Genomic DNA, 55,385 nt, shown 5'->3' on the forward strand with positions numbered 1-55,385 from the left:
CCCGCGACCAACTCGCCCCCAACCCCTACACCCGCACCGCCACCCCGCCACCGCAACCGCCGGGACATCCCCGGTGACTCGCTACCGGGGCCAGTTCAACAACCGCGAGCTCGACGTCCTCGCCGCGGCCGAACTCCTTGAGCGCGAACGCGAACTCGCCCTCGCCGTCGACTGCCCCGAATGCCACCAGCCCGCCGATCACCCGTGCCTCACCCCCGACGGCCGACCACTACATGCCCCCGCCCACTGGCGACGGATCCGGGCGGCCGACCTCCACCGACAGGAGCGTGACTCCCAATGACCACCGAACCCGAACGCCCCGACCCGGCCGACGTCGTCGACTTCATCGAGACCGTGGTCGACCTCGAGCCGTGGCAACGCAGGTTCGCCGAGGCCCACTTCGCCCACGTCCGGCAGGTTGACGACGTCGCCCGGTCGACGCTCGCCGCGATCGTGCCCGGAGTCGCGGCCGCCGCCGTCCACATCGGCCGGTCGTTCGCCGCGCTCGCCGAGGCAGTGCAGTCCGCGGTGCCCGCGTTCGCCGCCGTCCACGAGGTCGCCGCCCGCGACGACGCCCGGTTCGCGCGGGCGCTCGAACACCGCCGTACCCGCAACACCGGACCCGCCCGGCAGCCTCGGCCGCCGCGCACGATCAACGCGAGGGGAACCCGCCCGTGACCGCCGAACCGACCGACCCGAAGACCCTGCGGCAGTGGCAGGCCGAACTCGCCGCGCTCGCCGCCAAGCTCACCGACCCGATCACCCTCAAGGTGATCCGCGACGACATGACGACCACGACGCACACCAAACCGGGATTGCTCGAGCAGCTGCGCCAGGCCCACGCGCACGGCGGCGAGACCGGCAAGGCATCGGGCAGCTCGCCCGGTGTCCCGATCCGGGTCGCCGCGGCCGACCTGCAGCGCAACCTCGACCGCGAGGCCGCCACCCTGCACTTCAACGCGCTGGTGCAAGACGCCGATACCGTGTCCCGGATCCGGGCGGCCGCCGGCATCGCCGGGCGATGGGCCGACGTCCACCAGGTCGCGGCCGCCGTGCTCGAGCTGCGGTACATGGTCGAACGGATCGAGGAACTACTCGACCCGCCGCGACGGCTGCACATCGCCGCCGCGTGCCCCGCGTGCGGGCAGGGCATGGTGTGGCGCCTCGACCCGAGTACCGGCGAGTTGGTCCAGGCCCCGGCGCTTGCCCTCGACGCGCGCACCGGCTGTACCTGCCTCGGCTGCGGGCAGGTGTGGGGCCCGGAAAACCTCGAGTTCCTGCAGGGCGTGCTCACCGTGGAGCAGGCCCGGCGGCCGCGGCTGCGTAGCAGCGCCGAGGGCAACGGCCACCGATCCGAGGTTCCGGTCACCCACACCGGCGACCCGGACCGTAACGACGACCAGGCGCACGCGCGATCTGCTGCAGTGAACTCCGAACCGCAAGGGGGAACACGTCCATGACGACCGACAACGACCGGCCGACCGTCGGCTGCGAGCACGCGCACAACGTCAACGGCAACTGTTTCGAGCCCGGTTGCCCGAACTCGAACAGCCGGCGCCACCACCCGCACGCCGGGCAGCCCGTCGACGAGGTCGCCGAGTTCGTGCGAGCCCGCCTCACCGGCGCCAAGGAAACCGCGGAACAGCTGCCCGGCCACTTGGCCGCGCGCGAGGTGCGCCGGGTCGACGGGCTGCTCGAGCTGCTCGACGTGTGGGAGGCGAACCGCTTTGCGGGCGACCGGCCGCACCCACTCGAGCTGCGGCTGCCCTCGCTGCTCGCCGCCGAGTTCATCCCCGACCCTGACCAGCCGATCACCCCGCTGTTCGATCCCCCCTACGACGAGCAGCAGACCGTGACGAACAGCCTCGAGGAACTCGGCCGCACCGTGGCGCGGCTGTACGAGGACGACCCGGCCGAGAACCAGCGAGTACAAGCGCTGATCAACCGGGCAATGGCTGCCTCGGCCGACACGTTCGCCGCGCTCGAGGCGATCGCCGCCGCGTGCGCCGACCTGTCGCTGCCCGCCGACACGCGGTAGCCGAACCCCTGTTCGACAGGCGAGTGATCGTTCTGCATACTGGGGGCACTTAGGCGAAGTGTGCCCGGACACGGCACCGAGAGAAGCCCCGGCCACTGGTCGGGGCTTCTCTCGTTCTCGCCGCCCTCAGGAGATCTACGTCATGGCTGACGTGGTAGCGCCGTCGTCGCCGGGTCGCTGTTCGGACTCCACGTGTCCGAGACCCGGCCCAACACTTCGGGGTGGGGGATGGGCTCGGCGAACGGCAGGCCGTGGCGCCGGGTTACCGCGCAGCTGCGCGAGATTGCGGCAGCGTCCGGCGCGGCGTGCGGGTTGTGCGGGCACCGGATCGACCTCGGCCTACCGGCCCGCCACAAGATGTCGTTCACCGCCGACCACATCGTGCCGCGCAGCAAGGGCGGACCGGACACCCTCGACAACGCCCGCCCCGCCCATCGCCGGTGCAACTCGAGCCGCGGCAACCGCGCGGCCGAGGCGCCGATGCCGACTTCCCGTAGGTGGTGACCGCGCATGCCGTGGATCAAACGACAGAAGCACCAGCCGCACCGGTGCATGACGCCAGGCAATCTCAACACCGCGCTCCGGGACATCGCGAGCGCAGGTGACCAATGGCAGTGCGACGCGTGCGGCACGGTCTGGACCGTGCACCGAACCACCTCGCCAGCACAGCCGTTCGAGTTCCGCGAGGACTTCACGTAGGTGGTGATCAGGTGCGGCAGGTAGTGGTGATCGCGGGCCCGATCTGCGCGGGCAAGACCACGCTCGCGCACAAGCTCGCCGACGAGAACGGCGGGCGCGTGCTCGACCGTGACGAGATCGCCCGCGCGATGGGCAGCCCGCGCAAGTGGTTGCACAGCAGGGCATACAGCCGACAGGCCGAACACGTGATGCGGCTCGAGCTGGACCAGATCGCCAAGGCGCGCGAGGGCATCGTGTACGTGGTGCGGTCCCTGCCCGTCGCGGCACAGCGCGCCGCGCTGGTCGACCGGCTGCGCGCCGAGTTGATCCTGCTGGATCCCGGCCGCGACGAGTGCATACGCCGCGCGCGTGCGGACCGCCGGCCACCGGGCAGTGTGCCCGCTATCCACCGGTGGTACGCGCGGTACCTGCCCGGCACGGAGGAACAGGAACCCGAAGAGCACTTCGCGACCTCGCGTGACTGGTGACCACTGTCCACACGCGACACACCCGCGCTCATCGATGTGCACCGCGCTGACCTGGGTTTTTTCGGCGCGAGGGCACGGGAGACCCCGCGCCCACCATCCCTGAATTTCTCCCCGGCACGAAAACACAGGGCGGAGGGTGATCACATTGACGGCCGAACGGATCACGACGATTAGCGATGTGATCGCCGACGAGATCAAGGCGACGCGCAAGCGCGCCGGGCTCACGCGCGGCGAGTTCGCCGCGGCCGCATGGGAGAAGGGCGCGCCGGAGTCGTTCAGCGCCGCCGTGGTCGGCTACATCGAGACCGGCCGCCCGGACAAGGAAGGCCGCCGGCGGCGCGAGGTCACGGTCGACGAACTGCGGTTCATCGCCGCGGCTGCAGGTACGACGCCGCTCGGTCTGCTCGGCGAGCACGCCGCGCTGCTCGGTGGCGACGAGCCCCCGGAGTGCCCGCGCTGCGCCGCGGAAACGGGCACGCTCGAGCGGCAGGTGCGCGAGGACATTGCCGCACTCGGCGACCTCGCCGACACCGAACCGGCGCTCGCCGAACTCGCCTACGCCCTCGCGGCCGCGGTCGACCGCGGTTCCGACGAGAACCCGATACCGCCGCTCGCGAAGGAACTGCGGGCGACGCTCAAGGCGCTGACCGACGCCGTAGCCGTCCGTACGGCGCCGGATGACGACGACGAGTTCGGCGACCTCGGCGACCCGGAGTAGCTCACGAGGGGAGGCCCCCGCGTGCCGCTGTCCGAAGAGGACCGAACAGAAGCCCTCAGGGCGCAGCTGCTCGACCTGTACGGGCTGCGGTGTGTTCCCCGATGGGGGACGCCGCGCGACCTGTCACGGAAGACGTACGGGCCCAAGGTGGCGCGGATCGCCGAGGCGTTCGGAACGCCGTTCATGCCGTGGCAGCGCTACGTCGCCGACGTCGCGCTCGAGGTCGACCCTGTCACCGGACGGCTGGCCTATCGCGACATCCTGCTCATGGTGCCCCGGCAGTCGGGCAAGACCACGCTGTTGCTCGCCAAGATGGTGTGGCGGGCGAACGCGTGGCCGAGGCAGAACATTCTCTACTCGGCGCAGAATCGCCTCTCGGCCCGTAAGAAGTGGGAAGAGGAACACGTCGCCGCGCTCGACGCTGCGCAGCGTTTCCGGGGCCGCTACACCGTCCGCAAGGTCAACGGCAACGAGGCGATCCGGTGGCGCAACGGGTCGCGGCACGGCATCACCTCGAACACCGAGACCGCCGGCCACGGCGAGACCCTCGACGACGGCACGATCGACGAGGCGTTCGCGCTCGAGGATGCCCGGTTGGAACAGGCGTTCTCTCCGGCGATGATCACGCGGCCGCAACCGCAACAGTGGTTGGTGTCCACCGCGGGCACGCTCGCGAAAAGCCATTTCCTCAACGGCAAGCGCAAGCGCGGCCGCGCCATCATCGAACGCGGTGAGCCGTCCACGTTCGCCGTGTTCGACTGGACCGTCGGCGACGAGTACGACCGGGACGAACCGGCGACCTGGTGGGCGTGCATGCCCGCCCTCGGCCACACCGTCACCGAGGCCGCCGTGCGTTCGGAGCGGGAGAAGATGGAGGCCGCCGAGTTCGACCGCGCCTACCTCAACGTGACGAAAGTGGTGGTCGTCGCCGACGACCCGAACGTGCCCACCAAGTGGTGGCCGGACCGGCACGACGCGCGATCGAGCGCGGCCGACGTGGCGCTCGCGGTCGATATCACACCGGACCGACAGAAAACCGCGATCATGGCCTACGGGCACCGCCCGGACGCCCGCGGGCACGTCGAACTCATCGAGCTGCGTGACGGCACCGACGGCGTGGTCGAGAGGCTTGTCGAACTGCGCGACCGGCACAACCCGGTCGCGGTCGGTCTCGACGTCGCAGGCCCCGCCGGGTCGCTGCTGGTCCCGCTCAACAATGCCGGTTTCACCACGCCCAAGGATCCGATGAAACCGGGGCGCGGTCAGCTCGCGATCCCGACGTCGCGAGAGTTCGCCGCATCGTGCGGCGCGTTCGCCGACGCCGTGGAGCACGATCACCTGCGCCACCTCAACCAACGACCGCTCAACGAGGCGTTGACCGGCGCCCGTACTCGCCCGCTCGGCGACGCGTGGGCATGGGCGCGGCGCACGAGCGACTCGAATATCGCGCCGCTGGTGGGCGGAACTGTTGCCCGGTGGGCATACGAGAGTCGCGCGCACCTGGTGATCGACGACTATGACGTGCTGGATTCGGTGTGGTGAAAGGAGAATCTCGGATGTCGCGTGACCTGGTTACGACGCTGCTCGACCTCGCCGGGCTGCTGCTGGTCGCCGCCGGGATCGGCGCCGCGCTGTTCCCGCTGATCGGGTGGGCGACGCTCGGCCCGGTCGGTGTTCTGCTGCTCGCCGGGTCACGGGTCGCGGTGTGGATCGGTACGCCGGCCGCCGCGCCTGTGTGGTGGAGGAAGCTTCGCGGGGGTGGTCGCTGGTGAGCCTGTTCTCTCGCGCGTCCACCGTGGACGATTCCGAGATCCCCACGCGGCCGGTGTCCGGCCGCACCGGTACGGCCGTGGTCACCAACAAGTCCGCGATGCAGCACTCCGCGGTGTGGGCGTGCTTGCGGCTGCGTGGCGACCTGATTTCCACGATGCCGGTCGACGCCTACCGGATGGTGGACGGGATCCAGGTCGAGACGAAGAAACCGCCGGTGCTGGTCGCGCCGGGCGGCGAGCGGATGAAGCTGCACGAGTTCCTGTACTCGACGCAGGTCGACCTCGACCGGGCGGGCAACACGTTCGGCATCATCACCGCGTTCGACGGTCTCGGCCTGCCCGCGCGGATTGAGCTGGTCGACCTCGCCGAGGTCACCGTGCGGATCATCGACGGCCAGATCGACCACTTCCGGATCCGGAGGCAGAAGTACCTGCCTCACCAGGTGTGGCACGAAAAGCAGTTCACCGTCGCCGGTCTCCCGATCGGACTGTCGCCGACCTCCTACTCGGCGATGAGCATCGGTCAGTACCTCTCGGCGCAGCAGTTCGCGCTCGATTGGTTCACCGACGGCGCGATCCCCGCCGGCGAACTCCGCAACACCGAGAAGACGGTCAGCCCGGTGGAGGCGACCGCGATTAAGCAGCGGTTCAAGGCATCTGTCGCCGGGCGCGATCTGTTCGTGCACGGCAAGGACTGGGAATACAAGCCGATCCAGGCGATGGCCTCGGACGCGAATTTCCTGCAGGTGCAGCAGTTCGGGATCGTCGATATCGCCCGGTTCTTCGGGTGCCCGGCCGACGTCATCGACGGCGCGGTCGCCACCGGGTCGATCACGTACGCGTCGATCAGTCAACGAAACCTGCAGCTGCTCATCATGAATATCGGCCCGGCCATCTTCCGTCGCGAGTCCGCGCTGTCGGACCTGTTGCCGCGGCCGCGGTTCGTGAAGCTCAACAGCGACGCGCTGTTGCGGATGGACCCGCAGACCCGCGCCGAGGTGATCGGTAAGCAGATCGCCACGCGGCAGCTCGCGCCGTCCGAGGCCCGCGCGCTGGAAAACCGGATGCCGTTCACCGACGAGCAGCTCGCCGAGTTCGACCGGCTGTTCGGCAACCCCCGCACGCAGCCCACTACTGCAGAGTCAGGAGCGACGACATGACCCCCGAGTCTCGCGCGGCCGCGGCCGCCGAACGCAGCCGCGCCGTTGCCGCGCGGGCTGACCGGCCCTCGCAGCGGCGCGCGGCCGAACACGACACCACGCCGCCGCGCGTGTCCGCGCAGCTGCGCGGGCTGCAGCTGCGCGACTCCGCGACCGGTGGCGGGCTCGAGTTCGACGGATTCGCCACGGTGTACGACCGCGGCTATGAGATGTGGGACTACTACGGCCCCTACACCGAAGTGGTGTCCGCCGGTGCGGCGAGTGAAAGCCTCGCCCGCGCCGACCTCGACGTGCCTCTCGTGCTGCAGCACCAAGACCTGCGCCGCATCGCGCGCACGACGAACGGGTCGCTGCAGCTGACCGAGTCCGACGAGGGTCTGCGCGTGCTCGCGCCGAACCTCGACCGCGAGGACCAGGACGTGGCCTACATCGTGCCCAAGCTGCGCGCCGGGCTGATCGACGAAATGTCGTTCAAGTTCCGGATCACGTCCGGGCAGTGGTCGCCGGACTACACCGAATACCGGATCAACGCGTTCGACCTGCACCGCGGCGACGTCGCGATCGTCGGCTACGGCGCGAACCCGCACACCGCCGGCGCCGGGCTGCGCGCCGCCGCCGATCCGCTCGAGGCGCTGCGCGCGCTCGACGAGGACCAGGCTCGCGCCGCGCTCGCCGCGCTGCAGGCCCGTTTCACCACGACCCCCGCACCGTCTCGTGTCCTCATCACCGACGAGGACACGAGGATGCGCCGCCTGTAGGCGGCGCGCTTTCCCTGCTGCTTCGCGTAAGGAACCCCGCACCGCGCCCGCGTGGCCTGGTCTGGGAGTCACCGCCTGCTGCCCGCAGGGCCATCCGACAGAACAACGATCCCCCGCCACGCGGGAGGGAGGACGACGTCGACATGACGCTCGCTCAGCTCATCGCGCAGCTCCGGGGCCAGATGGCCACCAAACTGGAGCAGCGCAACGGATACGCCTCGACGCTCGCCGAACTGCGCTCGCAGGACATGGTCGACGAGGCCAAGGTCGCCGAGGCTCGCAAGGCCAAGGACGACCTCGACACCGAACTCGACGCCCTGCAGGCACGGGTCGCCGACCTCGAGGCGGAACAGGCCCGCGACGACGCAGCCGACCGGCTGCAGCGCGAGACCAACCCCGGCGCCCCGCGCCCCGCCTACGACCAGGTGGCGCGCGTCGGCACCGAGGAACGCACCTACCGCGCCGACCAGGACCGCAAGGGCGCCGGGTTCGCCCGTGACGTCGCGGCCGCGTTCATCGGCGACTACGGCGCGCAGGCCCGCCTCGCCCGCCACATGAGCGAGGAACAGGTCGAACGGGGCGCGCAGCTCGAGGGCGCGCAGCAGCGCGCCGTCGGCACCGGCGCGTTCTCCGGGCTGGTGGTCCCGCAGTACCTCATCGACATGTACGCGCCGATGGCCACCACCGGCCGCCCGTTCGCGGACGCCTGCCGACACCACGACCTGCCGGAAACCGGCATGACCGTGAGCCTCGGCCGCGGCACCACCGGCACGAGCGTGGACGACCAGACCGCGGAGAACACCAACGTCTCCGAGACCGACTATGACGACACGCTGTTGACGTTCCCGGTTCGCACCGCGGCCGGCCGCCAGACCGTGTCGCGCCAAGGTGTCGACCGTGGTGTGCGGGTCGACGACACGATCGTCGAGGACCTGTACAAGCGGTACCACGCGAACGTGGACTCGAAAACGCTCAACCTCGCCACGGTCGGTCTCTCCGCGGTCGCGACGCCGGTCACCTACACCGACGCCACCCCGACGGCCGAAGAGCTGTACCCGAAGATCCCCGAGGCGCTCGCCGGGGTCGAGGGCTCGCTGCTCGACGTCGCGTCCGGCGAGAACATCGCCGTGATGCACTCCCGCCGCTGGTACTGGCTGCAGAACGCCATGAGCACCAAGTGGCCGCTCATCTCGCAGCCCGGCATTGTCGAGAAGACCCTCGGCGCGAACTACGCCGAACGGTACGGCTCCGGCATCCGCGGCGTGCTGCCCAACGGCACCCCGGTGCTGGTCGACAACAACATCGCCACCAACCTCGGCGCGGGCACCAACGAGGACGAGATCTACATCGGCGACAAGAACGAGTTCCACCTGTGGGAGGACCCGAACGCGCCGGTTCTCATCCGCGCCGAGCAGGCCAAGGCCGAGTCCCTCGGCATCGTCCTGGTGGTCTACGGCTACTACGCCTTCACCCACACCCGCTACGCGCACGCCCGCAAGATCTCCGGTACCGGGCTGATCACGCCCGCGTTCACCGGAGTCTGATCCACCCCTGTCCACCTGCAGCGGCGAGCACCGTCCACACCGGACCGTGCTCGCCGCTGCGCGTTTCACCCTGTCGCAGGAAGGAAATCGGAATGAGCAACGAGGACCAGGCCCCCGCCGTCGCGCCGGACGCCACCGCGCCGGAGGGCACCGCGGCGGGCGCCGCCACGTCGGCGACCGACGACGCGATGATCGCCGCGCTGCTGCGTGAACGCGCCGCCTACGCCGGTCGGGGCGGCATGGAAGACCGGGTCAAGGCCGTCGACGAGCAACTCGCGCTGCGCGGGTACACCGAACCGGCCGAGACCGAGACCGGCGCACCGGCCGCGCAGGGCGACGGCCCGCCCAAGGATCCGAAGCCGGCCACCGCGAAGCGTCAGCAGACCAGGTAACCGCGATGGCCGAGACCGTCTACGCCACGTTGGCGCCGCTCAAGGAAGCGCTGAACATCCCGGCGACCGACACCAGTGAAGATGCCGCGCTTGCTCGGCAACTGGTCACCGCGTCGCGCGGGATCGATCGTGCATGTGGCCGGTACTTCTACCGGGACGACACCGCCACAGCGAAGACGTTCCCGGTCGTGGGGCGGACGCTGTTCGCCCCTGAGGGGCACCTGCTGCTCACCGGTGACATCGCCACGCCCGACGGGGTGGTCGTCGAGGACGGGCACGCCTACGGCCAATTCACGCCGGTGACCCGGTTCGAGCTGTCACCGCTCGCACCGGATCCCGGTTGGCCGCACACCGGGATTGCCACGGACCGGATATGGCCGCAGGGCCCGACCGGGCGCGTGCGGGTCACCGCCGTGTGGGGATGGCCTGCCGTTCCAGACGACATCGTGCAGGCGACGTTGCTGCAGGCCGCCCGGCTGCATCGCCGCAAGGACTCCCCGGAAGGGGTGAGCGGGTCGGCTGAATGGGGCTTGATCCGTATCAGCCGGACCGATCCGGACGTCGCCGCGCTGATCTCGCCGTTCGTGCTCCCCGGATTCGGATAGGGGGCACGGGTGGATATCGCCGCCGTCAAGGCCGCGGCCGCGGCCGCCGTCGAGGCTCACGTCGCCGGGCTGCGCTGCTTCGCGTTCGTCCCGGACGCGATCAGCCCGCCGGCCTTTTTCGTCGCCGAGGTCGAGGTCGAGTACGACGGAACGTTCGGCCGCGGCATGGACACCGTCTACCTGACGTGCCGTCTACTGGTGTCGCACGCGACCGACCGCACCGGGCAGGAACAGCTCGACGGCTACCTGCGCGGCGCGGGCCCGCTCTCGGTCAAACAAGCGATCGAGGCCGACCCGTCGCTCGGCGGGGTGTGCGACGCCGTGCGGGTCCAGCGGGTATCGGGCTACGGCCTGTACGAGCACAGCAACAGCCAGTACTACGGCGCCGAGTGGCGCGTGTTGATCATCGGGCGGGGGAACTGATCATGTCGCATTTCGTGCTGCTCAACTGCCGGTTGTTCACCGGCGGCGCCGACCTCACCGGATCCTCGAACAAGCTCGAGCTGTCCGCCGAGGTCGGCGACGAGGAACGCACCAACTTCGCATCTGGCGGATGGAAAGAGGTTCTCGGCGGACTGCGCGAGACCGAACTGTCGGGCGGGGGCCAGTGGGAGGCGGGCGACCCCGGTCGGGTCGACGACGCCCGGTGGTCCGAACTCGGCGGACTCGGCCCGTGGACGGCGTGCCCGGACCGTGCCGACCTCGGCGCACTGGCGTGGTTCACGTCGGCGATGTCGGGCGGGTACAAGCTCGGCGACCAGGTCGGCGCCGTCGCGCCGTGGGAAGGCCAGGCCAAGGGATCGTGGCCGCTGGTCCGCGGGCAGATCGCGCACCCGCCCGGCACCGCCCGTACCGCGACCGGCACCGGTTCCGGGATCCAGCTCGGCGCCGTCCCCGCCGGGAAACATCTCTACGCCGCGGCTCACGTCCTGTCGATCGCGGGCACCGGCTCGCCGTCCATCACGCTCGGCATCGAGTCCGACGTCGACAACACGTTCGCCTCGCCCACCGACGTCGTCACATTCGGGGCCGCGGGTGTTCTCAGCGGGCAGATCGCCCGCGCACCGGGCCCGGTCACCGACACCTGGTTCCGTCCGAAGTGGACCATCACCGGCACCGGCCCGTCGTTCCTGTTCGTCGTTGCCCTCGGCATCGCCTGACCCTGTAAGGAGAAAACCCATGCCGCACATGGTGCTGCTCGCGTCGTACCTGTCGATCAACGCGGTCGACGTGTCGGAACACTCGAGCAAAATCGAACTCAGTGTCGAGGTGTCCGACGAGGACGCGACGACGTTCCGGTCGCTGGGCTGGAAAGAGGTTCTCGGCGGGATCAAGGAAGGCAGCTTGTCGGCGACGTTCAAACAGGACATCGCCGCCGGTGAACTCGACGCGACCATGTGGCCGCTGCTCGGGACGCTGGTTCCGTTCGAGGTGCGGCTGTCCGACGCCGTGGTCGGTGCCAGCAACCCGAAGTACACCGGGACCGTGCTCATGAAGAAGTGGGCGCCGATCGCCGGTCAGGTCGGGTCGATCGCCGAGGTCGACGTCGAGTGGCCAACGTCCGGGGCGGTTTCCCGCGCGGTGTCGTAGATGCCGGTCGACCTCGACCTGTCGGGCCCGGAGAAGCGGTTGCGCGACATCGCGCGGGCCCTGCGCACCGAAGAGGACGGTAAGCAGCTGCGGAAGGATCTTGCGCGGAACCTGCGTACCGCGCTGCAGCCCGCTCGGCAGCAGGCCCGCGCCGCCATCCGGTCGATGCCGTCGCAGACCAAGCACCCCGGCAGGTCGTTGCGGTCGGCGATCGCCTCGAAAGTGCAGGTCGTCGCGAAGATGTCCGGCAAAGCAGCCGGCGCCCGCGCGGTCACCAAAACGATCAAGCTCCGGGGCTTCACTCACGCTCCCCGGCGCACGAACTCCGCGGCCGGTTGGTCGCATCCGAACTGGAACCACGGCAGCACGTCCCACCAGGTCGGCAAACCGGACTGGTTCGACGACGCCATGCGCGGCGCGGCGATGGACGCCCGCCGCCGCGTGGTCGACGCGATGGAAGCCACCGCGCGTCGCCTCTCCCGAAAGGTGTGAACCCCTTGAAATTCGTCATCGCCTACAGTCCCGACGACGGGCCCGCGCAGCGGTACGACTTCGACGCCGACGACCTGCGGGTCGCTGCGGCCGAGGACCTCGAGCGTAAGTTCGAGGGCAGCCTCGACGAACTGCAGCAGGCGCTCATGTCCGGATCCATCCGCGCGAAGCGCTGCGCGCTGTGGCATGTTCTGCGGCAGCAGCACAAGGAACTGCGTTACGACGACGTGGATTTCCGCGCGGGTGAGGTCGAGGTCATCCTCGACCGTGAGGTGCTGGAGAAGCTGCACGACGCCGTGCAGACCGCGACCGGTGTCCCGGAGGACAAGCGGCGCGCCGCGGTCGCCGCGCTCAAGGCGCAGCTCGACAAGAGCGACGAGGGCCAGGCGGACGAGGTGCCCGCCCCGGCGGGAAAAGCGCCATCGAAGAAAAAGCCCGCAAGTACTGCCTGAGAATCTCCGAGATTCTGCACATTCGGCCGTGGGAACTCGGGCTACTCACGGTCTCGCAGTTCCACGCGGCGTGTGCGTACATCGACCAAATCGTTGAGGCACAACAAAAAACTTCATAGCGGTGAGGGGGTGTCATGGCGTCCGATACGTCCCTGCTGTTCGACATCCTCGGCCGTGACGGCGTGTCTAGTGTGTTCCGGGAAATCCGGCGGGAGGCACTCGTCACGGCGGGGGTGATGCGCGCCGCGGGCGAACAGACCGCGGGCATGGCGGCGAGCAACGCGCAGAGCATCCTCGGTCTCACGCAGAAACTCGCGTTGTTCGGCGCGGCCGCGTCCGCGTCCGCACTGGTCGCCGGTGGCGCGCTCGCCGCGGTGCCGCTGGCGTTCGCCGGTATCGGCGCCTTGGTGCTCAAGGAGAACGCCGTTGTACAGCAGGCGTTTTCCTCGCTCGGCTCACACGTCAAGTCGCAGCTCACGACGTTGGCGGCGCCGCTGGTGCCGGTGTTCGCGGGAATCGCGCGTGAGCTGCGCGTGACGTTCGATCAGCTCGCCCCAGCTTTTGGGCAGATCTTCGCGGCGATGGAAATTCCCCTGATGACGCTGACCGAAGGGGTGACCGGATTCGCATTTCAGGCCATGCCGGGGCTGGTGACCGCGACACAAGCGGCCGGACCTGCGTTTGAAGGGATCGCCGATTTCCTTGCCTCCCTTGGAGGTGGAGTCGGGCAGCTCATGGCGAACCTGTCGACCGCGTCCGCGGCCGCCGGGCAAGCGTTCTCGGCGCTCGGCCCTGCGTTGGCCGAAATCCTCGGCCTGGTCGGCGCGGTTCTCGCCACGCTCGCTCAAGCGGGAGGCCCGATCCTCGAGGCGCTGCTGCCCGTGATTGTGTCCATTGTGGACGGTCTGGCGGGTGCGCTGATCCCGGTGATCCAGAGTCTCGGCCCGATTTTCGTGCAGGTCGCGACCGCTCTCGGGCCGCTCGCCGACGCGCTCGTCGGGCTGTTCGAGGCGGCCGGACCCGCCGTGACGGAGATCTTTTCGCAGCTCGGCGGGCTACTCACCGGCTCGCTGATCCCGGCGCTGACGCAAGTCCTGCAGGCGGTCACCCCGCTGGTGCCCGCGCTACTGTCGCTGCTCTCGCCTATCCTGCCGTTGGTGCCCGCGGTCGCCGAGATCGCCGCGTCGTTCGCTACCGCGCTCGCGCCGATCCTGGTGCAACTGGTGCCGATCGTGTCGCAGATCGCGACCCTGATCTCGCAGTTCGCGGCCGATACGCTGCGGCAGCTCGCCGCTGCGATCGTGCCGCTTCTGCCGACTCTCGGTCAGCTCGCGTCCACCCTCGGTGGCGCGATTCTCCAAATCCTGCAAGCGATCTCACCCGTGCTCGGCTCGCTCATCGGCGCGTTCGTGCAGCTGCTACCGCCGCTGGTGGGGCTTCTGCCGCCGATCGTCGAACTCGCGGTCGCGCTGACGCCGCTGATCGTGCTGGTGGCCGATCTCGCCGCGTGGCTGATCAACACCTTGGCGCCCGCGTTCACGTTCTTGGTGACGCACATCGTGCAGTTCCACGCGTTTACGTTCCAGCTGTTGGGCGCCGTGATCGGGTTCGTCGTCGACGTTTTCGGTGGTGCCTGGGAATGGGTGAAGAACGCGACCGGTCGCGCGATCGACGGGATCAAGAACATTGTCGGCTGGTTCGGCAACCTGCCGGGCATGATCTCGGGGTGGTTCGGCGAGGTCGTGCGCTGGATCCGAACCCGCTGGGACGAAGCAGTGTCCTTTGTGGCCGGTATCCCTGGGCGGATCCTCGGCGCACTCGGCGATCTCGGCGGGCTGCTGGTCGGTGCTGGACGTGCGATCCTCGACGGTTTCCTACGTGGCCTCAAGAACGCGTGGGGTGCTGTCACCGATTTCGTGGGCGGCATCGCGTCGTGGATCGCCGACCACAAGGGCCCGCTGTCGTATGACCGGAGGTTGTTGCAGCCCGCCGGTGAGGCGATCATGCAGGGCTTTCACGATTCCTTGGTCGAGAACTTCGGTTTGGTGCAGGGGTTCGTGCGCACGATCGGCCCGTCGATCGCCGCCAGTGCGGGCGGTCTCGGCGGAACGCTCGGCGCCGGATACGGCCCGCCCGGTGGCGGCCCGCCCGGCGCGGCCGCGGCCGCCGGCGGATCCGGCGGCCGGTCTCTGGTCCACATCGAGCACTACCACCCACCCGCCGACGCGCCGCCCGGCGAGGTCGCGCGCGATCTCGACTGGTTTTCCAAGAGCGGGGGTTACTGATGGCGGGCGAGCTGGTGACCCTCGACGGTCAGGTCGAGTGGCGCGACACCCTGCTCGGCACCGACACCGTGTTCGGCACAACCCGGATCACCGGCCTGTGGGACCTGCCGGGGCAGCGCGGCGGAAACACCGCGCTGCCCGGCTACCACGGCAGCTACCTCGGTCAGCTGCTCTCCACCGACCGCGAGGTCGTGTGGGAGTGGAAGTACCTCGGCGATCATCCCGGACTGCCGGCCGCGCTGGACACGCTGCGCCGGATCACCGCACCGGGCGAGAACCCGGACAACGAGGCGTTGGTGATCCAGCTCGACGGGCGGCCCATGCTCGTGAACGCGCGCGTGAAGCGCCGGGCGATCCCAACCGACCTCATGTATGCGAACGTCGGCTACGTCGCCGGTGCGGTCTCCTGGGAGGCCAACGACCCGCGGTTGTACAGCGTGGCCGAGAAGACGGTCAGCACCCGGCTCGCGGTGCCTGCCGGGGGCGGGCTCGACTTCGGATCCGGCGGTCTGGACTTCGGATCGGGCGGGCTCGACTTCGGCCTCGGCACCACCGGCGGGCAAGCGATCGCCACCAACGACGGGCACGTGCCCACGTGGCCCGTGCTCGAGATCACCGGCCCGGTGCCCGGACCACAGATCATCTACGGCGGCCGCGTCCTGATGTTCGATCCCGCGTGGACCGTCCTCGCCGGACAGACGTTGCGGATCGATACCGCGCCCGGTGCCCGCACCGTGCTGATCAACGGCGTGAGCGTGCGGCAACGGCTGTTCGTCGCGCAGTGGACACCGCTCGAACCCGGTGTCGCGACCCGGATCCAGTTCACCGGCGCCGCCTACGACCCGGCCGCCGAACTCCGCGCCACGTGGCGCGACGCCTACCAATGAGAAGGGGGTTTTCCCGTGGCTGAGCGTGATAGCTGGGCGACCATGAACGGCGCTACCCGCGTGGTCGACGCCGAGGATTCCCGCGTGGCGTTCGGCGCGCTGCTGCAGCCCGGCGCGACCGCGACCGCGAAAAGCGTCGGGATTATCAACTCTGCGGGGTCGCCGGGGCTGGTCTCCGCGACCGCGCCGACCCCGGACGTCAACGTCAAGGTGTTCGCGTTTCAGGCCGTCATCCCGGCCACCCGCGGCATGGGTCCGTACATCGCCACGCTCGACGCCGACAAGACCCTCAACGTCTTGGGCGCCGACCCCGCGGACCCGTCCAACGCCCGCCGTGACCTGATCATCGCCCGGCAGACCGACACCTACTACGCCGACGGCTCGACCGCGTACACGGTGCTGCGGATCAAGGGCACCCCGGCAGGATCCCCGGTCGACCCCGACCCGACGCAAGGCGGGCTCTACCCCGACTATCTGCTGCTGGCGCGGATCCGGATCGCCGCCGGCGCGACCACGGTCACCGGCGCGATGATCGACGACCTGCGCCCGGCGCGCGTGGTCGGGCTCGGCGGTGTCGTCCCGGTCGCGTCGCTGACCGAACGCGCCGCACTGCCGGCGGTTCCGGGGCTCACGATCTACCGGCGCGACAAGGGATGGACCGAGGTCTACAACTCGACGGCGGGCACGTGGCAGTGCCAGGGCACCGTGACCACGGGCGCGCTCGCCGACATCACCCATCCCTACACCGGGCAGCTGGCGATCCTCACCACCGACAACTACATGTACCGGTGGACCGGGTCCGCGTGGGTCGTGGTGGCCAACGTGTCGGGCACGACGCCGGGCGGTGACTGGGAACTCGGCGACCAAGGGATCGGCACGCCGACGCTGTTGACGAACTGGAGCGTTGTCACCCCGCCGGTGGGGCTGTCGCTCGCCGCGGGCGTGTTCACCGTGAACGTTCCCGGATGGTGGCACGTCACCTGCTCGGTGCGGTTCAACAACGCCACCGCCGACAAGTACGTGTTCGTGGCAGGCACCGGTCCCGGCAACGTCTGGGGCAAGGATTCAACGTCCGCCGCGGCGAACTCGCAAGCGATCGCGACAAAGAAGCTTGTCGCCGGGCAGCAGTTCCGGTGCTACGCCTACGCCGGGTCGCCGTCGACTGCTGTTCACGAGGGCGCGGGCGATGACGTGCCCGGTGTCAGCGCGGTGTGGTTGGGGCCCTGATGGCGGCGCCGATCTACACCTACATGGTGCACGACCTGCTGACCAACGCTCCGCTCGCCGAACTCCCGTTGTCCAATGTGGAGTATTCCAAGCGGCTCAACGATTCGGGGTCGGCGCGCGGAGCGTTCTCCGTCGAGTCGAGGACGAACCCGTTCCGCAAGGTGCGGGATCCGTACGACCTCACGATGCCCGGCCGCCGGTGCCTGTACGTCTACCGCGACGACAAGGTGATGTGGGGCGGCATCATCTGGACCCGCCGCTACAACTCGACCAGCCGCACGGTGGAGGTGGGTTGCGGCGACTGGTGGACGTATTTCGACCACCGCAAGGTGTTGCCGCTGCTGTCGTTCCCGGTGGCGCCCGCCTACGACATCGCCGAAATGCGGCTCACGTTCGGCGGCGATCAGAACGACATCGCCCGCGATCTTGTCGCCTCGGCGCAAGCGCACCCCGGCGGCGATCTCGGCATCGTCGCCGATGCGTCGCTGTCGCTGATCGACCGAACCCGGCAGTACGCGGGTTACGAACTGTCGTGGGTGGGGGAGGCGCTGCGGCAGCTCGCCGGGGTCGAGGGCGGCGCCGACATGATGTTCGACTCTGGCGGGCCCGACGCGAACGGCCGGCCAACCCGGTTGTTCCGGCAGGGCGAACCGTGGCTCGGCCAGCAAGGCAGTCCGTGGGTGTTCGAGTTCGGCGCGAACCTCATCGACTACACGTGGCCATCGGACGCGACCCGGTACGCCTCCCGCGGGTTCGCCACCGGCGAGGGTTCCGACGACGGGACGTTGATCGCCGCCGCCGAGGACACCAGCCGATACGCCGGCGGTTTCCCCCTCATCGAATCGGAGACCGCCTACACCACCGTGTCGAACGTCGACACGCTGCAGCAGCACGCCGACGCCGACCTGTTCGCCTCGCGTCTCCCGGTCGTCCTGCCGGAACTCGAGATACGCGGCGACCGGTCACCGATCGTCGGCGAATGGGGACTCGGCGACGACGCGCACGTGATCATCGAGGACGACTTCGTGCCCGCCGGGATCGACACCAGCCTGCGGATCATCGGCATGTCGATCAAACCCGGCGAGGACAGGGAAACCGTCCGGCTCACCTGCGGCCCGCTGCTCGACGACGTCGCCTGAATCGAAAGGACACACCACGTGGGGCAGCTCAACCAGCCGTCGAACCTGGTCGACCGGGTATCCAAGCTCGAGCGCGCGCTCGAGGCGTTCCGGAAACTGTCCGGCCTCACCTCGGCCATCATCCGCCGAGGCGGCATCACTCTGCTCGACGACTCGTTTCTCAAGGTGGTCGACGACCAGGGAACCCGGATTCTCTACATCGGACCGAACAGCGAGGGCAAACAAGTTTTCGCGCTCCGTCGGGAGAACGGCACCGTGATCCTGCAGGGGGACTACTTCGCCGGTGAACCGTTCTTCGCGATGCGCGACCAGAACAACGTGATCTTGTTTTCCGACAACGCCGCCGGGTTGGGCGGGATGGCGCGGCCGTGGCTGCCCATCCCGATGTATCCGAAGTTCGTGGTGGAAAGCGACGTTCCGCCGAATCCGGAACTTGGCTTCACCTACGACTACATGTTCATTGACAACTCTCAGTTGGCATCGGAAAAGGTCCTTTGGCAAGGCCGCGCGAGCGTGCTCCACAAGTTCGTGGAGCTGCGAGTGGTGACAGGTCGCGCGATCGGCGGGAGCCACGTTCCCCGATACAGGCTGAAGTTCAACGGCACCACGGTCGGTCAGTGGACCGACATCGGGCTGTCGAACGTCATACGCGGACCGTACGACATTTCGGAGTGGCTCGACCAGAACGACGTGTCCGTGCAACTGACCTGCAGTCTCGATACCGGCGGCGCCGGGTCGACTGCCTGCCAGATCGACAGCGTCTACATGCGACAGTAAGGAGGGCGCGCGATGCTCCCCGAACCCGGAAACCCTGTTAGCTGGCAGTACGTTCGTGAGGAGCTAGCCGCCCTGCGCACCGACTTGCACGGCGAACTCGGCGGTGTCCGGACTGACCTCGCCGACCTCGCCCGCGATCTCCGCGCGCACATGATGCAGCAGGGCCCGGAGATCGCCGTCATTAAACGTCGGCTCGACGAGATCGAACGCGACGTCGCCGACCTGCAAATGTCCAAAAAGGACACATGGAAATTCTGGGGAACGATCGCGGTTGCCGTGCTCGCCGTGGTCGTTTCCTGGTTGTTCACCCTGATCGGAAAGTGAGACACGATGGGGAAACCCTGGTATGTGGCGAACTCGCTCGACATCCTGCTCGGTCAGGTCAACGCGATGGCGCCGGACCGCTCGCGCGTGTCCGACGGATCGATCGGCGACGCTGACCACTCGGCCCGGCTGTCGGACCACAACCCGAACGACTACCGCAACAGCGCCGGGCGCTATCAGGTGTGCGCGCGGGACTTCACCCACGACCCCGGCGACCTCGACGGGCAGTGGCTCGCCGACCGGCTCACCACACACGCCGACCCGCGGCTCAAATATGTGATCTGGAACCGGCGCATCTGGACACCCGGCATCGGGTGGAAGTCCTACAGCGGGAAGAACCCGCACACGTCGCACGTGCACGTGTCCGTTGTCGCCGGATCCCGCGCCGACTCCACCGCGCTGTGGAACCTCGGCGCCGCAGGCGCCCCGAACCCGCCCAACCCACCCCGGCCCACCGGCCGAATCCTGATGACGGAGGACAACGTGGCCACTCTGCCCGCATCCATGACCACCACCTACGAGGTACTTGCCGTACCTCCGGCCGCTCAAGTGAGTCTGATCTTCGCGGCCAAGACGGTGATCTTCGGCGGTCACATCTACAACTGGACGCCCGACCCCGGCAAGGGAACCGGCGGCGACCCCGGCCGGTGGCGGACCGAGGTACAGGAAGGCGAGGAAATCCGGATCCCGCGCGGCACGTCGAAAGTCCACATCGAATACTCGTGCGCCTCGCCGGTGTCCGTGTTCATTCAGGCGATCGCGTGACCGCGCAGCACGGTAGCCCGGTCGACGAACCGGGACTCGGCGCCCGGCTCGCCGCGGTCGCCCGCCGGTTCTGGAAACTGCTCGGCGCCGTCGCCGGTGGCGCGACCGGGGTCGGGGTCGCGTCCGTCCTCGACGCCGTCGGGGTCGACGTCGGCCCGTCCGGCGCGGCCGGTATCGCCCTGGTCCTCGCCGCCATCGGGACGTGGCGGGCACCGCGGAACGTGACCGACCTCGCCGAGTGGCTCGGCGAGCTGCAGGCCCACGTCGCCGCGCAGGGCGGCGACCCCGCCCGGCTGCAGGACGGCGCGGGCGAACCGCCCCCGCGCACCTAACACACCACGCGGCCGCCCCGCGCTACCCGTTCCGACGGGCAGCGCGGGGCGGCCGCTTTCATGTCCGGCGCAGTCGGCCCCGCGCCGGGTCGACCGCCGGCGGTTTAGCCGACTCGCCACCAATGGATGATCACGGGCAACTCCCATCGCAGTTCGGGGCCCCGCACTCGCAGGGCAGGTCGGGCAACTCTTCGCCGTAGCTCTTGCGGTACGCCTCTTTGCCTTCGTCGGTGTAGTTGCCGTCCTGAGACGTACCGTCGGGATTAGCCTTCACTCTGTTCGCTCTCTTCCCGCCGCTGCTTGTCGCGTTCCTCCACCTTCTTCACGTTCTCTTCGGTCCACAGTTCGTTGTACGCCAAGGAAAGACTCACTTTCGGTTCCGGATAGAAGGTTGCCGGGGGCGGGCGCCCCGTGCGCGCCTCACCCCCGGCGCCCGCCGCCGGGGTGCGGCGGGCAGTTGCCGGGGACCGGCCATCACCCCGGCCCCGGCCCCCCGCCGTCCACCTCCACGCAAACGGCGGGGTGTTTGGAACCCGGTCAGCGCGCGCAGGGGAGCCCGCCACTGACCGGGCGGCCCGACGTCGCTCGAGGGTTTGCGCGACGCCGGGAGCTTCGTTGGGCGGTCAGGCTGGTGACGGCATCTCGCCGTGGCCTGCCACCGGTCGGGCGAGCGACACACGGCCGCCGTGTATCCGCACGTCGCCGTTGTCGAGGGCGCGATACAGGTAGCCGCGGTCGGTGAACTCTTCCGCGTTGATCCCGCCGGCGCCGACGAGGATCTCGGCGGACCCGGCCCCGGCGCCCAACCCCAAGACCCACACGCGGCCCGCGCCGACCTCGGCGAGGAAGTGTTCGTAGCTGCCCACCTCGACCGCGCTCATGGCGGATTGCCTTCCTGCGCTGCAGGGTCGGTCAGGATGTCGCCGGGCTCGATCAGCTTGCCGTCGAGTTCGGCCGCGCGGTACGTCAACGCCACGCCGATGCGGACCAGGTCGGTTCCGACCTTGCGCAGCGCCTCGGCATAGGCCGCGTCATCCGGCTGCAACGTGAACAGCTCGAGCGTGACCCGCCCGATGTCCGCGTTGACGCGCGCGATCCCGGCGAACAGCTTTCGATCATGCTCGTGCACGACGCGCCTCCCGTGCGCGGTGCCGCGCGTCCATGTGCGCCAACCGCTGCAGGTGCTCGCAGTCTTCGCAGGCGCCCACCACGGCCCGGTGCCGCGCGTCGAGGCGCATCCGGCCGACCTCGCCCACGTCGTGACCGACCGGCCACGGCCGTTGCCGCTCGCACCACGCAACAACGACCGTGGCCCATTCGTCGGCGAGCCGCGCGACCGGGTACAGGTGCGACGTTCCGGCGAACTGCCGCCACTCGTACTCATCCGCGACACACGGGACCTCGACCAGGTGCTGCGTCGGGACACGACGTCGCCGACCGAACAGCCGGCGCCGCGTCGCCAAGGAATGCCTCACCACAGCGGCTCACCGCCGTTGCGCGCGTCCTCGGTCGCCTGCTGCAGCGCCGTCACCAGACCCTCTACGAGTAGTTCGTCGACGACCAGCCCGCACACCCCGACCAGCAGCGCGGGCGCCAGGCCCGCGGGGGTCTCGACCACGCCCGTGAGGATGTCGACACGCTGCCCGGTCAGGCCGACACCGGCCAACTCCCGAAGATGCCGCCACCCCGGCTTGGTGGGCTGCGTGCGGACGCTCACCGGTCATTCCGTTCAAGGCGCGTCACGTCTTCGCGGGACTGCTCAAGGTGGGCGGCTAACACGTTGCGTTCCACAGTGTCGAAAAGCAGCGTCGGACCGTTGTCGACGGCGAGGGCAACACGTAGTCGCCCCTGCAGGTCCCGGACTACGCCCGTGGCCACAACGACCCGCTTGCCGTTGATATCCCTGATCTGCTGTCGACGCTCGATCCGCCATCCCCGTGCTGCTGTCACACGATGAACGCTAGGAGTGATCAACTAGGCGAGGGGTACAGTTTGTACCTTCACCCGGTTGGGCTACGCGGCCAGCCCGACGCGATCGCACAGACGGCGCACTTCGGATTCGCGCCCGGTGGGCGGTCGTTTCCGTAGTTTGAGCAGCATGTCGCGCGCAAATCCGTTGTAGCTGATCGTCTCGTTCGCGACGCGCTGCGACCGGTCGAGCAGAGTCAGCACCCCGTCGCCGTCGCCCTCGAGCGCGTGCGCGCGGGCAACCTCGATGAGATGCCGCCCCCGGCGCGCGAGCGAAGGAATGGCCACCGGGTCGAACCCGTTCGCCGCGCGCAGTGCTTCGCCGGTGCGGCGCAGCTCCACGCCGAGGGTGACCGCGTGCGCGGACATGACGCTTTGCGAGAACGAGGATTGCGTGTGCCGGTAGTCGGCGCCGAGTCGCCGGGCGACCTGGTCGGCTTTCTCCCAATGCGCCCATGCCAGTCCATGCCGACCGCGGCGCGCGTGCACGTAGGCGACCTCTGCGTCGAGCGCGCCGACCATGCCGCGCCAATCGTCCGGCGCCCCGTCGAGGTACCGGGCGAGCGAGTCGCGGGCATCGGTGGCGAGGTCTACCGCCTCATCCCAGCGGCCGGCCTCGCGTAGCGCCTGCACCATCGCCCACGCGCCGCCCGCGATCAGGTACGGGTCGTCGGCCTCTTGCGCCTCGGTCAGTGCGCGGTCGGCGACCATCCAGACCAATTCGGGCGCGGGTTGGTAGGCGACGTAGAAGTCGGCGAGCTGGTACACGCCCGACAGGACCCGGCGCGCTTCGCGTCGTTCATCACCGCGGAGTGCCCGCACGGCGACCTGCGCGTCGCGGATGAGGCCCGGCAGCAGGGTTCCGAGTTGCGTTCGGTGGTCGGGCGATGAGTGCCGAACTAGCCACGCTTGACGCAGTCGAACGGCAAGGTGTGGCACGGATACCGGCTCGAGTTTGAGCGACACGCGATATTCGGTGAGCGCTGTCTGCACTGCGGAGAGCGCCGAGTGTCGCGGGCCCGCGTACAGCGAGACGGGCACAGCGTGCCCATCGCCGGTGAGCGTCGCCAAGTCGTCGAGTTCGAGCGCCTGCGCGATCCGGAGCAACATCGGTAGCCGCGGTGTCTGCAGACGACCGTTCTCGACTGCCTTGACCCATTCGCCGGTCTTCCCGACGAGCCCGCCCAACACCGGGCGGGACATGCCGCGCCGGTCTCGATAGTGGCGGATGCGTGCGCCGACCGAAGCGTCGACAGGCAAAACGTCGTTCATCAACGACCACCCTCATTCGCGGAGTCGACCCCTCCGCGTGCCCCCGGGAGCTACCCGGGGGCTTCCCTCCGCGAAGAGGTACAACACCACGATACTGCACAGGTGTTGCTACAGAGAGTCGCGATGCCTCACCGCAACCGCCTCGGTTGCGTCGTCGCGATTCGTTTGTCGAGCTGCTCGACGCGCGTCGCGGTTGCCCGGACCGGGCCCGGCTGCGCGAATTCGACGTCGACATAAACCCGGCCGAGGGTCGACCGGCCGCGGTTCGGATAGAACGTGGAGACCTCGCGGACGTTGAATACCTCGCGCAGCAGGTCGGCGCCTGCGGCGGTCTCCTGCGCGGTGCCCTCGATACGAATTTTCACAGCGTCTCCTAACGAATTGGGTTTTTCAGTTGCCGGGCATAGGGCGGCGCCCGCCGGTCAGATCCCGTGTTTCCATGCCGTGAGCGAGTACGCCGAGTACCAGCAACCGAACAAGACGAACGCGCCGGCCACGGCGACGGCCGTCGAGGGACGACGTTTCGCGAGGCCGACGGCGATGGGCAACAGCAGTACGAACGCGGGCAGCAAGAAACGGCCCCGCATTTGAGGGAACCCGGCGGTACCGATCGCGAGGACGGCGACGCCGATCCCGTACGCGACCAGCGGCCACGGCAACCGACGCGCGATCATGACGGCGCCGAGGACCACCGCGGCGACCGTCACGAACAGCACGAGAGTCTCGAACCGTGAGCCCTCGCGGGTGAGCAGCCGCACCGCGTACTCGGCCGCCTCGCGACCCCAGTCCCACCGGACACCCCACCCGCGCAATTCGATGTCCTGCCACCCGGTCAGGCTCCCCGTCCGCACCGCGACGAACGACCAGTAGCCGGCCAATCCCAGCGGCGCGATCGCCGCCCATCCCAGCAGCCGCCACCGGTCGCGACCGCGTACAGCGGCGAGCGCCGCGGCGACCACAACGACGGCGACCAGGACGGCCGCGGTTGACCGGGTCAGCCCGGCGAACATGCAGCACACCGCGGCCATGCCGAACCGGCGCTCGAGCACCCCGACCAACGACCACGCGGCGAGCGCCACGAACAGGCTTTCCGTGTACACCATCGACTGCGTGATCGACATCGGCGCGCCCGCCCACAGCACGACGAGGACCAGGCCCACGCGCTGCCCGCCGACGCGTTCGCCGATGCGCTGCAGGCCGCACGCGGCGACGACGCCGGCGACCGTCGCCACGATCAGCCCGGCCGCCAACAGCGGCACGCCGAGTTCGCCGAGTACCCGCATGGCGCCGGGGTACAGCGGGAAGAACCCCATCGGTGCGTGCGGGTACAGCTCGCCCGCCGCGTCGAGAGGTTCGGGCACCCCGGTGTAGTTGTTCTCGGCAATCTGCAGGTACCACCAGCCATCCCACGCGCTCAACCGCTCGAGCAGCGGCAGATCGCGCGGCGCCGCCATCACGGCCAGCATCGCCACGCCGAGGACGCGCACCGCGAGGTAGGCCGCGACGGCGCGGAGGTATGGGGTTCGTGCGGCTGCCCACGCGGCGAGCGCGGACCGGGCCGACGTTGCGGCCGGCCGCCAGATACGGGACGAATCGACGAACGGCGCGCTCACCATTCCGCACCGCCGCCGAGGTAGGCGAGCGTCAGCGTGAGGCTGATCAAGAGGCCGAATACGAGGCCGACGACGATGTCGCGGCGGGTCCGCGGCTGCACGGGTGCTCCCTCGAGTTGGGAGCGGGGACCGCCGCGCGCGTGTCGGTGCGGGCCCCGCTGGCTATGGTTGCCAGAAGGCCCGCTGAAAACCGGTAACACCCGTGGTACTACGGCGGGTGCTTATCTTCGTACATGACCGTCGTCGCCCCGATCAGGAGCGGCGCGTAGACGATGTAGGAATGGCCGACGACCCAGCCGACGTCAGACGCCGTCCACCAGACGTCGCCGGGCTGGATGTCGTAGATCGCGCCCATCGACCAGGCCAGCGCCACCGCGTGTCCGCCGGTGTCGCGCACGACGCCCTTCGGCTTCCCCGTGGTGCCGGAGGTGTAGAGGATGTACAGCGGGTCGGTGGCCGCGACCGGTACCGGACCGGCGGGGGAGGCCTTCGCGACCAGCTCGGCCCAATCGGCGTCGCGCTCACCCAGGTCGGCGCGGGCGCGCTCGCGCTGCAGCACCACGACCTTGTCCGGCTGGTGGGCGGTGCTCGCGAGCGCCTCGTCGATGATCGGCTTGTACTCGACGATCCGCGTCGGCTCGATCCCGCACGACGCCGCGACTATGACCTTGGGTTTCGCGTCCTCGATCCGCGCCGCGAGCTCCTTGGGCGCGAAGCCGCCGAAAACGACCGAATGCACCGCGCCGAGCCGGGCGCACGCGAGCATCGCGACCGCGGCTTCGGGGACCATCGGCATGTACACGATGACGCGGTCGCCCTTCCCGACGCCGAGGGAGGCCAGTGCGCCGGCGAAGCGCGCGACCTCGTCCAGAAGTTCCGCGTAGGTGAACCGGCGAACCGAATCGGTGACGGGCGAATCCCAGATCAGCGCGGTCTGTTCGCCGCGGCCGTCCCGCACGTGCCGGTCGAGCGCGTTGAACGCCGTGTTCAGCTCGCCGTCCGGGAACCAGCGGTAGAAGGGCGCCTTCGACGCGTCGAGTGCCTGCGTCGGCGTGCGGGTCCAGTCGATCGCCTGTGCGGCTTCGAGCCAGAAACCCTCCGGGTCTTCGAGGCTCCGCTGGTACGACTCGGCGTGCATCGAATGCTCCTTCGCGTTCGGGTACCGGACCATCATGGACTTCCGGACCGGCCGATGCCTGGTGGTAACGGCGGAGAGACGCCCGCGACAACCCGGCAACCCTGTGAGGGCATGGAGCGTCCTAAGCTGGACTAGGGGGAAAACCGCCGGAAACGGCCTCGACGAGCGAGGGGAGCAGGGTCCATGGGACTAGCGAGCGCGCTGCTTTCGTTCGCGCACAGCCTGTTCGGGCCAGGGATCTGGCCTGGGGACTGGGTGTGGGCGACGAGCACCGCGGGAGCGCTGGTCGCGCTGCTGCCCGCACTGGGAGCGATGATCGTCGCGATCATCCGCAAAGGCACCGGCAACCGCTACGACGTGGTGACCCTGTCGGTCTTCGGCGGGATCGGCGTCGTCGCCGTCTTCCTGCTGCCGTGGCTGCTGGCCACCGGGGTTTCGCAGACGTACCAGGAGGCCGCGTCCAAGTCGGGCGGTCAATCCGGCTTCTCTGCCAGTGATCTGGCGACCTACAACGCCGACTACAGCCCACTGATCGGCAAGCAGAGCGAGTACCTCGGCCGCGGCCAGAACGTGTACGAGGTCCTGTTCTACCCGAACGGGATGCAGCTCAGTTACATCTTCTACCTGATCCTGCTGGTCGGGCTGCCCGCGCTGTCGCTGCTGTTCGTGATGCTGCAGGCGCGCACCGCTTTCCGCCGCGGCCCGAAGTGGCCTTCGCGGTTCTTCTGGATCCCGTTCGTGCTGATGGTGCTGGCGAGCGTCGGAATGGGCGCGAACACGGCCGTGCACTTCTGGCTCGGGTTCCTGCCGTTCAGCGTGCTGGGCCTGATCCCGGTCGCGCTCGTCGGTCCGCCGCCGTGGTCGGTGATCAACCGGCCCGACCCGCAGCCCCGGCAGAAGGTGGAGCCGTACCGCCCGGAGCCGCCCGCCCCGAAGCCGCAACCGCAACTGCCGCCCCCGCCCGCCCAGCAGTACCCGGCGACCGCGCTGGCACAGGCGCCCGAACCTCCCGCGCTGGCCGCGGCCCCGGGCCCGATCCCGCCGCCCCCTGGTTCGCGTAACTCCGGTGGCAGCCGCTACAAGCGCGTCCGGCGGCTCGGTCATGGTGGCTTCGGCACGGTCTGGGAAGCGGTCGACACCCAGCTCAACCGCACGGTCGCGCTGAAGATCGCGCACGCGCCGGACCGGGACACCGAGGAACGGATGCAGCGCGAGGCCCGTGCGCTGGCCGTGGTGAACCACCCCAACTGCGTCAAGGTTTACGACCTCGTCGAGGAGCCCGACGGGCTCGCGCTGGTCATGGAGTACCTCGAAGGTCGCTCGCTGGCCGAAATCGTCGATTCGCAGGGCCCGCTCGACGACATCGCCGCCGGACGGCTCTGGTCGACCATGGCGGGCGCGCTCGCGGCGGCGCACGAGAAGGGAGTGCTGCACCGGGACCTGAAGCCGTCGAACATCATCCTCGACCGCAACGGGCTCGCGCACCTGATCGACTTCGGCATCGCCCGCAGCCAGGGCGACTCGAAGATGACCGCGACCGGGATGATGATCGGCACGCCGGACTTCGTCGCCCCCGAGCAGGCGATGGGCTCACCGGCCAGCCCGGCGTCGGACGCCTGGCAGCTCGCCGCGACGGTCAGCTACGCGCTCTCGGGGCAACCGCCGCGTGGCACCCGGGAGACCCCGATGGCCGCGCTGATGGCCGCCGCCCGCGCCGAACCGGTGTCGAAGCTGCCGAACCGCAGCGCCCACGCCCGGATCCTCATCGCGTCGCTCGACCAGGAGCCCCGCCGCCGCCCGACGCTCACCGCCGTGCGGCGCGACGTCGAAGGCTGGCTCGCCCGGGCGGGCAAGTCGCCGGACGGCCCGGTGACGCAGATCGTGACGCGTCGCCCTCCGCAGCCGCAACCGCAGCCCCACCAGCAGCCGCAGCCTCAACGCCACCCGCGCTGACCTGCGAAAAGAGAGCAAGGGACCTTTGCTACCACTTATCTCGACATCGAGACAGGTGGTAGCAAAGGTCCCTTGCTCTCTCAGTCGACGATGACCCAGGTCCCGCCCTGCCAGGCCATGGTGAACGTCTTGGGCTGAGCCGCCATCATCGCGATCTGCGGCGCGATCGCGCCCGGCGGGACGACGACCTTGTCCGGCCCCTTGCTCTGCAGCTTCGCCCGGTCCACGCGGGTGGCCTTCAGCTTCTTCACGTCGTCGGCCGAGAGCATCCCGAACTGCATCGGGGTGAGCTGACGGCACTCCTTCATCCCGCCATCGAACGCCGGCCCGGTGATCCGGCAGACGGTTTCGAGGTCCTTTTCGCCCAGCGCGTGGTGGTACTGCTCCATCACGCTCGCGGCTCCCTCCGGCGTGTGCGCCACCGCGCCACCGGCGGCGGGTGTGGTGGCCTCGGAGGCGGTCGTCGCAGGCGGCGAAGCACTGGCTTGTGTCGTGCTGGTGGCCGGCGCTTCGGAAGTGCTCGGAACGGCCGAGGACTGCGGCGCCGCGGTTCCCGACGTCTGCTCTTCGCACCCCGCGATCAAGAGCAACGCCGCGGCCGCGCAGGCCGCTCCGAGCGGTCGAATCGTCATGATGCCCCCTGTAGAGCTGCTGTTGACCAGCGAAGAGTAACAACTCAGGGGGAAGTGTCACACTTGAATCGGGAAACTCACGGGGTTGCGGGCCGAGCCGTGGTCACTTCCAGGACGGAAGCCACAACTCGGCGTTCCAGTGCTCGTTCGTGATCGCGTTGCCGTTCAGGATCGGCCACAACCAGGCGAAGTTGGCCACGACGAGCCCCACGTAGAGGGCGACGACGAGCAGGCCGGTGCCCCGCCGCTCGAATCCGCGTTTCGCGCTCCCGAGGATCTGCCCGAGGACCAGCGTCAACCCGAGTACCAGGAACGGCGCCAGCGGCGTCGCGTAGAAGTAGTACATCTGGCGGTCGAGGTTGGTGAACCACGGCAGGAACCCGGCAAGGTAGCCGACGAGCACGGCGGCGTAGCGCCAGTCCGCGCGGAAGACCGAGCGCCACACGCTCCAGCCGAGCATCGGCAGCGCCAGCCACCACATCGCCGGTGTCCCGATCAGCATCGTCGCCCGCACACAGGTCGACTCGCCGCAGCCGGTCGCGTCCGTGCCGCCTGCGTACGCGTAGAGCATCGGCCGCAGCCCCATCGGCCAGGTCCACGGCTTCGACTCCCACGGATGCGGCTTGTCCTTGGGTGTCACCAGATTCGCGTGGAAGTCGAGCACGTTCATCGTGTAGTCGCCGAGCGACCGCAACGCGGGCGGCATCCAGGCCCAGAAGCCGGGATCGATGTCCTTGATCGCCACGTAGTTGCGGTCGGTCGCGGTCTCGCTCGCGAACCAGGCCCAGTAGCAGGCGAGGTACACCAGGATCGGGATGACGACGATCGCCCACAGCGCGGGCAGCACGTCGCGGCGCAGCGTGCCGACCCAAGGTCGCTGCACCCCGGCGGCCCGGCGCGCGGCGACGTCGAAGAACACGGTGAGCAGGCCGAACGCGGCGATGTAGTAGAGCGCCGACCATTTGACGCCGAAGGTCAGCCCGATCATCAGGCCGCCGGCGAACCGCCACCACCGGAAACCCAGTTTCGGTCCGAACCGGGATTCGTCGACCCAGCCTTCGCGGACGGCCACGGCGAGCCGTCGCCGCACCTGGTCGCGGTCGCACAGCAGGCAGGCGAACGCGGCGAGCACGAACAACGCGATGAAGATGTCGAGCATGCCCATGCGTGACTGCAGGTGCAGGACACCGTCACTGATCACCAGGATCCCGGCGACCGCGCCGAGCAGCGTCGAGCGCGTGAGCCGCCGGGCGATCCGGATGGTGAGGAGCACGATCAGCGTGCCTGCCAGCGCCGGCATGATCCGCCAGCCCCAGGCGTTGTAGCCGAACAGCCATTCGCCGATCGCGATGAGATGCTTCGCCAACGGCGGGTGGACGATCAGCTCGTAGCCGTAGTTGTCCTCGTAACCGCCGTTGCGCAGCATCTGCCACGCCTGCGGGACGTAGTGCTTCTCGTCGAAGACGGGGGTGCCCTTGTCCGTGGGCGTTCCCAGGTTCTGGATCCGGACGATGCCGCCGATGAGCGTCAGCACCAGCGTGACTATCCAGCCGCGCAGGCGGTCCGTCGGCATGCCGCGGCCGAGGAGGGTGGCCTCCCGGTCGTTCGGTGGCCTGAGCGCGTCGACCGGATCCGGCCGCACGCTCTCGTTGTCGCGGGTCAGCAGTGCGGTCACGGGGCATGATCCTACGGGCGGAAGAGTGAACTCGGTGTCCGGATCTGCGAACCGGCTAGCCTTCGGGAATGACCGAAGGACGCCTCGTGCTGGCAGCCACCCCGCTCGGAGACGTCCGTGACGCTTCGCCGCGCCTGTCCGAAGCCCTCGCGACGGCCGACGTGATCGCCGCCGAAGACACCCGGCGCCTGCGCTCCCTCACCGCGGCCCTCGAGGTCTCACCGGTCGGGCGCGTCGTGAGCTTCTACGAAGACGTCGAGACCGCCCGTCTGCCGAAACTGCTCGAATCGCTTCAAGCCGGTGAGACGGTGCTCCTCGTGACCGACGCGGGGATGCCGAGCGTCTCGGATCCCGGATTCCGCCTGGTCGCGGCCTGTGTCGAGGCGGAGATCGCCGTGACCTGCCTGCCCGGTCCGTCCGCGGTGACCACGGCGCTCGCGCTGTCCGGCCTGCCCTGCGATCGTTTCTGTTTCGAAGGTTTCGCTCCTCGCAAGCCCGGTGAACGGGCGAAATGGCTCGGTTCGTTGAAGGACGAGCCCCGCACAGCCGTGTTCTTCGAATCTCCGCATCGCCTCGCGAGCACGCTCGCCGACGCCGCCGACGTCTTGGGCCCCGAGCGCCGTGCCGCCGTCTGCCGCGAACTGACCAAAACCTACGAGGAGGTCAAACGCGGCAATCTGCCGGATTTGGCCGCTTGGGCCGCCGAGGGGGTCAAGGGTGAGATCACCGTCGTCCTCGCGGGCGCGCCGCCGCGCTCGGTGAGCGTCGAGGACCTGGTCTCGGAGGTCTCTTCGCGGGTCTCGGCAGGTGAACGCCTCAAGTCCGCCGCCGCCGAGGTCGCCGAGTCGGCCGGGGTGTCGAAGAAGGAGCTTTACGACGCTGTTCTCGCTTCCCGCAAGCGCTAGGACAGCAAGGCCGTCACGGCCGCGTGCGCCTTCCCGGCATCGGGCTCGTCTCCGGTGATGACATCGGTGTAGATGAAGGACTCGCCGATCCGCACCAGCAGATAGGCCAGGTCTTCGACCGGTAGGGGCGGAGTGAGCCGCCCGGCCTCGACCTCTTCGTCCAGGAACTCGCGCATCTTCGCGATCGCGCGACTCTGCACCACGCTGGCCTTCGTCGTCAGGATCCGCAACGCCCGCTCGGGCTCGTTGCGCAGGAACTCCCGGAACGGTTTCGAGCCGTTCACGGTGCGGACGAAGGTGCCGACGAGCTCCGCGATCCCTTCCGCGCCGCGCCCGAGCTTGCCGGAAGACCGCGCTTCGAAGACCTCCACGGTCATCGACCACAGGATTTCGCCGAGCAGCTGATCCCGGCCGCCGACCCAGCGGTGCAGGGTCGCCCGGCTGATCCCGAGCTCACTCGCCAGTTCGCCCATGTCCACCCGGCGTCCCTCCAGGAAGCGGGCGCGCGCGATCGTGAACGCGCGCAGGGCGTCCGGGCGCGGCGAAGTCAGCTGGCGTTCGAGTGCGGTTTCGATGAGTGAAACATATCACGAGATGTCTCACGCATGAGACATATGCAAGAATGTCTCATCTCGACGAGGAGGAAGCGGATGCGCGCAGTACAGGTGACCGAGTTCGGCGGACCCGAGGTGCTCAACCTCGTCGACCTTCCCGATCCCGTCCCCGGCCCAGGTCAGCGGCTGGTCGAGGTCGACCGGATCGGCATCAACTACGCCGACACACACCAGGCCGAAAACTCGTACCTCGCGCCGAGCAAGCTCCCGCTCGTGCCCGGAGGAGAGGTCGTCGGCCGCACCACCGACGGCAAGCGGATCGTCGCGCTGCTGAACGGCGGTGGCGGCTATGCCGAGCGCGCGGTGGCCGACGACGTCACCAGCTACGACGTTCCCGACGGCGTCGACGCCCTGACCGCGCTCTCCTTCATCGTCCAGGGCACCACGGCCTCGCTTCTGCTGCGCAAGAGCGCCCACCTCGAACCCGGCGAAACCGTCGTCGTGCACGCGGCCGCCGGCGGGGTCGGCTCCATCGCCGTGCAGCTCGCGAAAGCCTGGGGAGCGAGCCGGGTCATCGCGACCGCCAGCAGCGACGAGAAGCGCGCCCTCGCCCTCGAACTGGGCGCCGACGTCGCCATCGATTCGCGGGCCGAGAACATGACCGACGCGCTCCGCGAGGCGAACGGCGGTAAACGCGTCGACATCGTGCTCGACATGACCGGCGGCGCGGTCACGGACCAGAGCATCGCGGCCCTCGCGCCGTTCGGCCGCCTCGCGTTCTACGGCATGGCCAGCCGCGAGAACCCGAAGCCGATCGAAGCCCGCAACCTCCTCGGGCACAGCACGACCGTGGCCGGGATGTGGCTGCCGCACGCGTTCAAACTCCCCGGCAACGTCTTCGGCCGCGCGCTCGACGAGCTCTTCGAGCTGGCCCTCGCCGGACGGGTCCGCGCTGTCGCCGGGGGCGAGTACGCGCTGTCCGACGCGCGCGCCGCCCACGAGGCCCTGCGCTCGCGCGGCACGATGGGCAAGCTGCTGCTGGACCCCACCAAATAATCAGCCGAGCAGGCGCTCCAGCGGAGCGGATTTGTGCAGGCATTCCTGCCATTCCGCGTCGCTGTCGGAGTCGGCGGTGATCCCGCCGCCGACTCCGAGCGCGATCGTGTCTTCGTGGATTTCGAAGGTTCTGATCGCGACGTTCAGTTCCAGCCCGGCGATCGGCGAAGCGAGTCCGATCGCGCCTGTGTAGACGCCGCGCGCGGTGGGCTCCAGCTCGGCGATCAGGTCCAGTGCCCGGATCTTCGGCGCGCCCGTCACCGAACCCGGCGGGAACGTGGCCGCGAGCAGTGCCGCGTCGTCGATCCCGTCGGCGAGCGATCCCTCCACAGTGGACTCCAGATGCCAGACCCCCGGCGCGGGCCGGACCGCGAGCAGTTCGGGGACGCGGACGCTGCCGGTGGCGCACACCCGGCCGAGATCGTTGCGGACGAGATCGGTGATCATCACGTTCTCGGCGACGTCCTTGGTGGATTCCCGAAGGCGTCGCGCGAGGTGTTCGTCGGCGGCGTCCCGTCGCGGCAGGGTGCCCTTGATCGGCGTCGACCGGACGCTTCGCCCATGCCTGGCAAGGAAAAGCTCAGGGGAGAACGAGACGACCGAGCCCCAGTCGCCGGCGAGGAACGCCGCCCGGCGGGCTCCCAGACGACGCACGCCTTCGGCGAACAACGCGATCGGATCGCCCGTGAACCTGCCGCCGAAGCGGGCGCAGATGTTCGCCTGGAAGAGCTCGCCGGCTTCGATCGCGTGCACGCACGCCTTGACGGCGTCGTAGTGCTCCGAAGGAAGCGGCCGCGATAACGGGCTCGAACTCCAGGTCGTCGCTTCGGGAAGCTCGGCGAGCGCGGATTCCACCGCGGACACCTCGTCGATCGGATCCGGATCGCCGTCGGGAACCAGGGCTTCGAACCACCACGTCCCGTCCGTGTCCAGCCGGAGCACCCGGTCGACCCAGCCCCACGCGGCCAGCGGAAGCGCACCGGAACGGCCCGAGGGATCGGTCAGGTCGTAACTCAGGTAACCGAACCAGCCGCCTCCGACCGCACCGGGCACCGCGTCACGAACGTCAGGCAGTCGAGCGGGGATCGAGAACGCTTCGGCCACGTCACGGACAGGCATCAGGGGAGCGTTCAGCGCGATGACCGCGCGCGACGAGAACCACTCTCCGCAAAGCGCGGCGGGCGGTGCGAGTCCGAGCTTCCCGGCGCGTGCGCCGAGAACCGCCAGTGCCCGTTCGGGCCCGACGTCGGTCCGCAGCTTCCGGCACATCAACCGCACGCGACATTGTCGCCGTTCGACTGGCCGGAAAAGCAACCCGCGCCCTTCGGAAAGTGAGATCCGCGACCACAAGGTGACGTCCTGCGCATCCCTCGTCACGCAGCGGAAACTACAACAGCACGTCGGTCAGTTTGAAGGGATAGACCACGGCGTCCTGCGCGATCGGTCCGTCCACGCCGGGCAGCCCGGCGCCGAAACCGTGCTGATGCAATCCCAGCCGCGAGTGGAACCAGCCCGGTCTTCCCGGGATTTCGTTGTGCCTGACCAGCCACAACACCACTTCGCTGTCCGCCCACTTGTCCGGTCGCAACCGGTTCGTCCAGCAGTCGAGCCCCGCGTACACCAGGACCCGTTCGACGCGCGCCGCGTGCCTGACGTGTTTGATCCACGCCTTGATGAACCGGTCGTCGACGCTGGGCGCCTCCACTTCGAGCGCGGGTGCGAGCGAACCGGGCGCGAAGGCGCCGAGCGCGCTCGCCGTCCGTACGAAATGGTCGGCTTGGTCATGGACGGCGCCAGGACGTGCGTAGTGCCGTGCGCCGGTGTGGATCCCGGCATGCTGCGCGCCGGTCAGATTGCGTTCCGCCGCGGCGTCCCGCCAGTTGGTGTTCTCGGTGACGGTGACCGACGCGAACCGGATGTCGGCACCGCGCACCGCCGCCCAGTCCGTCACCGTCTCACGGTGGGACAGGGTGACGCCGTGCTCGCCTTCCGGATCCAGTAAACCCACCTGCCTCGAATTTCGCCCCAGTACGACCGAAAGGTCACCATACGTCCGCGGAGCGGCCGCAAGGTGACCTTTCGGTACAGCGTGTCTCAGGCGTTTTCGCGTTGGAACGTCCGCGAGCCCCACCAGATGGCCAGAACGGCCATGACCAGCACCACGACGCTGCCGGTGAACAGCGCGTCCATCGAGAAGTCGCCGCGGAAACTGTTCCGCTCGACATCCACCACGTGCCGGAACGGATTGATACGGGAAATCGTGTACAGCCAATCCGGCGCCGTGCCCGCGGTGATCGGGATCAGGATTCCGGAAAGCAGCAGCAGCGGCATGAGAACCGCGTTGAGCAAAGCCGGGAAGGTGTCTTCGCTCTTGAGGGTCAACGCCAGCGCGTACGAGCACGACGCCAGCGTGACCGACAAAAGGAAGACGATCACCAGGCTGAGCACGACGCCGCTGAACGGTGCGTTCAGGTCGAAGACCAGATACGCCAGCGCGATGATGAGCAAAGCCTGGACGACGGTCTGCAGCGCATTGGCGAGTACCTTGCCCAGCAACAACGCCACCCGGCTCACTGGTGTGACCCGCATCCGCTCCACCACGCCCGAGTGGTACTCCGCGAGGAGCCCGAACCCGACGAAAGAGGCGCCGAACAGCGCGAGCTGCGCGATGATCGCCGGAGTGAAGATCATCCAGCCGTCCACATCGGACAACCCTTGCGCGTTGAGCGCCTTCACCAGAAGCGGCCCGAAGAAGAACAGATAGAGGAGCGGCTGCATGATGCCGATGGCCAGCCATGTCGGGTTGCGCAACGCCGTTAGCATGTCGCGGCGGAAGATCAACCAAGTGTCATGCAACATGCGTGGCCTCCTTCTCCGCGTCGGCGTCGACCGACTCGCTCTCTTCGGCGTCGCGCAGGCTCCTGCCCGTCAGAGCCAGGAAGACGTCGTCGAGTGTCGGCCGGTGCACCTGCATGGACGTCATCGCGATGCCACGCGCGTCGAGCGCCCGCAGCAGTTCGGGCATCGCGGTGTCGCCGCGTGGCACCCGGAAGCGCACGGTGCCGTCGGCGACGGTCATTTCGTGCGCCCCTTCGAGGCGGCCCGCGACCTCCGCGGTCTCCTTCGCCGACTCCGGTGACACCCCGATGACGACACTGTCGCCGGAAACCTTGGCTTTCAACGCGTCCGGTGTGCCTTCGGCGACGATCTTCCCGTCATCGATGACGACCAGCCGGTCGGAGAGCGCGTCGGCCTCGTCGAGGTAGTGCGTGGTCAGGAAGACCGTGACCCCCTGATCGTCGCGCAGCCTGCGGATGTGGTCCCACAGGTTCGCCCGGCTCTGCGGGTCGAGCCCCGTCGACGGTTCGTCGAGGAAGACGAGCCCTGGCGAGTGGATCAGCCCGAGCGCGATGTCGAGCCTGCGGCGTTGCCCGCCCGACAGCGTCGCGGTCGTCCGCTGGTCGAGCCCGGCCAGGTCCAGTTGGTCGGCGAGGACGGCTCCGCGCGCGAGCGCGTCCTCCTTGCTCATCCGGTACAGCCTGCCTTGGAACTCGATCTCCTCGACGACCTTGCTCGCCGGCGCGGTGCCGCCGCCCTGAGCGACGTAGCCGATTCGCCGGCGCACCCCCAGCGGGTCGGCGAGCAGGTCGCAGCCGCCGACCGTCGCCTCGCCGGCGGTGGGCTTGAGCAGCGTGGTCAGCATGCGAAGGGTCGTGGTCTTCCCCGCGCCGTTCGGTCCGAGGAAGCCGACCAGTTCCCCGGCCGACACGTCGAGATCGACGCCCTTGACGGCGTGGACCTCGCCCCCATTGCGACCTTTGCGGCGGAACCGCCGCTCAAGGCCGCGTGCCTTGATCATGTCTACTCCTTTCGGTGCGCAGCTAGTCAAGTTTGACTAGTGGCTGGACGCACTTTGCCCTAGGAGTCATTCCGTAGTCAAATTTGATTACTTGGGCGGCGCGCCGAACACGGCTTCGTCATCCGCGCCTTCGCCCGCCATGACGTACTCGCCTGCTTCTAGACGACCGATCAGATCCCTCATCCAGGTCACGTTCGCATCCGCGTGTGCGCTCCACAGGCGGTACAGCTCGCTCACGTGGGGAGGTTTCCCCAGATCGACGGCGTGTTCGCGGGCGTAATGGGTCGATTGGGCGTGCGCTTCCATATTCGCCAGCTGCTGTTTCAGCAACGCCAGCACCTGTGCGCGGGGCAGCGTCGGCATGAAGATGACCGCCGCCGAGAGCGAGTACCCGGTGGCGTCCTCACTCGACAATGCCCTGCCGAGTTGCACGACGAACTCGGTTTCGCCGTCTTCGGTCAATCTGTACGCGACCCTGTCGGGCCCGCCATCCGCTTCCAGGTCCTCGACCTGTTCCAGAAGGCCTTCGGTGGCCATCTTCTTCAGCGCGTGGTAAATCGAACCCGGCTGGACATTGCCCCACTTGTCGGCCGCCCACGAGAGAAGCTCGCGCCGGACCTGGTAGCCGTGCGCCTTGCCGTACATGCGCACGACACCCAGCACCAGCAGACGCGTGGCGGACACCGAGGCCTCCGATCCTCTCCCGGACAACAATGCCTTGAACGACGTCCGTAGGCTAAACAAGCATGAGCACCCCAGTGTTGACTGCGGTGGCCTGGCCCTACGCCAACGGCCCCCGCCACATCGGCCACGTGTCCGGATTCGGCGTCCCGTCCGACGTCTTCTCCCGCTACCAGCGAATGGCCGGCAACCGGGTGCTCATGGTGTCCGGTACCGACGAACACGGCACCCCGATCACCGTCCAGGCCGACAAAGAAGGCATGACCTCCCAGCAGACGGCCGACAAGTACACCCGCCAGATCGGACAGGACCTGCAAGGGCTCGGCCTCACCTACGACCTGTTCACCCGCACCACCACGGGTAACCACGCCGAGGTCACGCAGCAGATCTTCCTCGCGCTGCACCGCAACGGTTACGTCGTTCCCAAGACGACCCGGGGCGCGATCAGCCCCTCGACCGGCCGCACCCTGCCCGACCGGTACATCGAGGGCACCTGCCCGATCTGCGGCTACGACGGCGCGCGCGGTGACCAGTGCGACAACTGCGGCAATCAGCTCGACGCGGCCGAGCTGATCAACCCGAAGTCCCGGATCAACGGTGAAACGCCGAAGTTCGTCGAGACCGAGCACTACTTCCTCGACCTGACCGCGTTCGTCGACACCCTGGGCAAATGGCTGTCCAGCAAGACGGACTGGCGCCCGAACGTCCTCAACTTCACGAAGAACCTGATCGACGACATGCGGCCGCGGCCGATCACCCGCGATCTCGACTGGGGCGTGAAGATCCCGCTGGACGGTTGGCGAGACCAGCCGCTCAAGCGCTTCTACGTCTGGTTCGACGCGGTCATCGGCTACTTCTCGGCGAGCGTCGAGTGGGCGCGCCGGACCGGCAACCCGGACGCCTGGCAGGAGTGGTGGAACAACCCGGACGCCCGCTCCTACTACTTCATGGGCAAGGACAACATCACCTTCCACGCCCAGATCTGGCCCGCTCTGCTCTTCGGGCACAACGGTGAGGGCGACCGAGGCGGCGTGCCCGGCAAGTACGGCAAGCTGCACCTGCCCGACGAGATCGTTTCCAGCGAGTTCCTCACGATGAGCGGCTCGAAGTTCTCGACCTCGCGCGGCACGGTCATCTACGTCCACGACTTCCTGCGCGACTTCGGCCCGGACACGCTGCGGTACTTCATCTCCGTCGCGGGCCCCGAGACCCAGGACACCGACTTCACCTGGGACGAGTTCGTCCGCCGGACCAACTTCGAGCTGGCCAACGAGTGGGGCAACCTCGTCAACCGGTCCATCTCGATGGCGTACAAGAACGTCGGAGCCATCCCGCGTCCCGACGCCCCCACGGCCGCCGACGAGGAGCTCAAGGAGCTCTCCCGCAAGGCGTTCGACACCGCCGGTGCCCACCTGCAGCGATCTCGGTTCAAGGCGGCGGCGAGCGAGGCCATGCGCGTCGTCACCGCGGCCAACCGGTACCTCTCGGACCAGGAACCGTGGAAGCTCAAGGACGACCCCGCGCGGCGCGACAGTGTTCTGCACACCGCGCTGCAGGTCGTCTCCGACGCCAACACGCTGCTGACCCCCTTCCTGCCCCACTCGGCGCAGAAGGTGCACGAGGCCCTCGGTGGCACCGGCGTCTGGGCGGCCCAGCCCGAGCTCCAGGAAGTCGAGGACCTCGACATCCCCGGCCGGATCAACCCGATCCTCACCGGGGACTACAAGACCGAGCAGGCGCGCTGGAAGTCCGTGCCGATCGAGGTCGGCAAGCCGCTGGAGAAGCCGACCCCGCTGTTCGCCAAGCTGGACCCGGAACTCGGCGAGACCGGTCCCGAATGGGCACCGATCTCGAAATGAGCAACTGATGGGTGCGGAGAAGAAGGAGCCGCCGCCGATCCCGGACAGGTTGCCGGTTTCGGTGGTGGACGCGCACACCCACCTCGACGCGTGCGGCGCGGTCACCGCGGCTGATGTGACAGCCATGGTCGACCGCGCCGAACGCGCCGGCGTGTCGCGGGTGATCACCGTCGCGGACGATCTCACGGCCGCTCGCTGGGCCGCGCAAGCATCCACTTGGGACTCTCGGGTGTGGGCCGCCGTCGCGATCCATCCCACGCGCACCAAGGAGTTCGGCGAAGCCGAAAAATCCGAAGTGGAGAGTCTCGCGAAACAGTCCAGAGTGGTCGCGGTCGGCGAAACCGGCCTCGACTACTACTGGGACTATTCGCCCCACGACGCCCAGCAGGACGCCTTCCGTTGGCATATCGATCTCGCCAAGCGCATCGGCAAACCGCTGATGATCCATGATCGAGACGCTCACGACGACGTCCTCCGGATCCTCGACGAAGAGGGAGCGCCGGAGCAGGTCGTCTTCCACTGTTTCTCGGGGGACGAGCAGGTCGCTCGCCGCTGTGTCGACGCCGGATACGTGCTGTCCTTCGCCGGGACGGTCAGCTTCCGCAACGCACGAGGGCTCCATGAGGCGGCGCGGATCGTTCCTGCGGACCAGTACCTCGTCGAAACGGACGCTCCGTTCCTGACCCCGCATCCGTTCCGTGGGCGGCCCAACGAGCCCTACTGCGCCGCCTACACGGTTCGGCATCTCGCCACCCTCAGGGGCGAGGCGGTGCACGAAGTGGCCGAATCGGTGCGACAGACCGCTGAACGGGTCTTCCGTTTGCCCACAGTCACGGCCGGTTGAACGGATTGCGACATTAGTGATCAGCAATGGTCCACTCTGATGAGTGACCAACGTCACGACACTCCGGGCGGTGTTTGCGCAACCCGGCGAGGTTCGTTACTGTCCCGTGATCGTGCCGGTCGGTGCCCGCTCAAGCGGTCTCCGGCTGTTACGCCCACAGTCACGTCAGTGCACGTCGGGGAAGCGGAACCGGGAGCGGTACGGCCTGGAACCGTGACGATGGCGCTGGCTGCGGGTGTCGGACTTCTAGAGGTGTGCCGAAGAGCGCATCGAGACGAAGGACGTAGTGGAGCGGTTGTCGAGCTCCTCGACGTCTTGGGAAAGGGAACGACCCAGTGACTGGTAGCAGTAGGCAGGATGGCTCGCGCCTCGGCGCAGAGACGAGCACCTTCGCTTCCGCCGGCTCGGTCGCCGTGCTCGACCGCGACACCCACTACGGCGAGCTCGAGTACTCCGACGATCCGCGCATCACGCACCAGGACGTCCTGGCCGCGCTCGGCCCCGACGCCGACGCCCTGATGGCCGAGATCGACGTCGATGTCGACGAGCTGATCCGCCTCATCAGCGCCGAGACCACCATGCTCCCGCCGATCGTCATTCCGGACGAGCTGGCCGAAGACCGCACCGCGGGCGCGCCGATGAAGGCCGCGACCAAGGACGAGGTCATTTCGAACTCGACCCGCGTCTGGAAGAAGCGGTTCCTCAAGGGGACCGTCATGGCGGTGCTGCTCACCCTCGGCGGTGGCGGCGCGGCCGCGATGGCGATGAACAAGAGCGTCACGCTCGACATCGACGGCAAGCAGCAGACGGTCCACAGCTTCGGTGACACCGTCGGCGAGGTCCTCGAAGACGCCGGTCTCTCGGTCGGCGCGCACGACTCGCTTTCGCCCTCGCCTCAGGCCGAGGTGGGCGACGGTGGCGTCATCAAGCTGGAGCGCGGCCGCAAGCTGAACCTGATCGTCGACGGCGCACCGCAGCAGGAGTCCTGGGTCCGCGCGACCAACCTCGGCGACGCACTGAACCAGCTCGGCCGCGCCGACCTCGCCAAGGCCGGCACCTGGACCTCGCTCCCGCAGAACGGTGAGCTGCCTCTCGAAGGCGCCACCGTCGAGGTCAAGACCCTCAAGAACGTCACGGTCTACGACGGCGCGAACGAACCGCGCAAGGTGCAGACCAACTCGGTCACCACCAAGGAATTCCTCGGTGAGCTCCGGATGACCCTCGGCCCGGACGACGAGGCCGTCGGCGGTCTCGACGTCAAGCTGGTCGATGGTGCCGAAGTCCACATCAGCCGGACCGGCGTCACCATGGTCAAGCAGAACGAGGAGATCGCGCCGCCCGAGCAGAAGGTCGACGACCCGGAGCTCGAAAAGGGCAAGACCAAGGTCGAGGACCCGGGCACCCCGGGCCAGAAGACCGTGACCTACAAGGTCACCAAGCGCAACGGCAAAGAGGTCGGCCGCGAGAAGGTCTCGGAAGAGGTCATCACCGAGGCCAAGCCCAAGATCGTCAAGGTCGGCACCAAGAAGCCCGCCGACCCGGTCATCGGAGACGCCGGAGCCTGGGACCGCATCGCTCAGTGCGAGTCGACCGGCAACTGGGCCGCCAACACCGGCAACGGCTACTACGGTGGCCTGCAGTTCAACAAGAGCACCTGGGACGCCTACGGTGGCGAGCAGTACGCCGCGTACCCGCACCAGGCCAGCAAGGCCCAGCAGATCGCTGTCGCCGAGAAGGTTCGCGAGGACCGCGGCGGTTATGGCGCGTGGCCGCACTGTGGCAAGAAGGCCTGACGCCGGATCATCCTCCTTTCCTGAAGGTCACCATGTGGGTTCTGCCCGCAAGGTGGCCTTCAGGCCGTTAGAGGCCTCTGTGGCTGTGTCGCGTTCCCCGGTCTCGGTCTTGAGAGCCGTGCCCACCAACGAGGGGGACGTATGTGGGCGACACTCCGGGATCGTTCAGGCGTGGCGCCCTCTCGAACGCCTTCATCGCCGCGGTGAGGGCCTTGGCGGCCCTGTGGCGGTGCCTGGGTGGGCTTTGGGTGGGTTGTAGGCCCGTTGTCGGGCTGTGCGGGCCGAGACTCCTCAGCGACCCGTTCCGAGGTCTGCCGGGGCAGGGGGATGTCAGGGCCGGCCTCCGCGAGATCGACGATCTCCGCGAACGCGTCGCCGCGTCTCTCCGCCGGCGCACGGTCGTCGGCTTCTTCGCCCGGAGCCGGATACGCCCGCGGCACCAAAAGCGCGTTCAGGCGGGCGCCTGTCTCGGGATCGAGATCGCCGCGCATGTCCCAACGACCGGTCCGCTTCTGACGTAACCAGAATTCGCTTCGCTGACGTTTCGGTCCGGGCTCATCTTTGGGCTTTCCATCCGGGTCGTGTCGTGCGAGCAGGTCGGTGCCCGCCATCGTGACGTCGCGGGGCCTTGCGACGCCTGCGAGGTCGACCAGGCCCTTCTCGGCCTCGTGTCGTTCGTCCGCGTCGAGGTGGTCGGGAAGCCTCTTCATGACAGTGACGATTCGGTCGATGCCGGCCTCGGCCAACGCGCCGGTGCCGGCCGAGATGCCGGTCAAGGGCGCGACGGGGTCGATCGACGTGCCGTCGCGCGCCCGTCTCGAATTGAGCGCGAGCGCTCTATCGGCAACCCTGTTGGCCTCGGCGCGAGGCACACGAGCGACATGCTCGTAGAAGACGGCGATCGAGTTGTATCCGTAGAGGTCGCGGACCCCACGTGACTCGATCTCGGCCAGGATCTGGCCGACTTCGGCGAACAGACGTCGCCCTTCGCGTAGCCGTGTCTGCAACTCATCGAGGAGCAGCTCGGCGTCACCTTCCGGCAGGTTGAGCGGGAAGGCCTTGGGAATGTTTATACTGGTCATCCCTCGATTGTCGAGGCAGATTCGAACAAATGCACGGTATCGATCGGGTGGATGATCATTACGCTCCGGCTGCGCTGACCTGCGTCGATCACACGGGAGTGGGATACGTGTCGGTTCGAAAAAGCCATACGGATGGTGGGGGCGGGATCACGGCTCCGGGCTCGAGTGGATCATCCGGCCCATTCCTCGCGGAGCACCCCGTAGACGACGGCGTCGTGCACGCCTCCGGACCAGCGGCGAGCGCGTCGGAATCGGCCTTCTTCGACGAATCCCAACCGTCGGCCGACGGCGATCATCCCTGGGTTCCCCGAGAACGTGGCGAAGTCCAGGCGAAGGGTGTCGGTGCGGGCGAACAGATAGGTCGTCCACAAGCGCAAGGCCTCAGTGCCGTAGCCACCGCCCCAGTACTGCTCGTCGTAGATCACCAGCCCCATCCGTCGCCAGTCGGTCTGCCTGCTTTCCCAGTACCAGCTGACCCTGCCGATCAACCGGTCGTCCTTCAGGTCGCATACGGCGAGGCTGGTGCGGGGATCGGATGGTTCGGCCTTGGCAGTGGTGAGTTCGCGTGCCGTCGAGTCGGCGGCCGCCGCGGTCGGGGTGCCGAAGTACGGCCCGTTCGTCTCGTGCCAAGGCCGCGTGGGATCGAGTAGGTCGCGAAGCGGTTGGAGGTCACTCGGCCTCCAGTCGCGCAGCCGGACCTTCTCGCCTTCGAGTACGACGTCGTCCACCGGCCAATCGTGGCCTACCGGGGCTGGTTACGATCGTCGGGTGATTGAACTGCTCGGTCCTGCGGAGATCAGGGCGCTGGCGGCCGAGCTGGACGTACGTCCGACCAAGAAGCTCGGCCAGAACTTCGTGCACGATCCCAACACGGTGCGACGGATAGTCGACCTTTCGGGGGTCGGCGAAGGCGACGTCGTGCTGGAGGTCGGGCCGGGCCTCGGCTCGCTGACCCTCGGCCTGCTCGCGACCGGCGCCGAGGTCGTCGCGGTCGAAATCGATCCCGTGCTGGCGGGGCGCTTGCCGAACACCGCGGCCGAACGGGGCGGGGCCGAACGGCTGACGGTCGTCGGCGCGGACGCGTTGCGGATCACGGCGGACGACCTGCCCGCGCGTCCGACCGCGCTCGTGGCGAATCTGCCGTACAACGTCGCGGTTCCTGTCGTGCTTCACCTCCTTGCCGAGTTGCCGTCGCTGATCAGCGGCCTCGTGATGGTCCAGACCGAGGTCGCGGACCGGATGGCGGCCGGCCCCGGGAGCCGGACTTATGGCGTGCCGAGCGTCAAGCTCGCCTGGTACGGAAAGGCGCGCAAAGTCGCCGCGGTGCCTCGGGCGGTGTTCTGGCCTGTGCCGAACGTGGACTCCGCTCTGGTCGCTTTCGAGCGGGGTGACGTGGTGTCGTCCGTGGAACGGGAGAAGTTGTTCGCGGTGGTCGACGCCGCCTTCTCCCAACGACGGAAGACTCTGCGTGCCGCGTTGGCGTCATGGGCCGGTTCCGCCGAACGCGCGGGGGAACTGCTCGAGAAGGCGGGTATCGACCCCAAGACGCGCGGTGAGCAGCTGGATGTTCGCCAGTTCGCGCGGATCGCCGCAGCTGTCGGCTGACCAACTGCCCGAGGTGTGACCGGCGCCGCGCGGACGTCCGCCGGGCCAGGTCGGCACGAGTGCGTAAGTCTTCTTCTCCATTTGTATAGGCCGGCATCGTCTTAGCAGGTAGCGCGCCTGACGCAAGTCGGAGGCGCCTAGTTCTGTTCCATTATCTGGACACCCAATCCTGTATAATGGACGCGACCAGACGTGTGATCTGCGCCTACGCGCTTGCTTTCATCCAGTGGGATCGGTTTTACTCAGTGAGCCATCCCGAGCGACTGAGAGACCTGGCTCGCCGAAGTCGCAGCAACCACCCTCCACAGGGCAGGTGCTACAGCCAGGACCGATGGAGGCTGTGCCTAATGAACAGGGTCACCCACCCGCTCCTGCTGACCAGGCGACGTGTCGTCGATGAAGGTCGCCGCACGGTAAGTGCGTGTCGACGCTCCACCGTTACTGCCTGAGTCCTTTTCGCCTTTACCTCTGAAACCCGTCCGTTCCCGGACGGTCACTCGGTGACGGTCGGCGCGCTCGAAAGAAGCAGCGCCCCATTCGCATGGAGCCTCTCGTGATCACTGTCGAAAACCTGTCCAAATCCTTTCCCCTCAACGGAAATCCCGTCGTCGCGCTGCGCGATGTGAGCGTGGACATCCAAGCGGGCTCGCTGTTCGGAGTCGTCGGCCCGGCCGGCTCCGGCAAGTCGACCCTCGCTCGTTGCATCGGTCTGCAGGAGCGTCCCGACCGTGGCGTCGTCCGCCTCGACGGGCTCAACACCGGGACCCTCGACGGGCGCCGTCTGCGCGAGATCCGGCGGCAGGTCGGCGTCGTGAGCACCAAACCGGAACTGCTCGCCGAGCGCACCATTGCCGGCAACATCGCTTCGCCGCTCGAACAGCTCGGTCTTGACGGGCCGCAGCGTCGCAACCGGGTCGGCAATCTGCTGGACCTGGTCGGCCTCACCCCGCGGGCGGGGCAGCGACCGGGTGACCTGTCCGAAGGCCAGCTGCGCCGGGTGGCCATCGCCAAGGCGCTGGCCGCGGGGCCGTCCGTGCTCTTGGCCGACGACCCGACCGCGGGTGTGCAGTCCGAGGAGTCCGGCGCTGTCCTCACCGTGCTCGACCGCGCCCGTGCCGAGCTCGGAGTCACCGTGCTGCTCACCACGCCCGACGCCGGCGTCGTGCGCCGTGTCTGCGACGACGTCGCGGTCCTGGAGGCCGGGGCGATCGTCGAGCGCGGAACCGTGCTCGACCTGGTCTCCGACCCGAACAGCCGGACCGCGCAGGCGCTGCTTCCCGCGATCGAGACCGGGCGGGCGCAGGCCTCGAAGTACGACCGCGCTGTGGACGTCGTGCTCGTCGGCTTCGCTTCCGTCGGCGCGCTGCTCCCGGAGGCTGCCGGTCGCTTCGACGTCGAACTCGCCACGATCGGCGGCGGCCTGACCCGGATCGGCGACACGCCGGTGGGCCGGTTCCGTCTCGGTGTGCGCGGTGAACGCGCGGACGCCGCGCTCGCCTGGATCGCCGAACGTGGCGGCCACGTGACCCACCCGGTCCGCGGACCGCAGGGCGTCGCTGCCTGATTCCTCCCTGAACGGGCCGCTCAGGACGGAAACCGTCCGGAGCGGCCCGTTCGTGTGTCCGACTCGTCCTGTTCTCTTTTCTCCTGGTGACAGCGCAAGTGGAGCGGCCACGTAGGCTTGACGGGTGCTCGCCGTCGTACCGCCCCCAGTGACCGTCAGGGTTCCCGCCAAGGTCAACCTGCACCTGTCGGTCGGTGACGTACGCCCGGACGGCTACCACGAGCTGGTGACCGTGTTCCAGGCGCTTTCCTTGACCGACGAGGTGACCGTCGCGGTCACCGAGGACCCCGGCGTCGAGGTCTACGGCGAAGGCGAAGGCTCCGTGCCGACAGGGGCCAACAATCTCGCTTGGAAGGCCGCGCAGGCGCTGGCGGCCCACGTCGGCAAGGCGGACGGCGAGTCCAAGGTCAGGGTGGTGCTGCGCAAAGGCATCCCGGTGGCGGGCGGCATGGCCGGGGGCAGCGCCGACGCGGCCGCGACCCTGGTGGGGCTCGCGTCGCTCTGGAAGCTCGACATCTCTCGGGACGAACTGGCGGGTATCGCCGCGAAGCTCGGCAGCGATGTCCCATTCGCGCTCTACGGCGGGACAGCGTTGGGCACCGGCCGAGGTGAGCAGCTGGTGCCGGTCCTGTCGCGGCACACCTTCCATTGGGTCCTGGCCTTCGACCAGCGTGGTCTTTCGACTCCGAGGGTGTTCGGCGAGCTGGACAAGTTGCGTGAAGAGGGCAGCCCGCCGCGGATCGGTTCGCACACTCCGGTGGTCGAGGCGTTGGCCTCCGGTGACCCGCGGCAGCTGGCGCTGCTTCTCGGTAACGACCTGCAGGCGGCCGCCGTTTCGTTGCGGCCCGGGCTGCGCCGCACCTTGCGGGCCGGGGTGAACGCGGGCGCGCTCGCCGGCACCGTCTCCGGATCCGGACCGACCTGTGCCTTTCTGTGCGCGGACGCCCAGTCGGCCGTCGAGGTCGCCGCGGAGCTGTCCGGTGCGGGTGTCTGCCGCACGGTGCGCGTCGCGCACGGGCCGGTGCCCGGAGCCCGGTTGGTCGGCGGCGACGACGCGCCGCGGCCGTCACCGCCGCGGGTGCACGCGTGAGGGTGTCCGAAATGGACATCGACTAATTCGTTGTGGTGCAAGCTTTTCGGAAAGGATCGGCTGAGGCATGGCCAACTTGGTCAACCTGGAGTCGGTGAGCAAGTCCTTCGGGGTGCGCCCGCTGCTCGACGGTGTTTCGCTCGGTGTGGCGGAGGGGCAGCGTATCGGTGTCGTCGGTCTCAACGGGGGTGGGAAGACGACGCTACTGGAGGTTCTCGCGGGGATCAGCGAGCCGGATACGGGGCGGGTCAGTCAGGTCCGTGGCCTGCGGATGGCCGTCGTCACCCAGCGGACCGAGCTCCCCGACGGCAGCACCGTCGGAGATGTCGTGCTGGAGCGCTACGGCGCTGAGCACGAGTGGGCCGCTGACGCACGAGTGCGGTCCATTATGGACGGTCTCGGGATCACCGCTCTCGGCCTCGAGAAGGAAACGGCGAACCTGTCCGGTGGCGAACGCCGCCGGGTGGCGCTGGCCGCCGCTCTGACCGGTGAACTGGACCTCGTCGTCCTCGACGAGCCGACCAACCACCTGGACGTCGAAGGCGTGCGCTGGCTCGCGGATCACCTGCTGAACCGCAAGATCGCGGTCGTGGTCGTCACGCACGACCGGTGGTTCCTCGACACGGTCGCCAGCCTGACCTGGGAAGTCACCAACGGTCGCGTCGAGCAGTACGAAGGCGGATACGCGGACTGGATCTTCGCGCGAGCGGAGCGGGCGAGGTTGGCGGCGACGGCCGAGGAAAAGCGGCAGAACCTGGCACGTAAGGAGCTCGCGTGGCTGCGTCGGGGCCCGCAGGCCAGGACCTCGAAGCCCCGTTACCGCGTCGAGGCGGCGGAGGCGCTGATCTCCGATGTGCCGGAGCCGCGTGATTCGGTCGAGCTGCAGGCGTTCGCGCGCCGGCGGCTGGGGAAGACCGTGCTGGAGATCGAGGACGCCACGTTGACCGTCGGCGACCGCACCTTGCTCGATCACGTCACCTGGCGGATCGGGCCCGGCGACCGGGTTGGTCTGGTCGGCGTCAACGGGTCGGGCAAGACGACGCTCCTCAAGCTGCTCGGTGGCGACAAGGAGCCCGAGACGGGCCGGCGCATCCAGGGCAAGACGGTCAGCCTCGCGCACTTGCGGCAGGAGCTCGACGACCTCCCCGGCGATCTGCGCGTGCTGCAGGCGATCGAAGAGGTGTCCGGCCGGGTCGTGTTCGGCAAGCAGGAGCTCACCGCTTCGCAGCTCGCCGAAAAGCTGGGATTCCCCGCGGCGAGGCAGTGGACGCCGGTCGAAGACCTTTCCGGTGGTGAACGACGGCGTCTGCAGCTGTGCCGGCTTCTCATGGCCGAGCCCAACGTGCTGTTGCTCGACGAACCGACGAACGATCTCGACATCGACACCTTGCAGCAGCTCGAAGACCTGCTGGATTCCTGGCCGGGCAGCCTCGTCGTCGTCTCGCACGACCGGTACCTGGTGGAACGCGTCTGCGACACGATCGTGGCCTTGTTCGGGGACGGGCAGGTGACCCACTTGCCGGGCGGGATCGAGGAGTACCTGGACCGGCGCGCGAAGAGCCTCGAAAAGGCCGGCAGCGACCGGAAGGCAGGCAACGCTCAGGTCTCCGCGCCCAAGAAGAGCGCCGCGGAGCAGCGTGCCGCGCAAAAGGAGCTGTCCCGTCTCGAGCGCAAGCTCGACCAGCTGCACACGAAGGAGGAGAAGTTGCACGCGGCGCTGTTGGCCGCGGCGACCGATCCGACGAAGCTCATCGAGCTGAACACCGAATTGAAGGCCGTCGAAACGGAGAAAGAGGAGGTCGAAGCCCAGTGGCTCGAGACCTCCGAAGCGATCGAATGAGTTCGCTCGACGGCGCGCGGGTCTTCCAGCGAGGACAGTAGTGTGACGCGCATGAGTCGGTTCGTGGACACGCTCGTCGCCACCGCGGCGGGGCGAGGTCAGCAGCGGGGAATGGTCACCGGGGAGCCCAAGGAGCCGGTTCGGCGGACCTGGGCCGAGATCCACGAGCAGGCCAAGCGGGTCGCCGGGGGTCTGGTGGCGGCCGGGCTGGAGCCCGGCAAGGCGGTCGCGGTCCTGGCGGCGGCGCCGTCACTGATCGCGCCGACGGTTCAGGCGATTTGGCTCGCCGGCGGCAGCGTGACGATGCTGCACCAGCCGACGCAGCGCACCGACCTCGCGGAATGGGCCGAGGACACCGTTCGCGTGCTGCGGATGATCGGTTCCGGCCTGGTTCTGCTCGGCGAGCCGTTCGACCAGCTGGCGCCGGTGCTCACCGAGCATGGCATCGCCTTCCAGGTCATCACCGAACTGCTCGAGGCGGAGCCGCTGGCGGAGCCCGTGCCGACAGCCGAGTCGGACACGGCGCTCCTGCAGTTGACCAGCGGGTCGACGGCCGACCCCAAGGCCGTTCAGATCACCTACGGGAACCTGTATTCGAACGTCAAGGCGATGGTCGATCGGGCCGAGTTCGACTTCGACGTCGACGTGATGGTCTCGTGGCTGCCCACCTTCCACGACATGGGGATGGTCGGCTTCCTGACGGTCCCGATGACGTTCGGCGTCGAACTCGTCAAGATCACGCCGCTCGAGTTCCTGTCGGGACCGTTGATCTGGCCGCAGCTGATCAGCAAGTACAACGGCACGACCACGGCCGCGCCGAACTTCGCGTACGCGATCGTAGGCAGGCGGATGGCCCGCGTCGAGGACGACAACGCGTACGACCTCTCGAAGCTTCGGATCGCGTTGAACGGCGCCGAGCCGATCGATGAGACGGCCGTGCAGACGTTCGTCGATGCCGGGGCACGGTTCAAGATGCCCGCCGAATGCGTCTTCCCGGCGTACGGCATGGCGGAGGCGACTCTCGCGGTTTCGTTCGCGCCATTGTTCACCGGTTTGACGCTGGACGTCGTCGAGGCCGACGCGCTCGAGACGGACAACCGGGCGGTGCCGGTCCCCGAGGGCGACCCGCGCCGCGGGACCGAAGAGGTCCGGTCCTTCGCGGTGCTCGGGCCGCCTCTCGACGGGCTGGAAGCCGAGATCGTCGACGACAAGGGAACCGTGCTCGGGGAACGCGAGGTCGGGGAGATCCGCCTGCGTGGCGAGGCCGTGACGCCGGGGTACCTGACCATGGAAGGTCCGCTCGCGACACAGGACGAGGACGGCTGGCTGCTCACCGGTGACCTCGGTTACCTGGTCGACGGCATGATCGTGATCTGCGGCCGTCGCAAGGACGTCATCATCATGGGCGGCCGGAACCTTTACCCGACCGACATCGAACGGGCGGCGACCTCGGTCGAAGGGGTGCGGGCCGGGAACGCCGTGGCCGTGCGGCTCGACGCCGGCAGCCGACGGGAACGGTTCGCCGTCGTCGTCGAATCGAAACTCGCCGGGGACCCGGAGACGGAGAAGGCGCTGGCGAAGGAGGTCGCGGCCAAGGTGCGCGGTGCCGTCGACATGCGGCCCTTCGCCGTTGTGGTGCTCCCCGCCGGGAGCCTGCCGAAGACGCCGTCGGGCAAGGTGAAGCGGGCCGCGACAGCCGTCCAGTTCGCGGACAAGATCGCCAAGAACGCGGCGACCAGCTGACACGAAAGGGGCCGGGCCGCGAGTCTCGCGGCCCGGCCCCTATCGCGGCACCTCCCGTTGGTCAGCGGCGTCGCCACAATGGCTTGCGGTTATGGGTGTGTTCCAGGGCAGGCGCTATGTAGTAGCCGGAGGACTGGGACATCCCGGCCAGGGTTCCTTCGACGTCCCGCAAGAACGCGTCGACGGCTGCCGGGTCGTAGCCTCGTTTCGAGAGTGGCGCTTTGGCGAACGCCACGTTGTGGACGTCCGAAACCGTCAGATCGTCGTCGCCGTCGAGAGTCGCCGCGACCCGTTCGAGGAAGGCGTCGACAGCGGGTTCGTGGTAGCCACGGGCGCCGATCGGCGCCCTGTCGAATTGCCGGGTTCTGGCCTCGAACGCGGTGACGGGCACTAGCTATCCCGCAGGGACTCGACGGGACCGCGGTCCGGAACGGCGCGTTCGGCGGTGGCCTCGTCCTCTTCACGTGCGCCGGGCAGGCGGAGCGCGTGCTGGCCGGTCCGGAGGGCGAGTTGCCCCTCGACCTTGTCGAGGAAATCGTCGACTTCGCGTTCGTCGTAGCCGCGCTTCCCGATCAACGGACGCGAGAACATGACGTGGTGGACCTCGGCGGCCGTCAGGTCGTCCCGGTCCGAGAGCGTGTCGGCGATCCGTTCCAGGAACGCGTCGACCTCGTGTTTGGCGTATCCGCGCCGCCCGATCGGGGCGTTCGGGAAAGTGGCGCCGGTGATGTCTTCGGCCGTAAACGACATGAAACTCTCTCCGGTTTCGGTGGGGAATGCGATCTCCGCATTCCGTCCTAACGGGTTTGAGAGTTCCCCGGAAGAGCTCGCGCTATTCCACGACTCGATCAGGGGCGTGGTGAAACGCCTTCGAGTGACGAGGCGTAACGCACCGCCATGTGAGCGGATTCACCCAGCGTGGAAGGTGTTCTGGGCCGCCGCGAGACCGGTGCTGATAAGCGCTTCAACAGCGTCGGCGCAACGATCGATCTCGAAAGCGAGCTCTTTGCGTTCGACCGTCGAGAAGTCTTTCAGGACGAAATCAGCCGGATCCTGACGGCCTGGAGGCCTGCCGACGCCGAAACGGACACGGTAGTAGTCCTTCGTGCCCAGGGACTTGGTGATCGAGCGGAGACCGTTGTGGCCGTTGTCGCCACCGCCCAGCTTCATCTTGAGCGCGCCGAAGTCGACGTCCAGCTCGTCGTGGACGACCACGACACCCGCCGGGGGGATCTTGTAGAACCTGGCCGCCCCCACCACGGGGCCGCCCGAGAGGTTCATGTACGAACGCGGCTTGACCAGCACCACCCGCTGGCCGGCCAGCCTGCCTTCGAGGACTTCGGCGCCGCTCTTGTGGGCTTTGAACTTGCCGCCGACGCGGCCGGCCAGTTCGTCGAGCACCATGAAGCCGACGTTGTGCCTGTTGCCCGCGTATTGGGGGCCGGGATTGCCGAGGCCGGCGAGCAGGATCTGCTCGCCGGCCCCGGGAAGTACAGCTTCGGTCACATCGGTGACTTTATTCGGCGTCCTCGGCGGGGGTCTCCGCAGCCTCGGCCTCTTCGCCCTCGAGCGAGGACTCGGACGGCGCCTCGTTCACGGCGACGACCAGTGCCTCGGCGTCGGTGACCAGGGTGGCGCCCTGCGGCAGGGTGACCTGCGAGGCGAGGATCTGGGTGCCGGCTTCGACGCCCTCGACCGAGAGCTCGACCTGCTCGGGGATGTGCAGCGCCTCGACCTCGATCTGGAGGGTGTCGAGGTCGGTGGTGACCAGGGTGCCCGGGCCCGCGGTGCCGGTGACGACGACCGGGACGTCGACGGTGACCTTCTCGCCGCGGCGGACGACCAGCAGGTCGACGTGCTCGATGTAGTTCTTCAGCGGGTGGACGACGATGGTCTTCGTCAGCGCCAGCTCGCTCTTGCCTTCGAGCTCGAGGGTGATGACGGCGTTGCTGCCGTTCTCACGCACGACGCGGGCGAACTCCAGGGCGGGGAGGGCGTAGTGGCGCGGGTCCGAGCCGTGCCCGTACAGCACCGCGGGGATCTTGCCGGCACGACGCGTGCGACGCGCGGCACCCTTGCCGAATTCGGTGCGGGGCTCGACGGACAGGGTTACCTCGGACACGGTGTAGCACTCCTTCAATTCACCAACATGTTCAGCGAAATCATGCTGAGGTGGGGATGGTTCGGGCGGTTCGGGTGTTCGGCGGCGAATTCCACAGGCGTGCTCGACCGCGTGTGGCCACTCAAGCCGCCGCGTCGATCACGTCGGGCACCAGGTGCTCACGGAACCCGCCTCGCCGAGACCGGGAAAGTGTAGACCAAGCGGTCGTGCCGGGGTCCCGCCGGGTGGCTCGTTCAGATGACAAGTCGGTGACAGCTGCTTCGGGAACCCGCGGATGCGGTGGTGCGCGACCCCTTTCCTAGGGTGTGATCTCCTCGCACTCGAGACAAGGGGGCGGAATGGCGGCACGACGGTCGAGGATCGGCGCGATCGCCGCGTTGTGCTGCCTCGTGGCCGGTTGCGACGTCGCGATCGATGGGGCGGCGGGGATCTCGCCCGCCGAGCAGCAGCGGGTGGACCGGCGCGCCGAGCAGCGCGGCGCTGTCGAAAGTGCCCTGAAGGCGCTCGAGCAAGCTCCGGCCGTTGTTTACAAGTCGACAATCAAGGATGCTGCCGGCAAACCCGCCGAATTGCAGTTCCGGATCACCCGCAACGGCACCGCGCATGGCGCGTTGCCGGTCGACGGCCAGACCGTCCAGGTCGTGGCCGCGGACAAACAGCTGTACCTCTCGGCGACGCCGGAGTACTGGAAGGCGCACGGGCTCGGCAACAGCGAGCAGTACGGCACCAACTGGGTCCGTACCGATGGCTCGGACCTGCCGGTGAACGCCGTCGAGGTGCTCAGCCCGCGCAAGGCCGCGTCGACACTGAGGACGGCGGTGTCCGCGATGGACCCGCTGACCGATCCTGTCCGGTCGAAATTGCCCGACGGGACCGAGGTCTACGACGTCGGCAGCGGGCTCGGCGCACTGCGCGTGACCACCGCGGCGCCGCACCGCATCGTCAGTTTCGCGCCTTCCCTCGTCGCCGCGGCGGGCGGTAAGACGCTCGGCGCCGAGATGCGGGTCGAACCGCTCGCCGGGGACGCGCTCAAGAAGCTCCAGACCGATCTGGACGGCGCGATCGGGGGAATCGGGCAGCCGTTCGACGCGCTCACCCAGGTGAGTGTCAGCGTCGTCAACGACAAGCTGGACTGCACGGACTTCGTCGGAACCTGCCGGGCGACCATCGACGTCGCCAACACCGTCATCGGCGGCGTGAGCGGGACGCCCGTGCATTTGACGCTGACCGTCGATTTCACCGCGCAATCCCTCGGCGCCCAGAGCTGCACGGCGGCCGCCGACGCGGCACCCGGAGCCACGACGAGCATGACCTGCGAGGTCAAGTTCAAGCTGCCGAATCGGAACGCCAGTTACCAGGTGCAGGCGAAGCCGTCGGCGCGCGGCGAGGTCCGGGCGCCGGTCGACGTCAACGCCGTCCGCGAGAAGCTCAAGTCCGAATTCGCCGCGCTGGGTGGCTGACCTGCACACTCACCTCGGGGTGCGTTGCATACGTTGAAGTAGCCGATCTCGCGTTCTTAGCATCGGCGTGGTCGCCGATGAAAAGGGAGAAACGCGATGGCGAAGTTGGTTGTGTTCGGTGGAACCGGGTACGCGGGCGGAAAGATCACCGCCGAGGCGCGCAGCCGCGGTCACGAGGTGCTGGCGGTGTCGAGGAACGCGGAAGGCGAGGGCACCAGGGCGGGCTCGCTCTATGACGAGGCCTTCCTGGCCGACGTCGCCAAGGGGGCCGACGTCCTGGTCATCGCGGTCCACGGGCAGAGCGGTCTGCTCGAAGCGGTGCCCTCGATCGCCCAGGTCGCGAAGGACAACGGCGCGCGGATCGGGGTCGTCGGCGGGGCCGGCAGCCTGAACGTGGCCGAGGGCGGGCCGCGCCTGATCGACACCCCCGAGTTCCCGGACGAGTACAAGGGCGAGGCCGGTGCGCACGCCGAGGTGCTGGAGGCGTTCCGGAAGCTTCCCGAGGACGTCGACTGGTTCTACCTCAGCCCGGCGGCTGAGTTCGGCGCGTGGGCCGAGGGCGAGCGGACAGGCGAGTTCCGGCTCGGCGGAGACGTGCTCCTGACCGACGAAAACGGTGGATCGAAGATCAGCGGCGCCGACTACGCGATCGCG

General features: G+C 68.5%; 63 protein-coding genes, 1 pseudogene and 1 riboswitch (2 of these 65 cut by a window edge). Of the genes and pseudogenes, 41 read left to right on the plus strand and 23 right to left on the minus strand.

Features of this window, described 5'->3' with window-relative positions:
* From AVR91_RS43590 to AVR91_RS38745, 28 genes are all read left to right on the plus strand, one after another.
* Nucleotides 1–77, plus strand: the final stretch of a protein-coding gene (locus AVR91_RS43590; protein ID WP_063275881.1) for an HNH endonuclease. It extends 931 nt beyond the left edge of the window; only the last 77 of its 1,008 coding nucleotides appear in the window; its start codon lies off the left edge, out of view; its stop codon occupies nt 75–77.
* Nucleotides 74–301: a zinc finger domain-containing protein gene (locus AVR91_RS38610; protein ID WP_063275880.1), complete on the plus strand. Its 228-nt coding sequence runs from the start codon at nt 74–76 to the stop codon at nt 299–301. The genes AVR91_RS43590 and AVR91_RS38610 overlap by 4 nt, the downstream gene beginning before the upstream one ends.
* A complete protein-coding gene (locus AVR91_RS38615) occupies nt 298–678 on the plus strand; it encodes a hypothetical protein (RefSeq protein WP_063275879.1) in 381 nt (126 codons plus the stop codon). Before AVR91_RS38610 ends, AVR91_RS38615 begins: the two co-directional genes overlap by 4 nt.
* Nucleotides 675–1,460, plus strand: coding sequence for a DUF7340 domain-containing protein (locus tag AVR91_RS38620; protein WP_063275878.1), 786 nt, complete (start codon nt 675–677; stop codon nt 1,458–1,460). The genes AVR91_RS38615 and AVR91_RS38620 overlap by 4 nt, the downstream gene beginning before the upstream one ends.
* Nucleotides 1,457–2,038, plus strand: coding sequence for a hypothetical protein (locus AVR91_RS38625; protein WP_063275877.1), 582 nt, complete (start codon nt 1,457–1,459; stop codon nt 2,036–2,038). Before AVR91_RS38620 ends, AVR91_RS38625 begins: the two co-directional genes overlap by 4 nt.
* 192 nt (nt 2,039–2,230) lie before the next feature.
* Nucleotides 2,231–2,542, plus strand: a complete 312-nt coding sequence (locus tag AVR91_RS44045; protein WP_228709454.1) for an HNH endonuclease signature motif containing protein — start codon at nt 2,231–2,233, stop codon at nt 2,540–2,542.
* Between the two features lie 206 nt (nt 2,543–2,748).
* A complete protein-coding gene (locus AVR91_RS38640; protein ID WP_158077424.1) occupies nt 2,749–3,204 on the plus strand; it encodes an AAA family ATPase in 456 nt (151 codons plus the stop codon).
* Between the two features lie 136 nt (nt 3,205–3,340).
* A complete protein-coding gene (locus tag AVR91_RS43595) occupies nt 3,341–3,922 on the plus strand; it encodes a helix-turn-helix domain-containing protein (protein ID WP_211282819.1) in 582 nt (193 codons plus the stop codon).
* Between the two features lie 21 nt (nt 3,923–3,943).
* Nucleotides 3,944–5,464, plus strand: a complete 1,521-nt coding sequence (locus AVR91_RS38650) for a terminase large subunit domain-containing protein (RefSeq protein ID WP_063275872.1) — start codon at nt 3,944–3,946, stop codon at nt 5,462–5,464.
* 14 nt (nt 5,465–5,478) lie between these two features.
* A complete protein-coding gene (locus AVR91_RS38655) occupies nt 5,479–5,694 on the plus strand; it encodes a hypothetical protein (protein ID WP_063275871.1) in 216 nt (71 codons plus the stop codon).
* The gene (locus tag AVR91_RS38660; RefSeq protein WP_211282820.1) at nt 5,691–6,854 is read left to right on the plus strand and encodes a phage portal protein; all 1,164 of its coding nucleotides are present in this window, start codon (nt 5,691–5,693) and stop codon (nt 6,852–6,854) included. Before AVR91_RS38655 ends, AVR91_RS38660 begins: the two co-directional genes overlap by 4 nt.
* The gene (locus tag AVR91_RS38665; RefSeq protein WP_063275869.1) at nt 6,851–7,612 is read left to right on the plus strand and encodes an HK97 family phage prohead protease; all 762 of its coding nucleotides are present in this window, start codon (nt 6,851–6,853) and stop codon (nt 7,610–7,612) included. Before AVR91_RS38660 ends, AVR91_RS38665 begins: the two co-directional genes overlap by 4 nt.
* Before the next feature lie 143 nt (nt 7,613–7,755).
* Nucleotides 7,756–9,156 carry a phage major capsid protein gene (locus AVR91_RS38670; protein WP_063275868.1) on the plus strand — a complete coding sequence of 467 codons (1,401 nt, stop codon included), beginning with the start codon at nt 7,756–7,758 and terminating at the stop codon, nt 9,154–9,156.
* Between the two features lie 92 nt (nt 9,157–9,248).
* Nucleotides 9,249–9,548 (plus strand): hypothetical protein, encoded by a 300-nt coding sequence (locus AVR91_RS38675; RefSeq protein ID WP_063275867.1) that lies wholly within the window; start codon nt 9,249–9,251, stop codon nt 9,546–9,548.
* A gap of 5 nt (nt 9,549–9,553) precedes the next feature.
* The gene (locus AVR91_RS38680; RefSeq protein WP_063275866.1) at nt 9,554–10,153 is read left to right on the plus strand and encodes a hypothetical protein; all 600 of its coding nucleotides are present in this window, start codon (nt 9,554–9,556) and stop codon (nt 10,151–10,153) included.
* Nucleotides 10,154–10,162: 9 nt separating this feature from the next.
* A complete protein-coding gene (locus AVR91_RS38685) occupies nt 10,163–10,576 on the plus strand; it encodes a hypothetical protein (RefSeq protein ID WP_063823187.1) in 414 nt (137 codons plus the stop codon).
* Nucleotides 10,577–10,578: 2 nt separating this feature from the next.
* Nucleotides 10,579–11,313, plus strand: coding sequence for a hypothetical protein (locus AVR91_RS38690; RefSeq protein ID WP_063275865.1), 735 nt, complete (start codon nt 10,579–10,581; stop codon nt 11,311–11,313).
* A 19-nt stretch (nt 11,314–11,332) separates the two neighbouring features.
* Entirely contained in the window at nt 11,333–11,743 is a 411-nt protein-coding gene (locus AVR91_RS38695; RefSeq protein WP_063275864.1) for a hypothetical protein, read from the plus strand.
* The gene (locus tag AVR91_RS38700; RefSeq protein ID WP_063275863.1) at nt 11,744–12,235 is read left to right on the plus strand and encodes a hypothetical protein; all 492 of its coding nucleotides are present in this window, start codon (nt 11,744–11,746) and stop codon (nt 12,233–12,235) included.
* 5 nt (nt 12,236–12,240) lie between these two features.
* Entirely contained in the window at nt 12,241–12,687 is a 447-nt protein-coding gene (locus AVR91_RS38705) for a hypothetical protein (RefSeq protein WP_143254245.1), read from the plus strand.
* A 134-nt stretch (nt 12,688–12,821) separates the two neighbouring features.
* A complete protein-coding gene (locus AVR91_RS38710; RefSeq protein ID WP_063275861.1) occupies nt 12,822–14,972 on the plus strand; it encodes a phage tail protein in 2,151 nt (716 codons plus the stop codon).
* Nucleotides 14,972–15,859, plus strand: a complete 888-nt coding sequence (locus AVR91_RS38715; RefSeq protein WP_063275860.1) for a phage tail family protein — start codon at nt 14,972–14,974, stop codon at nt 15,857–15,859. The genes AVR91_RS38710 and AVR91_RS38715 overlap by 1 nt, the downstream gene beginning before the upstream one ends.
* Nucleotides 15,860–15,874: 15 nt before the next feature.
* On the plus strand, nt 15,875–17,086 hold the full coding sequence (locus tag AVR91_RS38720) for a hypothetical protein (protein WP_143254246.1): 1,212 nt from the start codon (nt 15,875–15,877) through the stop codon (nt 17,084–17,086).
* Nucleotides 17,086–18,225 (plus strand): hypothetical protein, encoded by a 1,140-nt coding sequence (locus AVR91_RS38725; RefSeq protein WP_063275858.1) that lies wholly within the window; start codon nt 17,086–17,088, stop codon nt 18,223–18,225. Before AVR91_RS38720 ends, AVR91_RS38725 begins: the two co-directional genes overlap by 1 nt.
* An 18-nt stretch (nt 18,226–18,243) precedes the next feature.
* Nucleotides 18,244–19,002: a hypothetical protein gene (locus tag AVR91_RS38730; protein WP_063275857.1), complete on the plus strand. Its 759-nt coding sequence runs from the start codon at nt 18,244–18,246 to the stop codon at nt 19,000–19,002.
* 12 nt (nt 19,003–19,014) lie between these two features.
* Nucleotides 19,015–19,326, plus strand: coding sequence for a hypothetical protein (locus AVR91_RS38735; RefSeq protein WP_143254247.1), 312 nt, complete (start codon nt 19,015–19,017; stop codon nt 19,324–19,326).
* Between the two features lie 6 nt (nt 19,327–19,332).
* Nucleotides 19,333–20,091, plus strand: a complete 759-nt coding sequence (locus tag AVR91_RS38740; protein ID WP_143254248.1) for a hypothetical protein — start codon at nt 19,333–19,335, stop codon at nt 20,089–20,091.
* Nucleotides 20,088–20,423, plus strand: a complete 336-nt coding sequence (locus tag AVR91_RS38745; protein ID WP_063275854.1) for a hypothetical protein — start codon at nt 20,088–20,090, stop codon at nt 20,421–20,423. The genes AVR91_RS38740 and AVR91_RS38745 overlap by 4 nt, the downstream gene beginning before the upstream one ends.
* A gap of 623 nt (nt 20,424–21,046) precedes the next feature.
* On the opposite strand, the gene AVR91_RS38750 is transcribed toward AVR91_RS38745, so the two are convergent.
* The 9 genes and pseudogenes from AVR91_RS38750 to AVR91_RS38785 form a co-directional block, all read right to left on the minus strand.
* Nucleotides 21,047–21,304 carry a hypothetical protein gene (locus AVR91_RS38750; RefSeq protein ID WP_063275853.1) on the minus strand — a complete coding sequence of 86 codons (258 nt, stop codon included), beginning with the start codon at nt 21,302–21,304 and terminating at the stop codon, nt 21,047–21,049.
* A complete protein-coding gene (locus AVR91_RS38755; protein WP_063275852.1) occupies nt 21,301–21,552 on the minus strand; it encodes a hypothetical protein in 252 nt (83 codons plus the stop codon). The genes AVR91_RS38750 and AVR91_RS38755 overlap by 4 nt, the downstream gene beginning before the upstream one ends.
* The gene (locus AVR91_RS38760) at nt 21,539–21,886 is read right to left on the minus strand and encodes a hypothetical protein (RefSeq protein ID WP_076857533.1); all 348 of its coding nucleotides are present in this window, start codon (nt 21,884–21,886) and stop codon (nt 21,539–21,541) included. The genes AVR91_RS38755 and AVR91_RS38760 overlap by 14 nt, the downstream gene beginning before the upstream one ends.
* Nucleotides 21,887–21,894: 8 nt before the next feature.
* Nucleotides 21,895–22,140: a hypothetical protein gene (locus AVR91_RS38765; RefSeq protein ID WP_063275850.1), complete on the minus strand. Its 246-nt coding sequence runs from the start codon at nt 22,138–22,140 to the stop codon at nt 21,895–21,897.
* The gene (locus tag AVR91_RS43045; RefSeq protein WP_143254249.1) at nt 22,137–22,373 is read right to left on the minus strand and encodes a hypothetical protein; all 237 of its coding nucleotides are present in this window, start codon (nt 22,371–22,373) and stop codon (nt 22,137–22,139) included. Before AVR91_RS43045 ends, AVR91_RS38765 begins: the two co-directional genes overlap by 4 nt.
* 63 nt (nt 22,374–22,436) lie before the next feature.
* Nucleotides 22,437–23,663: a helix-turn-helix domain-containing protein gene (locus AVR91_RS38770; protein WP_063275849.1), complete on the minus strand. Its 1,227-nt coding sequence runs from the start codon at nt 23,661–23,663 to the stop codon at nt 22,437–22,439.
* Nucleotides 23,664–23,791: 128 nt separating this feature from the next.
* Nucleotides 23,792–24,028, minus strand: a complete 237-nt coding sequence (locus AVR91_RS38775) for a hypothetical protein (RefSeq protein WP_063275848.1) — start codon at nt 24,026–24,028, stop codon at nt 23,792–23,794.
* A 57-nt stretch (nt 24,029–24,085) separates the two neighbouring features.
* Nucleotides 24,086–25,276: a hypothetical protein gene (locus tag AVR91_RS38780; RefSeq protein ID WP_228709455.1), complete on the minus strand. Its 1,191-nt coding sequence runs from the start codon at nt 25,274–25,276 to the stop codon at nt 24,086–24,088.
* Between the two features lie 220 nt (nt 25,277–25,496).
* Nucleotides 25,497–26,450: pseudogene (locus AVR91_RS38785) on the minus strand (AMP-binding protein); the annotation flags it as partial.
* 147 nt (nt 26,451–26,597) lie between these two features.
* On the opposite strand from AVR91_RS38785, the gene AVR91_RS38790 reads away from it, so the two are divergent.
* Nucleotides 26,598–28,367, plus strand: coding sequence for a serine/threonine-protein kinase (locus AVR91_RS38790; protein ID WP_063275846.1), 1,770 nt, complete (start codon nt 26,598–26,600; stop codon nt 28,365–28,367).
* An 80-nt stretch (nt 28,368–28,447) separates the two neighbouring features.
* Here AVR91_RS38790 and AVR91_RS44050 read toward each other — a convergent pair whose 3' ends face one another.
* Together AVR91_RS44050 and AVR91_RS38805 are read right to left on the minus strand one after the other, a co-directional pair.
* A complete protein-coding gene (locus AVR91_RS44050) occupies nt 28,448–28,999 on the minus strand; it encodes a hypothetical protein (protein WP_228709456.1) in 552 nt (183 codons plus the stop codon).
* Nucleotides 29,000–29,102: 103 nt separating this feature from the next.
* Complete coding sequence (locus tag AVR91_RS38805) at nt 29,103–30,674, minus strand: dolichyl-phosphate-mannose--protein mannosyltransferase (protein ID WP_063275845.1); 1,572 nt, start codon at nt 30,672–30,674, stop codon at nt 29,103–29,105.
* A 68-nt stretch (nt 30,675–30,742) separates the two neighbouring features.
* On the opposite strand from AVR91_RS38805, the gene rsmI reads away from it, so the two are divergent.
* Entirely contained in the window at nt 30,743–31,579 is an 837-nt protein-coding gene (gene rsmI / locus AVR91_RS38810; protein ID WP_063275844.1) for a 16S rRNA (cytidine(1402)-2'-O)-methyltransferase, read from the plus strand.
* On the opposite strand, the gene AVR91_RS38815 is transcribed toward rsmI, so the two are convergent.
* Nucleotides 31,576–32,052 carry a QsdR family transcriptional regulator gene (locus tag AVR91_RS38815; RefSeq protein ID WP_228708412.1) on the minus strand — a complete coding sequence of 159 codons (477 nt, stop codon included), beginning with the start codon at nt 32,050–32,052 and terminating at the stop codon, nt 31,576–31,578. The two genes, rsmI and AVR91_RS38815, sit on opposite strands and share 4 nt — an antisense overlap.
* Before the next feature lie 177 nt (nt 32,053–32,229).
* On the opposite strand from AVR91_RS38815, the gene AVR91_RS38820 reads away from it, so the two are divergent.
* Nucleotides 32,230–33,189 carry a quinone oxidoreductase family protein gene (locus tag AVR91_RS38820; protein WP_063275842.1) on the plus strand — a complete coding sequence of 320 codons (960 nt, stop codon included), beginning with the start codon at nt 32,230–32,232 and terminating at the stop codon, nt 33,187–33,189.
* Here the strand turns inward: AVR91_RS38820 and AVR91_RS38825 are convergent, their stop codons facing one another.
* The 5 genes from AVR91_RS38825 to AVR91_RS38845 form a co-directional block, all read right to left on the minus strand.
* A complete protein-coding gene (locus AVR91_RS38825) occupies nt 33,190–34,467 on the minus strand; it encodes an aminodeoxychorismate synthase component I (RefSeq protein WP_063275841.1) in 1,278 nt (425 codons plus the stop codon).
* 109 nt (nt 34,468–34,576) lie between these two features.
* A complete protein-coding gene (locus AVR91_RS38830; protein WP_063275840.1) occupies nt 34,577–35,197 on the minus strand; it encodes a glycoside hydrolase family 25 protein in 621 nt (206 codons plus the stop codon).
* Between the two features lie 86 nt (nt 35,198–35,283).
* Nucleotides 35,284–36,048 (minus strand): ABC transporter permease, encoded by a 765-nt coding sequence (locus tag AVR91_RS38835; protein ID WP_063275839.1) that lies wholly within the window; start codon nt 36,046–36,048, stop codon nt 35,284–35,286.
* The gene (locus AVR91_RS38840; RefSeq protein WP_063275838.1) at nt 36,038–37,048 is read right to left on the minus strand and encodes an ATP-binding cassette domain-containing protein; all 1,011 of its coding nucleotides are present in this window, start codon (nt 37,046–37,048) and stop codon (nt 36,038–36,040) included. The genes AVR91_RS38835 and AVR91_RS38840 overlap by 11 nt, the downstream gene beginning before the upstream one ends.
* Nucleotides 37,049–37,135: 87 nt before the next feature.
* The gene (locus AVR91_RS38845; protein WP_063275837.1) at nt 37,136–37,732 is read right to left on the minus strand and encodes a PadR family transcriptional regulator; all 597 of its coding nucleotides are present in this window, start codon (nt 37,730–37,732) and stop codon (nt 37,136–37,138) included.
* 62 nt (nt 37,733–37,794) lie between these two features.
* On the opposite strand from AVR91_RS38845, the gene metG reads away from it, so the two are divergent.
* The 3 genes from metG (at nt 37,795) to AVR91_RS38860 (ending at nt 42,225) form a co-directional block, all read left to right on the plus strand.
* A complete protein-coding gene (gene metG / locus AVR91_RS38850; protein ID WP_083737922.1) occupies nt 37,795–39,588 on the plus strand; it encodes a methionine--tRNA ligase in 1,794 nt (597 codons plus the stop codon).
* A gap of 7 nt (nt 39,589–39,595) precedes the next feature.
* Entirely contained in the window at nt 39,596–40,432 is an 837-nt protein-coding gene (locus AVR91_RS38855; RefSeq protein WP_063275835.1) for a TatD family hydrolase, read from the plus strand.
* Nucleotides 40,433–40,845: 413 nt separating this feature from the next.
* A complete protein-coding gene (locus tag AVR91_RS38860; RefSeq protein WP_063275834.1) occupies nt 40,846–42,225 on the plus strand; it encodes a resuscitation-promoting factor in 1,380 nt (459 codons plus the stop codon).
* Between the two features lie 59 nt (nt 42,226–42,284).
* Here the strand turns inward: AVR91_RS38860 and AVR91_RS38865 are convergent, their stop codons facing one another.
* A complete protein-coding gene (locus tag AVR91_RS38865) occupies nt 42,285–43,307 on the minus strand; it encodes a DUF222 domain-containing protein (protein ID WP_063275833.1) in 1,023 nt (340 codons plus the stop codon).
* Between the two features lie 170 nt (nt 43,308–43,477).
* Nucleotides 43,478–44,035: a GNAT family N-acetyltransferase gene (locus tag AVR91_RS38870; RefSeq protein ID WP_063275832.1), complete on the minus strand. Its 558-nt coding sequence runs from the start codon at nt 44,033–44,035 to the stop codon at nt 43,478–43,480.
* Nucleotides 44,036–44,075: 40 nt separating this feature from the next.
* Here AVR91_RS38870 and rsmA point away from each other — a divergent pair, with 40 nt between their 5' ends.
* The 5 genes from rsmA (at nt 44,076) to AVR91_RS38895 (ending at nt 51,149) form a co-directional block, all read left to right on the plus strand.
* Complete coding sequence (gene rsmA / locus AVR91_RS38875) at nt 44,076–44,912, plus strand: 16S rRNA (adenine(1518)-N(6)/adenine(1519)-N(6))-dimethyltransferase RsmA (RefSeq protein WP_063275831.1); 837 nt, start codon at nt 44,076–44,078, stop codon at nt 44,910–44,912.
* Between the two features lie 247 nt (nt 44,913–45,159).
* Nucleotides 45,160–45,250, plus strand: a riboswitch (SAM riboswitch).
* Between the two features lie 215 nt (nt 45,251–45,465).
* On the plus strand, nt 45,466–46,476 hold the full coding sequence (locus tag AVR91_RS38880; RefSeq protein WP_063275897.1) for a methionine ABC transporter ATP-binding protein: 1,011 nt from the start codon (nt 45,466–45,468) through the stop codon (nt 46,474–46,476).
* 124 nt (nt 46,477–46,600) lie between these two features.
* Nucleotides 46,601–47,566 (plus strand): 4-(cytidine 5'-diphospho)-2-C-methyl-D-erythritol kinase, encoded by a 966-nt coding sequence (locus AVR91_RS38885; protein ID WP_007028772.1) that lies wholly within the window; start codon nt 46,601–46,603, stop codon nt 47,564–47,566.
* 67 nt (nt 47,567–47,633) lie between these two features.
* On the plus strand, nt 47,634–49,406 hold the full coding sequence (locus AVR91_RS38890) for an ABC-F family ATP-binding cassette domain-containing protein (protein WP_063273551.1): 1,773 nt from the start codon (nt 47,634–47,636) through the stop codon (nt 49,404–49,406).
* Between the two features lie 51 nt (nt 49,407–49,457).
* Nucleotides 49,458–51,149 carry a fatty acyl-AMP ligase gene (locus tag AVR91_RS38895; RefSeq protein ID WP_063273552.1) on the plus strand — a complete coding sequence of 564 codons (1,692 nt, stop codon included), beginning with the start codon at nt 49,458–49,460 and terminating at the stop codon, nt 51,147–51,149.
* Between the two features lie 61 nt (nt 51,150–51,210).
* Here AVR91_RS38895 and AVR91_RS38900 read toward each other — a convergent pair whose 3' ends face one another.
* The 4 genes from AVR91_RS38900 to AVR91_RS38915 all read right to left on the minus strand — a co-directional run bounded on the left by AVR91_RS38900 (nt 51,211) and on the right by AVR91_RS38915 (nt 53,271).
* Entirely contained in the window at nt 51,211–51,540 is a 330-nt protein-coding gene (locus tag AVR91_RS38900; protein ID WP_016337312.1) for a DivIVA domain-containing protein, read from the minus strand.
* Complete coding sequence (locus AVR91_RS38905; RefSeq protein WP_063270937.1) at nt 51,540–51,899, minus strand: DivIVA domain-containing protein; 360 nt, start codon at nt 51,897–51,899, stop codon at nt 51,540–51,542. The genes AVR91_RS38900 and AVR91_RS38905 overlap by 1 nt, the downstream gene beginning before the upstream one ends.
* A gap of 159 nt (nt 51,900–52,058) precedes the next feature.
* Nucleotides 52,059–52,655: an aminoacyl-tRNA hydrolase gene (gene pth / locus AVR91_RS38910; RefSeq protein WP_016337310.1), complete on the minus strand. Its 597-nt coding sequence runs from the start codon at nt 52,653–52,655 to the stop codon at nt 52,059–52,061.
* A gap of 10 nt (nt 52,656–52,665) precedes the next feature.
* Nucleotides 52,666–53,271, minus strand: coding sequence for a 50S ribosomal protein L25/general stress protein Ctc (locus AVR91_RS38915; protein ID WP_063270938.1), 606 nt, complete (start codon nt 53,269–53,271; stop codon nt 52,666–52,668).
* A 338-nt stretch (nt 53,272–53,609) separates the two neighbouring features.
* On the opposite strand from AVR91_RS38915, the gene AVR91_RS38920 reads away from it, so the two are divergent.
* Both AVR91_RS38920 and AVR91_RS38925 read left to right on the plus strand, forming a co-directional pair.
* The gene (locus tag AVR91_RS38920; protein ID WP_083715486.1) at nt 53,610–54,731 is read left to right on the plus strand and encodes a hypothetical protein; all 1,122 of its coding nucleotides are present in this window, start codon (nt 53,610–53,612) and stop codon (nt 54,729–54,731) included.
* Nucleotides 54,732–54,827: 96 nt separating this feature from the next.
* Nucleotides 54,828–55,385, plus strand: the 5' portion of a protein-coding gene (locus AVR91_RS38925) for an NAD(P)-dependent oxidoreductase (protein WP_063270939.1). Its footprint extends 60 nt past the window's final position; the window shows 558 of its 618 coding nt (coding positions 1–558); the start codon lies at nt 54,828–54,830; its stop codon lies off the right edge, out of view.

The sequence above is a fragment of the Amycolatopsis keratiniphila subsp. keratiniphila genome, from assembly GCF_001620365.2.
Lineage (GTDB): Bacteria > Actinomycetota > Actinomycetes > Mycobacteriales > Pseudonocardiaceae > Amycolatopsis > Amycolatopsis keratiniphila.

What these genes read in the sequence shown, in the direction of transcription:
- AVR91_RS38615 (WP_063275879.1), top strand. Translation starts at nt 298, where the DNA reads ATGACCACCGAACCCGAACGCCCCGACCCGGCCGACGTCGTCGACTTC.
- AVR91_RS38625 (WP_063275877.1), top strand. Translation starts at nt 1,457, where the DNA reads ATGACGACCGACAACGACCGGCCGACCGTCGGCTGCGAGCACGCGCAC.
- AVR91_RS38655 (WP_063275871.1), top strand. Translation starts at nt 5,479, where the DNA reads ATGTCGCGTGACCTGGTTACGACGCTGCTCGACCTCGCCGGGCTGCTG.
- AVR91_RS38665 (WP_063275869.1), top strand. Translation starts at nt 6,851, where the DNA reads ATGACCCCCGAGTCTCGCGCGGCCGCGGCCGCCGAACGCAGCCGCGCC.
- AVR91_RS38670 (WP_063275868.1), top strand. Translation starts at nt 7,756, where the DNA reads ATGACGCTCGCTCAGCTCATCGCGCAGCTCCGGGGCCAGATGGCCACC.
- AVR91_RS38675 (WP_063275867.1), top strand. Translation starts at nt 9,249, where the DNA reads ATGAGCAACGAGGACCAGGCCCCCGCCGTCGCGCCGGACGCCACCGCG.
- AVR91_RS38680 (WP_063275866.1), top strand. Translation starts at nt 9,554, where the DNA reads ATGGCCGAGACCGTCTACGCCACGTTGGCGCCGCTCAAGGAAGCGCTG.
- AVR91_RS38690 (WP_063275865.1), top strand. Translation starts at nt 10,579, where the DNA reads ATGTCGCATTTCGTGCTGCTCAACTGCCGGTTGTTCACCGGCGGCGCC.
- AVR91_RS38695 (WP_063275864.1), top strand. Translation starts at nt 11,333, where the DNA reads ATGCCGCACATGGTGCTGCTCGCGTCGTACCTGTCGATCAACGCGGTC.
- AVR91_RS38700 (WP_063275863.1), top strand. Translation starts at nt 11,744, where the DNA reads ATGCCGGTCGACCTCGACCTGTCGGGCCCGGAGAAGCGGTTGCGCGAC.
- AVR91_RS38710 (WP_063275861.1), top strand. Translation starts at nt 12,822, where the DNA reads ATGGCGTCCGATACGTCCCTGCTGTTCGACATCCTCGGCCGTGACGGC.
- AVR91_RS38715 (WP_063275860.1), top strand. Translation starts at nt 14,972, where the DNA reads ATGGCGGGCGAGCTGGTGACCCTCGACGGTCAGGTCGAGTGGCGCGAC.
- AVR91_RS38725 (WP_063275858.1), top strand. Translation starts at nt 17,086, where the DNA reads ATGGCGGCGCCGATCTACACCTACATGGTGCACGACCTGCTGACCAAC.
- AVR91_RS38735 (WP_143254247.1), top strand. Translation starts at nt 19,015, where the DNA reads ATGCTCCCCGAACCCGGAAACCCTGTTAGCTGGCAGTACGTTCGTGAG.
- AVR91_RS38740 (WP_143254248.1), top strand. Translation starts at nt 19,333, where the DNA reads ATGGGGAAACCCTGGTATGTGGCGAACTCGCTCGACATCCTGCTCGGT.
- AVR91_RS38750 (WP_063275853.1), bottom strand. Translation starts at nt 21,304, where the DNA reads ATGAGCGCGGTCGAGGTGGGCAGCTACGAACACTTCCTCGCCGAGGTC.
- AVR91_RS38770 (WP_063275849.1), bottom strand. Translation starts at nt 23,663, where the DNA reads ATGAACGACGTTTTGCCTGTCGACGCTTCGGTCGGCGCACGCATCCGC.
- AVR91_RS38790 (WP_063275846.1), top strand. Translation starts at nt 26,598, where the DNA reads ATGGGACTAGCGAGCGCGCTGCTTTCGTTCGCGCACAGCCTGTTCGGG.
- AVR91_RS44050 (WP_228709456.1), bottom strand. Translation starts at nt 28,999, where the DNA reads ATGACGATTCGACCGCTCGGAGCGGCCTGCGCGGCCGCGGCGTTGCTC.
- rsmI (WP_063275844.1), top strand. Translation starts at nt 30,743, where the DNA reads ATGACCGAAGGACGCCTCGTGCTGGCAGCCACCCCGCTCGGAGACGTC.
- AVR91_RS38815 (WP_228708412.1), bottom strand. Translation starts at nt 32,052, where the DNA reads ATGGGCGAACTGGCGAGTGAGCTCGGGATCAGCCGGGCGACCCTGCAC.
- AVR91_RS38820 (WP_063275842.1), top strand. Translation starts at nt 32,230, where the DNA reads ATGCGCGCAGTACAGGTGACCGAGTTCGGCGGACCCGAGGTGCTCAAC.
- AVR91_RS38835 (WP_063275839.1), bottom strand. Translation starts at nt 36,048, where the DNA reads ATGTTGCATGACACTTGGTTGATCTTCCGCCGCGACATGCTAACGGCG.
- AVR91_RS38840 (WP_063275838.1), bottom strand. Translation starts at nt 37,048, where the DNA reads ATGATCAAGGCACGCGGCCTTGAGCGGCGGTTCCGCCGCAAAGGTCGC.
- metG (WP_083737922.1), top strand. Translation starts at nt 37,795, where the DNA reads ATGAGCACCCCAGTGTTGACTGCGGTGGCCTGGCCCTACGCCAACGGC.
- AVR91_RS38855 (WP_063275835.1), top strand. Translation starts at nt 39,596, where the DNA reads ATGGGTGCGGAGAAGAAGGAGCCGCCGCCGATCCCGGACAGGTTGCCG.
- AVR91_RS38865 (WP_063275833.1), bottom strand. Translation starts at nt 43,307, where the DNA reads ATGACCAGTATAAACATTCCCAAGGCCTTCCCGCTCAACCTGCCGGAA.
- AVR91_RS38890 (WP_063273551.1), top strand. Translation starts at nt 47,634, where the DNA reads ATGGCCAACTTGGTCAACCTGGAGTCGGTGAGCAAGTCCTTCGGGGTG.
- AVR91_RS38895 (WP_063273552.1), top strand. Translation starts at nt 49,458, where the DNA reads ATGAGTCGGTTCGTGGACACGCTCGTCGCCACCGCGGCGGGGCGAGGT.
- AVR91_RS38905 (WP_063270937.1), bottom strand. Translation starts at nt 51,899, where the DNA reads ATGTCGTTTACGGCCGAAGACATCACCGGCGCCACTTTCCCGAACGCC.
- AVR91_RS38920 (WP_083715486.1), top strand. Translation starts at nt 53,610, where the DNA reads ATGGCGGCACGACGGTCGAGGATCGGCGCGATCGCCGCGTTGTGCTGC.